The organism is Cupriavidus sp. 05L310 (genome assembly GCF_056398185.1).
This window is the reverse complement of record NZ_JBFTOX010000033.1, coordinates 55,538-100,904: the sequence shown is the minus strand read 5'-3', so window position 1 is coordinate 100,904 and position 45,367 is coordinate 55,538. Positions and strand designations below refer to the sequence as shown.

The following is a 45,367-nucleotide window of genomic DNA, read 5'->3' as shown; positions in this document are numbered from 1 at the left end:
CAGCCGGCCCATACGCTGGACGGGAACGCCCATCATGAATTTCTGAGGGGCTGGTTCAAACGTTTCGTGCTGCGCACTGACCTTCCCGAGCAGGATGCCCGCGTCTGGACATGCTTCTGCCCATGGTCGGACACGATGACCGACAAACCGGTTTTCCTGACCCACCTGGTCGGCGGCGGCATCGACAAGATCTTCACCTCGGCAACGTGGCAAGATGCGCAGGACAAGCACCGGCGCGTCTCGGAGAAGGCGCGCCGGGTGTTGCCGCTCACGCCCCTGCCAGGAGATGAGGATGTGCACTAACTACGCCCCGGTGCAGCGCCAGCTGCTGCGCGACGTCTTCGGCGTCGAGCCGCCGCCGCTCGAGTATCCGTCGGAGGCCTGGCCGGACTATGCAGCGCCGATCATCGTGGGCAATGGGGACGGCGCGCGCCAGGCGCTGGTGGGGACGTTCGGCATGGTGCCCAAGACGCGAATCCCGCCGGGTGTGGCCAAGTTCGACACCACCAACGCGCGGTCGGAAACGGTGGGCGAAAAGCGGTCATTCTCCGGGCCGTGGAAGAAGGGCCAGCTCTGCCTGGTACCGGCCACCAGCTTCTACGAGCCGAACTACGAGGGCGGACCCAAGTCGGTCCGCTGGCGGATCTGGTTGAAGGATGAACCCGAGTTCGCGATCGCGGGGCTGTGGCGGGCATGGCCGGGCGAGGCCGGGGCCGAGGTGTTCAGTTTCACCATGCTGACCATCAACTCCGACAAGCACCCGCTGATGAACCGCTTCCATGCTCCGGGCGAGGAAAAACGGATGATCGTGATCGTGCCGCGGGCGGAATGGGACGACTGGCTGACCTGCCGGGATCCGGAGCGGGCGCGTAGCTTCATCCGGCCCTACCCGCCCGAGCTGATGGCTGCCGAGCCGGCGCCGCGCGCACCAGGCACAAAAGCCTCAAACGGCCCTTGACACTAGCCCCTTTGGTGCTAAAATACGTCTCAGAGGTAGCGCACCGCGCAGCCCGGAACCCGAAAGGACGACACGAATGGAAAAGACCTTGGACATCCTGAAGACCGAAGCAGAAATCGGCAAGCTGATGGCTGAGACGATCAAGCTCAACGCCGAAGCCGCCAAGCTGCAACGCGAGACGCGCTGGTATCCGGTGATCTGGGCCACCGGCCTGTTGGCAGCAGCCTTCACCTTCGCGAAGTTCTTCAACTAATCCAAGACCGGCCCGCCGCAAGGCGGGTTTCTTCTATGCGCTATACCCCCCCCTCCACCACAGACTTGCAGCAGCTTAAGAACGATCTGGACCGCACGGGCGAGCAGATGGCCGAGCTATTCGGCGTGGCCGGAGGCCAGCAGTGGCGCAAGTACACCGGCGGCGTGCAGCCGCGCGAGATGGCCCCCCAGATGCTCTTCTTTGGCGCCGCACGCCTTGCCCTCTCGCCGGAAGAATTGGAGCGTGTGCTGGCCCGTATGCGTGAGATCGGTGCAGAGATAGACCTGCACGGCGACACCGAAAATCATGAGGGCCAAGCCTGATGAATATCTTCGAAGCGTTCACCGAAATTGAACAGCTGCCCGTCAAAGAGCGGCTTCTGATCGGCGTGAGCCTGAACAACAAGTTCGCCTGGTCTGCTGGTCGAATCGATGACCCTGACGTCTCAATCGGCTTTGGATCTGCGGTCACGCGGGCCATCGAAGACTTTCAGGCCGGGGACAAGCTCCTGAGCATCATGGTCACTCCGTTCGGAGGCGGCCATATCGTCGTGGCGATGGGTGCGGAATCAACCGTAGCCATCATCGACGCCATGACCAAGGGCATAGAGCTCATTTCCCAACGCGGCGGAAATTGAGAGTCACGGCCTGCTAAAGCCATTCCAGCCGCAGCTCATATGCGGCGCGCTTGGTGCGACCACTGGCTGACGTGCAGGGATCCGGAGCGGGCGCGGAGCTTCATGCGGCCCTATCCTGCCGAGAAGATGACAGTAGAGCCGGCCCCGCGCCAGACTGCCAACAGCGCTCGATAGAGTGCGGCCTAGGTTGGAATGCTCATTGATCGGCAACGGCCGAGTCCAACTCCGCCCGAGCAATGAGGGATTCAAGCATTTCGATAGAGTCGCTGAATATCTTGAGGGCTTGGGATCTTGCTCGGCCATATATCTCCTCAAGTCGATCTTCATCAGTTCGAAGCGCAATGTCCGATCTGAGCGCAGCTATCAGTTTTGGCATAAGCGGCGCAAACCTCTCCATTTGATTGCGAATTTCCGTCATCAAGGCAAGCTGAGCACGCCACAAAGCAAGATTTGCCTTCTTCATTTCAGCGCGCCAAAACCGTTGCATGTTCTCAGTGTGCTCGATCTCGACACGGAGCGAATCTAGCTCCTCTGGCCTACCGCCACGACGTCTAAGAGCGCCGAACTCTTGATATGCACTCCCGACGGCATCATCGGCTCTGCGCAATTGCTCTTGAAAGTGCAAAAGGTTGCTGTTAGCTACCATGAGAGGGGGGCGAAGTTGCTGCATAGCGGCCAGCATCTTGCCAGCAGCCACCGTATATTCGACCACGAGTTCTGTAAGCTCAAGCGAGCCAACGGCTGCGATCCTCCCTACGACCGTCATCTCTTGGGCGACTTCCTGACTCAAGATAAGATCGTCAGTGGACGGGAGAGCAAGCTTGCCAATAAGAACCGGAATCTTCGATGACGCTGCCACCGCCGGAAGGTAGACCTCCCGTCTCAGCGTGTGAAGTCGATCTCGCCCTTTCTCGATGCCATCAGAGTCTAGCTTCTGCTGGTTAAGCGTGACCTCGTGATCGAGTTTCTGCGCATGCTGCGTCGATTCCTGTCGCATCTTTTCACGCTGAAGCCAAGCATTTGTTACGAGCGTAGCCACAACGGTCAACAAGGAAATGCCCCCAGCGATCAGCGCGCCCCACACGACATCGGGTATTTGCGCTGCGGCCTGCGCTCCACTGCAATGCATCTCGATTGCATACAGTTTTGCCTCGAGCAAACAATTAAATGGCGGCATGTTCATTGAAAATTTAATAGTCGCGGCAAATGTATCCATGTGTTCGCCCCACCGCAAGCCCCATCGATAGTGGCGGCTAAGAAGTAGCGCCCAAATCAATCTCTGGAGTCAGCGCTTCGCTCGCAGTTGCCTGCGATGCGGGCGGCGCCAGCGTATTCAGCCAGGATTACCGCGTGCTGGTCAACCCGGCTGAGCACGTCGGCAAGCGCAATTTGTGGGCTCCGCGCAAGCCCCACCCAAGGGGTATTTAGTGCACCGGCCCTTCGGCCGATAGAGCACCAAGTTCAAAAAGCCACACCCCCCATCTTGTGGCGAGTAGCACTGAAGGAACCATGCCAGCATGAGACATCCTGAATATCAGTCATGGAACCTTATCACCACGAAAGAGCATTCATCTTGGCCCAGCTGTTCCAGCACAACCAAGATGTAAGACACTTGTATGATGCCTACTTACATTGGAACCAAGCAACGACGGCCGACGATTTCAAGTTTGCGTTGGCGAGATTAATTGGTGAGGGTACGGTCCGTTTTGTCGGGCCAGTCGGACCCAAGGTCGAACTTGTTTCTCGGAGAGAGGAGAGAGAAGGGCTAGGGTACCCAGAAACCTTGTCAGATCGCCGCTGGCTCACAAAGAAGTAGCCACTTCCGACCAGCGTTGCACCGCTACCGGCAAGCTCTAATCGTAATTCATACGCCGTGCGGCCTTCGTGAAGACGTCGGCTCCGGCGTCCACCTGAGAATGCACCCACACCGGCCGCGCGATGCTCAGGAGCGAGCCCCACTCCGCGACCGGCACCCCCAATGTTCGTCTATGTGACCACTTCGCCGGGCCCGTACCTCGGTCTCCAGATACGCCATCCGTTTCCCCTCCTCCGCTACGCCTCCCTTCCTCGGAAGGGTACGGAAATTGATGCAACGCATCATAATCTTTAACGGCGACAGATTGACCCCCGTTGCCATTCCTCGAGGGTGTAGGCGCAACTCCCCGGCCTACACCCCTTTTTCCATCTGTCGCAAGGATGGATGTTCACTGACACGCCGCCACGGCCGCCCTCAGTCTGACCTCATAGCCGGCGCGCAACAGCAGCTCGGCCAGCGCCGCGCGAAAGAACTCGAAGTCGCTGGCCGTCTCCGGCACATTCGCCAGCGGCCAATCCGGCTCGGGGATCTCCGCCGTCCTGCACGGCACGGCCACCGGCACCCTCACCTCCACGGGCTTCTCGATCACCTGCGGGGTTGCGGCGCAGCCGGCCAGTACCAGGCACAACATCAGCGCGCGGATCATGGGCGCTCCTTCACGAAGGTCTGCCGCAGCGCGTGCAGCGAGGCGCATTGGTCAGCGCCCGGCGTCTGCGCCTGGATCTTGCCGGCCAGCAGCGTGTATTTGGACTGGGCTGCCTGCGCCTCGGCGTCGGCCTTCGCTGCCTGGTACTGCCGCAGCTTAGCCTGCGCCTCAAGGACAGCCACCGCGGCGTTCTGGGCGGTCAGAGATCCGGCCAGCGCCTGGTTGTCGCCCTTGGCCTTGTCCAGGTCGATCTGGGCCTGCGCCAGCTCAGCGCGCGCACTGTCGCGCTCGCCGCGATAGAACCAGACCGACCCGCCGGCCAGCGCCAGAACGATCAGCACGGCGGCGCACAGGATGCGCTGCGGCGTGGCAAAGATCGATTTCAGTAGGGTCAGCATCCCCATCCCTCCGGAAACTCGGCCAGCGGCACGGCCTGGCCCGCCAGCGCGTGCGTGCAGTCGCCCAGGAAGACGATCTCGCCGGGCTGCGCTCCGTTGCAGCCAACGAACGAATGGCAGACGATCGCGCGCCTGTCGAACTGGCGCCCATCGAGCGGCGGACATCCGGCGGCCATCCATTGCTCGTACTCGGCCTCGCCTGCCTCGGTGAAATCCCTGCCTGTCACGAGCACGCTGGGGTTGAAGATCGGCCGCTCGACATCACCGTTCCAACCCCAGCGCGGGCCCGGCCCGTCGCCATGCTGGATCGTGTGAGAGATGCCGCAACCCGGACACCAGAAGGCCAGGCAGCCTGCGGCAGGCTGCCGCAGAACTTTCGATAGCGCGCTCATGCCAGCAGGCCTCCCGCCTTCACGTACACGCCGCGCAGATAGTCCAGCGAGTGCTCGTTCTGGCCATAGCCGGCGCCTGGCAGGCTGGCCCAGATGTTCCGCACCCGCGCGACGACCTCGTCGAACCGGCCGGCGGCAATCAGCGGCAACGCCAGGCGCTCGCGGATCTGCTGCACGGCGATGCGATCCTGCGACGCCGGGCCGAAGTCGGTCAGGCCAAGCAGGCGCTTGTAGGGGTCATACCAGCGAGCCAGCAACTGGTAGCGCCCAGCCGCCGTGCTGGGGATCACCTTGCCGCTCCTCTGCCGGACCTGGATCAGCTTGCGCGGGTGGTCCGCGTAGCTACGGAACAGCAGCGGGTTGTCCGGCGTGCTGCCGACCAGCACGTTGTATCCGTTGTCGGACTTCGCCAGCAGTACGAGGCCCAGCTCGGACACCGCGATGGTGTCCAGAAACGGCCGGATGTTCGGAGTGTCCATATCAGCCATGATTGCCTCCCGTTACTGCATCGCGCACGTCTTCGGCCACCTCGGCCAGGTCCTTGTCGCGCCGGCGCTCGATGAAGTTGAACAGCCAGCGCACCACCGCCCAGCCGGGCAGCCCGCAGGCGAAGACCAGCCCGAACAGAGCGACCAGCCCGATGTAGTCGCCTGTCCAGGCATGCAGGCTGAAGTGCTGGACCACGGCCGCCCCGCCGCCCACGCTCGACACCACCGTCGAGATGAGCGCCACAGCCCATTCCGCCGTGCTGCGCGGTCGCATCATGATCATCACCACGATTGCGGCTAGGCCGCTGGCGCCGGCCGCCACGCCGGCAGTACCGCCGATTGCTTTGAATGCAGCCGCGCCAGCGGCCCCCGCTGCGGCACCGCCGCTGATTGGTTCGGACATTTGTGACCCCGGAAATGAAAATGCCCGCTGGAAGCGGGCGTGAAAAAGCCGCCCGGAGGCGGCTGCCATCAAAGTAGTTTTGTGTATCCGTACTACAATACGCCGCTAAAAATGAGAAGCCGACGCATGACCGAAGAAAAGCAGCGCGGGAAAAACCAAGAAATTCAGATGCTCCGCGGGATTTCGATTGCGTTCATCCTGGTCCAGCACTACTATCCGGCCCTCCCGGCTCCGGCTTGGTTTTACGAAGTCGTCCATGCCACCAGCCTGCGGAGCGGCGTGGATCTGTTCTTCGTCATCTCAGGATTCGTCATCTCCAAGTCTCTGCTCGATAAGTCGGGGATGGGATTGAATCTGCGGCTCACACGGCGCGACTTCGCGGACTTTTGGGTAAAACGAATCTTCAGGCTAATGCCAGCGGCGTGGCTCTGGGCCGCAGTCACAGTCGTGCTTGGCCTATTCGTTACCAGCATGGAGGGGCTTCAACCAGCGCTGGCCATAAAAGGCGCGATTGCGGGGATGCTCGGCTATGCCAATCTATACTGGGCTAACTGCGCGGTAGACCAAGCAATCGGAACGACATGTCCGAGCCTCTACTCGAACTCGGTTTTTTGGAGCCTTTCGCTCGAGGAGCAGTTTTACCTCGCCCTCTCCGTGCTGATGCTGTTCACCCGGTTCCGCACCGTCCTCATCATCGGCCTAGTGGCCGCCGCCATTGCGCTACCGATGCATCGAACAGGAAACGTCCATCTCTGGTTCTTCCGGTTCGAGCCCATGGTTGTGGGCGCCGGAATCTATGCGCTTTCGACCACGCCGTTCTACGCGAAAGCCCAGGCCTTTCTAAAGAACCGCGCGCTTCGGATTGCTTTGCTTGCCGCATCCATCGTCGGAATCGCCGTCTCGAACCAAATCAGCGCGCTCGACCAAGTTTCGGTTGTCACGCTGCTCTCTGGGGTCGCGGTCTGGATATGCTCCCTCGGCGCCGGCACCTCCAACGGCCCGGGCATGCGCGTCCTCGGGTGGCTAGGCGACCGCTCGTACTCGCTGTATCTGTGCCACCTCCCATGCTTTCTGATCGTGCGAGAGATCATGATCCGGGCGGGCATGCGGGATCACTGGGACAACGCCATCGGCATCTCCGTCGGCTTCCCGCTGGGCATCATCACCGCCTTGGTGCTCTGTGAGGCCACATTCAGGTTCGTAGAGACCCCGCTCTCGAAGTTCGGCAGGGGGCTGGCAAGCCGCCGAGCAGCGACAGTCGGCCGTGACCCGCTGCCGCTGCAGTCGCTATGAAATGGAATGATCGGTCGACGGCAAGCTATCGAGAGAGCCACCGGCCGCGGCACGGAGTGCGTACACGTAGCTGCGCACCGCCGCCGCAAACGCCTTGAAGCGATCCTGCGTGAAGGGGTGGAGCGCGCCGGCCTCGTCGGGATAGCGAAGCGTGTCAACCCCACCCGGGAACCCATCGCCAGCCTTCAGGCCGGTCTCAATCGCGATAATGTCGACCTGACTGAGCGCGTCGATCGAGTAGGTGCCATCGACGCCCGGAGCACCAGCGCACGAGATCCGAATTCCACGCTGAAGCGCCTCGATCGCCTGCTGCGGAATCGAAACCTTGCTCGGGTCGTGCTCTGCGTAGAGCACTAAGACTGCGTCCACCTTCTCCGCATCCATGCGCGGATCAAAGTTGAACTCGCCATCCTCCGAGAACGAGAACGGGAGGCTGGATAGGCCGGCGGCGTTGAGCTCGGCCACGAAAGATGGTCCAATTTTCTTCGTCATGTGGGCTCCTTAGCGCCGCGGCGGAATGCTGATTTTCACACTATTGCGCGCCGTTCCTTTGGTGCCATTTCCCTGAAATGACACACTAAACGAGCCAGCTGCACTCCCCAATAGCGTGGCGTAGTGATAGCCCTCAGTCAGGCCCGACCGCGGCACGTAGCAGTTGACCGAGACATTTGCGTTCGCAGCATAGGGCTGCGTTGTTCCGCCAACGGTTTCTTCCGCGGTGGTGCCATCGAAGCCGATGCTTGCCCCACCGGTCTGCCCTAGCACGTTGGGGTTGATTGTGCCGTCTGCCGCCGCAGTAACAACCTCACCCGCCCAGCAGAGGAACGCGGTTCGCAGCGAGGTTGAAACCTCGACATTTGTCACATTCCCATTGACCGTTACGGCAGCAGTCAACGCGTTGGTCGCCGCAAAGCCCGGATCGTTGAACCACGACCTGCACAGCCCCGCCCAAGTCGTCGTGCCCGAGGCGTATTCCATACCGACCAGCGTCCGTGTGGCGTCTCCGGTCTTGATCTCGATGCCGGTCCCCGCATCCGTACTGTGGCCAGTCGTGCTGGCCTCCAGCGTCATCGTTGCCCCGTTCATGTAGGCGTAGATGTAGTAGACCGTGCTGGCGGTCAGGCCGGCGGGCGCCAGAGACACCCCGGCGGCCGGCACGGCCTGCGTGACACCGTTGATGATCAGGCGGTTGCCATTGAGCGGCGACAGCACTAGGTTCGCGCCGGACTTGGCCAGTCGGCACATGCCGTGGCTCTGCACCTGGCTGAACTGCGTCGCATGGTTGCTCTGCGTGCCGGGGGCGACTTGGAGCGCAGCGCCGGTGCACTCGAGCAACACGAACGAACTGATGTCCGCGCGCCAGATCGCCGAGGCCTTGCCGTTGGCGACCATCTCTCCGCCCTGCAGCGCGCTATGGGCGCCACCGACCAGTGGCTGCGCGCCGAGGCCGTTGACGTTCAACGTGGAAGCGCCGGCGTTAGCGGTCTTCACCTTGAACGAGAGCACCATGCCGTCGGTCAGCGCGGTGATAGCCGGGCTGTAGCTCACCACGTAGGTATTTACCGAGCCGGTGTCCACCGCGGTGGTCAGCGCGCTTTGCTGGACCGCATGTAGTAGGTCGGCAGGCAGGATCGGCGCGTTCGCCGCCTGTGTGATGTTGGCCGACGTGATGGTCGACTGGCCATTGGCGACGGTCACCACCCACAGGCCGGTGTAGCCGACATCCGGCGTCGGGGTCACCTGTGAGCCAGTGGTGGCCGCGACGCCCGTCTTAGCGCTGATGTTGACGATGCCTTTGCGCACCGTGGCCTGCTGGGCGCCCGTCCCGCCCGGGCCCGCCCATGCCTGCGTCGGGTTGCTGGCGTTGTAGTACGGCAGCGTGACCAGGCCGGTGTCCGTGTCGAGGTAGGCCACCTGGATGAGGTAGTTCACGCTCTGCCCGGCAGTGACCGGTGCCGGGCAGCTCAGCGTCACGGCGTCAAGCGAGATGCCCTGCTTCAGGATGCTGTGCGCGGTGTCCGCCGGCAGCGACGAGTAGGCAATCGCATCGATATTGGCCAGGCTGTAGACCTCGCCGGGATTCACGACGACCTGCAGAGACGCGGGGCCGGTGGGCACGCAGCCGAGGCCGTTCACGACCGTCGCGGTCCCCAGCATCGCCGCGGCCAGCTTGGCCAGCGCGATCATGGCGTACTTGTTGGTGTTGAGCAGGTCCGTTTCGAGCGGGATCTGCCCGGGGTAGACGGTTTGGCGGTCCATTTAGGCTCCGAAAAAAAACCCGCGCATGGCGGGCTTGATGCGTTGCGTGAGAACAACAGCGTGTCAGAGGCTGCAACCGACATGCCCCAGAATGGGATTTCTCAAGACAACGGAGACAAATTGATGTCAGGATTCATAAGAATCGAAGGCGATGTCGAAGGCCTCGTAGTAACAGACAACAAGGCAATCGGCGTTGGAGATTTCCTAACTGTTGGGAAAGGGGCAAGCCTTAAGGATGCAACTCTCAGCGGCAACATTCATGTCGCACCGATTGAATTGCTTCGGGATGAACTCGCACAGAAGCTTCACTTCCCGCAGGGGGCGCCTCTCGAAGACTTGAGAGAATGTCTATCAGCGTTGCAGAACACCCCCGCGCAAGCGCAAGAGGAGCGTATCGAAGTGGTGAAAAAGAGCCGCTTGTGGCCGCATATCGAAGGGCTTGAGAAGGGCTTCTCTATCGCAGCATCCCTGGCATCGATCGCCGGGCCGGCTCTCGCCCGATTCCTACAATAACGACTCCTAAGCCACACCCGATACGGCGTCCCCGCCTCCGGCGCGGCGGGCATGAAAATGCCACCCGAAGGTGGCAAATTTTGTTTACGGTACGATTCCTCCACTCAAAATATGGGGGTGGGGATCATGAGACAGTCGCCAGAGGCGTACAAATTCGAGGCAAATCAGCTCCTATTGGATGTCCACCGCCTCATGGTGCTTATCTGCGCGGACGCCGAAATTACGAGACTCTCCAACGCCGAGGGCCTGAGACACCTTCAGGAATTGCAGGATCGCTTCTTCCCGACGGAAGTATCAAAGCTCCTTGTCTCGATCGCTGGGGCGTTTCGTAGCCTGGACGGCGACGGCCGTGGCATCAGGCCTGCCAGCATCTCGCCGAAGATCATTGGCTCGATGCGGCAAGGAACTTACAACCGCGGCACGGACCTGAACTTCCGAGCTGCTTGCAACAAGATCCTGCACGCTGAGCGCATCGAGATACCGCAGCAACAAGCGACTGCCATGGATAAGCCGGGCCATGATGAACCCACACTTAGCCTTGATTTCGCCAATCAGGTGTATCAGGCTTGGGAGCCCAGGGAGGTGTCCTACGAGTTCTATGGCACCTCTATCGTCTGCTATGAGAAAGAGAATGATGCCGGCGATACGTTGATCGCGGAGATCGATCTTGGCAAACTGGTCTCGGCAGCTTTGGATACCTTTCGATCAGTATGAGGGCTCATCCCTGATGCCCTTGGCGGCTTCCTCCGTCGGCACAACCATCGGCATCCAGTGGGTGGCCTCACACACGTCCCAGTGATAGTGCCGCGCGTACAGATAGCTGAAGTGCGGCTTGCCGTCGCGCATCTGAAACTTTGCCGGCATTACCTCCACCTTTCCCCATCCGCCATAGTCAAAGCGCCCGCTGTCGCGGACGGGGCCCAAGGCGAATACGGCCTGGCCCTCCTCCGGCAGCCCTTCGGACACCGGGGTCCAGAGTTGAAGCAATAGGCGCTGCGCCGGAGACAAGTCTTGGTCTTCCATAGCTCTCTCCCTCATGCCCACACACGATACGGCGTGCCGGGCTCCGGCGCAACGATAATGCTTCCCAGCGCCGCCGTCTCGCCGGCGGATAGTGGGCGCTCCAGCCGCAGGTTCACATGCCACCCGGGCACAGCCGTCGGCGGCGTGATCACGTTGCCGTCGGCATCCCACTCGCCACCCTCGTAGATCGTGCCGATGGTCGAGAGGTTGACGCCCTCGGCGGGCATACGCACCGGCTCGCCCTCCTCGGTGTATTCGACCGTCAGGCCGGCCGCCAGCAGCGCGGCGCTCGTGGTGTCGCGGTCGGGCCCGCGCAAGTAGTAGTCGTGGAACATAGTCACCTCACGCGGTCAGGGCTTGGAGTTCGGAATTGGACAGGCGGCGCGGGAAGTAACGGACATTGCGCAACCAGCCGTTCAACCAGCCAGGATTACCAGCGAATCGCCCCAACCGCATCTCCGTCATGCCAGAGGGGTTGCCCGCGCTACCGCTTGCCACTGCACCGCCGTTCAGACAGATCGCGTCGTTCTGGGCGGAGCCATAGCAGAATGCGACCTTTGCCACGCTGCCAGGCACGAGTGAATTGGCACCGTTCAGCGCTGCCGGCGACGCTGCGCCCTTACGGTAGAGGCTGCATGCCCCGGTTGCTCCGACGCCGACCGCGAAATAATTGTTCAACGCTGCGTCCGTGATTGTGAGAACGCCTTGCATCGTGTCACCCACAATGCCGGCGGCGAGGCGCGGAACGACAAACTCAGCATACGCAGTCCCCTCACCTTGACTGAAGCCAATCTTGCTGAGGTCGGTAATGGTGGCATTGTCGGCGGCGCGGGTTGCTTGGGCAGATGTGGTAACGATCACCGAAGAGGGATACGCACCCGCCTCCATCTGGTGGTGATGCACGATTACGGACTTCCCTGTTCCAGAGGCCGTGCCGTCCGTAATTGGGTATGGATAGGCGTTGAGCGTCTCGCCGCCGGCGTTAGTCGTGGCCGTCCAAAGCAGGTACACTGCGCCGCCATTCGGCCCCGAGTTCGACAGCTTGATTGCGCCGAATGTGACCGTGCCGCCTGCGGTGGTCGCTACACCGGTTGTCAGGTCCAAGTTCACCCCGCCCCAAATCCCCGGGGTACCGCTGGTCTTGTAAAAGAGAAGGCGCGTGACCGCACCCGCCACGGAGCCAGGATCTGCCTCAATGATCGACCACGTGCACATTGCACCGGTGGCCGTGAACTGCGCCCCGTTTGCGGTTGGAGCATTGGGCGCGCCCACACCCAACATGGTGTACTTTTTTGCCTGCTGACCAGGAACAAACGAAGTCGCATTGGTGATCGTGTAATAAGTGGGCGAGACGCCCAAGCCATACATACTCGGCCAGAGCAAATTCGTGCGCAGATCTTCGATCAGCAGCCCGCGCGCGGCCAGCGTGCTCGGGTCATAGTCCAGGCGCGGCGCATTAGCCGCCGCCTGCACGAGCACGCCGCCGGCGCTGTAGCTCCAGCCGGCCGAGGCCCGCGCGAAGGTGACCAGATCAGCAAAATTTCGATTGAAAAGCATGCTTCATCCCTTCGACTTGAATACGCCAGCGGTGCCATACGACCAGGTGGGGTCATCGACCCACGCCCGGTACACGTTGGCGACGAAATCGAGCTGCGCTGTCGGCTCATTCAGCGCCAGGAAGTCCAGCGACAACGTTCCCAGCCGAAGGTCGTCGCCATCGTACTGGCCGGCACGCCTGCGGCAGACCACCGACAATCCCAAGCCGAGCCTCATAGGCCCACCAGATCGGACGCGGTGGTGCCGCTGACGTTGACCCGGATCGCCCGGATAGGAAGCGTCTCCCCGGACGGACAGTTCTTGAAGGTTACGGCCGTGCCATCGCGGCGAATCGCCACGACATCGCCACCGGTGCCGACGCGGATGCTGTTCGCCGGCCGCGCAAAGTTGTTGGCTGCGCTGTCGCTCGGCGTGATCACGAAATAGTCGAACGAGGGATCGGTAAGACTCGGGGGGGTGTTCTGGAACGGATCGGGCATGGCCTGCTCCACGTTAGATGGACTGGTAAGTCTGGTTGGCGAAGTCGAGCACCATCGTCGGCCCCGTAATGCCAGGGATGACCGGCGGCGGCTCGGGCAGGTTCTGCACGATGCTCGTCCACACGATGGTGGCCACCGGCTTCACGCTGTCGATGGCGGCATAGATGTCGGCGTCCGAGACGCCGCCCTGGATCATCGACAGGGACGCATACGAGGCCTGTGACGGCGTGCTGTAGCCGCCGGTGGAAACGCCATAGCCCGCGATGTTCGGGATACCGGTTCCCGCCGGTCGGAAGGCGATCACAAACGCCTGGAACGGCATCGACAGCGATCCGTACGCGCCGGCATAGCCGTAGCCGAGCAGCGGGCCACCGTACGCCCCGGTATCCGCCGGCCGAGTTGGCTCGATCACCACCGGCGTGCGCCCAGTCAGGTCCTGCAGCACCCGGATCAGCCCCGCGCGCGTCGCCCGCTCGCGGAACAGGTTGATCAGGATCCGCCCCCGGAATGAGTCGTCCGACTGGTTCGCCGCGCGCAGCAGCATCGAGCCGAAGAAGTCGGCAGCGATCATGTCCAGCCAGCCATCAGTTGCGGACTTGATGCGCGTCTGCAACCGTGCGTAGCTCAGCAGGCTGTAGATGAACGACGCGGTATAGGCCAAGCCCTGCAGCAGGCCGGTGATGACCGGAGACTGGCTCTCATCGGGGAACCAGCGCGGCAGGTATCCGCGCAGCCGGCGGTAGACATCGTTCTGATCTCCGACTGCCATTTATGCCACCGAGACGGTAGAGGACTTGATGGTCTGCTTGGCCGTGGCCACCAGGTCGGCCGTGCCGGCGTTGAGCGTCACGCCAGTCACGTTGGTCACGCCCGGCGAGGCGTCATAGGCGACCTGGGCCAGGCGGCTATAGGGCAGCGTCATGGTCTGCGTGGCCGGGTCGCGCGGCAACGCATTGATGTAGTTCGCTACCGCGGTCGCAACGAGCTGCCGCGTAGCGGCCCCGTCGTAGCCGGCAGCGATCGTGCACGTCATCGTCACCGCAGCGTTCACCAGCACCGGCGCAAACACGCCGTAGCTGCTACACAGCGGGCGTACCGCCTCGATTGCATTCGCGGCCGTCGCCAGAAAGGTGCTGCCTGGCACGCCGGTACCATCGTCCACGACCACGTAGAAATAGCCCATCTGCACCGCGCCGGCGTAGCTCTGGTTCTCGACCAGAGAATAGGTGACACCCTGCTTCAGCGAGGTGATAGCGTAGCCGACGGCGTCCTTCGTGGCCTTGGACAGGCTGCGAATGTAGGCGATGAAGCGAGTGCGCAGCGCCGGGTCCGACTCAGCATCGGCGCCGTTGGCGAAGCTGGCCGCGTTCGTCACCGTGTCGACGCCCGGGATCGCGCCGGCGATCACCGAGACCGCCCCGATAACGGCGTTGCCCGCCGCACCGGCGACCCGTGCCAGCACCGGTACGTTCACTGTAGCCGTGCCGGCCGCCAGCACGTAGCCGCCCAGGGTCGCGTTGTAGGCTGGGTTGGTGGTGTCCGCCACCACCGTGTACTGCTGCGACGCATCCCCCGTTTGGATGGTGGCGCCCACGGGCACCACCGCCTGCTGCGTCGGCGTGAATCGCGCGAAGGTGACCTGGCCCGTCGCGAAGGTGGCCGGCAGCCGGGACACGCCGAAGTCGGCAACCCAGCTATCCAGATCCGCGCCGCTCGACGTCGCCGCGCGGGTGATCGCCAGCACCTGCATGATCAGGCTTTCCAGCCAGACCGTCACGGCGGCGTTCGCCTCGACGAGGGCGCGCAGGATCGACCCGACGGTCAGGTCGATCAGGACGCTCGCATAGCCCTGGATCGCCGTGACGCTTTCGCGCACCAGCGTGGTGAAGTCCTTCGTGGAAATTGCCATGTCAGCGGTTCACGTCAAAGCTGAGGGTTACCGGCTTGCGCGTGCTCGCGCTGGTGTACCGGATGGTGACGGCGAAGCCGGCGTTGATCTGCAGCAGGTCGATCTCCGGCTCGGGCAGACGGGCCACCGCTTCTTCCATCAGCACCTGGGCGCGGATGAGCGCGCGCAGTGCCGGCAGATCGGCGTTCTGCCCGATCTTGGCCGGCAGGCCTGCACCGTAGTCGGGGTGGAAGATGTACTCGCCCGGGTTGGTGATGAGACGGCGCACGATGCGCTGCTGCGTCCGCGTCTCGCCGCTGACCTGGCCAAGGTCGCCGGTCGGCGATACGCCGAGGTCGTTCCCGACCCAGTGGTCGATGTCGTTCACGAGTTTCTGGGTCATATCGGGGTGCCGGTGTCCGCGCCGCCGTTGCCATTGCTGTGGCGGTGCGTGCTGCCGATGTCCTTGCCGTTGTTCTTGATCGTGCCGGTGGTGTCCAGGTCGCCCGTCACCGTCGACGTGACGCCGGTGCCGTTGTCGCCGGAGATCGCCATGCCGCCCTGCCCGGTGATGGTCTGCTCGACCAGCAGCGTGTTGTCCATCTGGACTGCACCGACGAAGTGGTGAAGCTGAGCGGTGTATTTGGCGGTGGTCTGCGCCACCACCTCTACCGTGCCGTCGTTCTTGAATCTCAGGGCAGACCCGGACTTATGCACCACCCAGAATTCGCCAGACGGCGCGCCCGGTGGCCGGTCCGCATCACTGTACAACCGCCCGCAGACGTAGCCGTTCTCGATGCTGCCCCCAAAGAACTTCACCTCGACCTGGTCGCCAACGCTCGGCGGCGCGTCCATACCCCAGCCGTTGCCCACCCAGGGCGACGTGACCGGCAGCCAGCCAGACAGAAACGGCTCGGCGCCGCTCTCCGGTTGTGACCGGTCCACGAACTCGACGCGCGCGGCCGCCATGTCAGGGTCGTAGCTGCGCACGATGCCCGCGCGCGACTCGGCCACGTCCCCGCCGGCGAGCTGCGCAGCCAGACGCATCTGGTTTCGAATGGCCTGCATCATGGCGACGGTACCGTGTCGGGGTTGTGGTTCTTGGCTTCAATCTGCATGGTGTAGCCGGCCAAGATGCTCATCTGCTTGGTGATCGACACCGGGAAGTACGTCTGGTCGAACTTCGTACCGGTACCCTCCACCAGGATCGGCATCGTCGCGTCGAGGATGTTGTCCGCCGGCAGCCGCGCGCGAAACTTCATCTCGTGCGATGTGATCTCGCGGTGCAGCTCGATCGCCTTCTTTGTGGCCTGTTCCTGCGTCAGGCCGGGGAACACGAAGCTGTAGAGCTGCGTGCCGCCAAATGGCGCCGCTTTGCCAGCCTGCGTGGTCTTACCCTTGCTGGGGTAATAGGCGGTGAAGCCAGCCTTTTGCTTGGCATTCCAGGACCGGACCACCACCGAGACGCCCTTGGCGACGGTCAGGCTGCGCGAAAATTCCATCTCCTGCACATTGGCCTGCCATGCGGCGCGCTCATCGGTCGGTGGTTCCCAGCGAATTACATACGGGTCGCCCTGCTCGATGGGGCGCGGCTGGAAGTACAGCGTCTTGCCTTTGACGTAGCAGAGGTATCCCTCGTTGGCCGCCAGATAGGTCAGCAGGTCCCACTCGCTGCGCTCTTCCTGCATCCGCGCGTGGTCACGCGCGTAGTAGGTGCCGACCAGATCCTTCGTGGGCGTCACCACCGCGGTGAGCCCGTGAGACTCGGCCAGCTTCGTCGCGATCTGCGACGACGTGAGGTTCTGGTACTGCAGCGAGGTCTTAGCGTCGATGAAGACAGCCGTCAGGTCACGCCCGGTGAGCTCGATCGTGCGGCGCACAGGGTCATAATCGATATCGTCGATGCGGCCGTAGATCTGGCTCTGCAGGTCTGTCTCGCTGTAGTTGGACGGATCCAGCGGGAAACCGGCGAAGATCTCGACGAACCCCTCAACCAACTCCGAAAACCATGCCGCGTTCCGCGCGGACGTCAGCATCGATTCCGCAAACGTCACCCGGAAGGTGTCAGCCTGGTAGTAGGTATTGCACGAGACGGACCAGCTTTCCCAGCCCTGGATCTGCTCATCGGAAACGCGCACGATCCCCCGCGGCGCCCGGACAGCCGGGACGACGGGCAACGTGTTCTGCATGGAAACCCTATGAGTTCAGAATGCCACCCTGCGTATCCGCAGTAGCCGGGATGGTCAGTTCCTTGATGCCGGTCACTTCCGGGTCGCTGAGGCCATTCGCCTTGGCGATCCCAGTCCAGGCCATGGCGTCGCCGTAGGCCTTCGTCGCCATATCCATCAGGTTTCCGCCGGCCGCCGTGACGCGCCGCGCGCTGTTGTAGACGCTGCCGACGTTCCCCTGCACTCGACCCATCACCCGGTCGAGTTGCACCAACATCGGCAACTGCTGAGCGGCCAGAATCTGACCCGAGATCCGCTGCACCTGCCGCGCGATCGGGTTGTTCGGCAGAATCCCGCCCAGCGTCGTCACATTCACCAGAACGTTGTTCACCTGCGCGATGGCGGTTTGCACCTCGTTGCGCAGCGCAGCGATGGGCTGCAGCACGCTGTTCAGCGTCGATTGCGCCGCGTTGGCAAACGAGGTCACGCTCGCGACTGCCGACTTGACCGTATCGAACACCCCCGAAATGCTGCTGAGGCCCAGGCTATCCACCAGGCCGCCGGCCGTCACCATGTCGCCGCTGATCAGGCTGTCCACGCTGCCATCGGACAGCGACCGCACCGGCTGCCCGAGGTCCTCGGCCACTTCCAGCACGATGCTGTACGGCATCTGGTAGAAACGCTGGAAATCCGCGCTGAACCGCCGAATCACCACCGTGTAGATGAACTCGGACCACATCAGCGTGAGCAGCTTCCCCTGGGCGCGCATGGTGTCCAGGTACCGCCCGCGCTTCAGCGCCTGGGGCCCGCGCAGCCAGCCCGACCACTCGATGGGTAGGCAGAAGCCGCCCATCGCGTCGATCTGCCTCAGGCCGCCGACCAGGTCGTGCGTCACCAGCCGCTGTTCCCCGCCGATCGTGATCTGCGGGGGCACCTCTGCCCCCTCGAACTCCATGTCACCCAGGAACAGGACAAGGTCAGCCATCTCAATTCCTCAGTGCGGGCGGTCGCAATGACATCCCTGGGTCAAAGCCGCTCGGGCCGGTCTGCGGCCGGGCAAGGTCTCGCGCCTGGTGGAACGTAGTCGCCTCGGCCAGCACTCGGCTATCCAGCTTGATGGCCGTGTTCACCTGCACCATGGACGGCGCGGTACCAGACACCGGGTCGGCCTTGGCCAGATCCTTTCCGCCGCCTGGGGTCGGGTCGCCCGACAAGAGCGCCTTGCCGGTGCGCCAGGCCCAGCCGAGCACGCCGCCGGACCCGATATCGCGCGGATCCAGCGAGAACGGTGTGCCAGCGCCCTTCAGCTTCTCATTCAGGCCAGCATTCTTCTGGCCCCATTCGTTCACCGATCGGAAGAAGTCGGTGCCGGTGTTCAGCAGCTTCGTGACCGTGGGCAGAATGCCCTTACCCATCTCCGCCTTCAGAGACGTCCAGGCGGCAACGAAATCAGCCTCGGCGCCCGGCGCCGTTTTCTTGAATTCCTCAATGGTGCCCTCGACGCCCTTGGCGTTCTTCACCAGCTTGGCGTCACGCAGTGCCTGCGCCTGCTGGGTGGTGAAATTCGCCGCCATGTTCGAGCCCTGCCGGTTCGAAACCAGGCTGTTCGCAAAGGCAATTTTTTCCGAATCGGTCTTAGCTCCAGCCTTCATGGCCGCCGCATCCATGTACTTCATGATCCAGCCGGCGGGATCCTCGCGCAGCATCTTCTCGTCGACGATGTTCTTGAGCGCCATCGACTTGATGGTCTTGCCGCCAACACTGCCGCTGGTCACCTCGGTGACCTCAGCCAGACCGGCATCGGCCAGCGCAGCCATGGTCTTCTTCGGCGTGCGGCCGGCGATCAGGTTCTGGTACAGCGACATCAATGCGGTGCCTGTGCGCGAGCCACCCTGCTCCTGTGCCAGCGTGGCCAGGTTCATGATGCCCTGGTCGCTGAGCCCTTTGAACGCGGCGCCCCCGGTCTTCGCCATCTGCTCAAGATCGGTGAACTTCAACGCGCCACCGGAGCCGGTCACCATGCGCTGGGCCAGATCCAGGCCAGCCATGAATTCCTCTTTGCTGTTGGTCTTGCCGCGCATGTCATTGAAGCGCATCACCGCTCGCACGGCGCCCTCGTCCAGCGCACCCACCTTGCCGCTGAACAATCCGGAATTGGCGGCGTTCAGCGCGGCCAGCGTTGGCGCCACCTGTTTCGCAAGGTCCAGGTTGCCGAACATGCCCACGGATTCCCGCAGGGTCTCCATCAGCATTGCGCTCGATGCGCCGAAGACCTTCGTGCCACGGGCGAACTTGTCCGCATCCCTGTTGATCTCGTCGCCCAGGTTCATCGTCTTGAAGCGGGCGGCAGCCAACTGGTATTCCTTGCCGGCGTCGTACAGGGCCTTGGTCACGTAAAGGCCTGCGAAGCCAGCGGCCACCGGCGCCAACGCGCCACCGGGCAGGCCCATGCCCACCGCGCCAACACCGAAGCCGCCTGGGCCGACATGGACGTTGCCACCGTGACCACCTCCGCCCCCGCCTCCGCCACTGCCGCCGGCGGCCGCACCGCCGCGACGACGTGGCAAGCCCCAGATGTAGCCGCCGGGGCCAGGCAGCGCCGGTGGGCGCTGGCCACCGCCCGCGCCGCCGCCCAGATGGCCCATGAAAGACGACCGAGATGCGGCCATGCCTGCCATGTGGATAGCATGGATGTTCCTGGCCAGTTGCGCAGACTCAGCATTGGCGCGCACCATCTCGGCTTCAATTCCGAGGCTGGCCGGAACAGCGCGTCGGATGCGCCGCAAATTCCGCTCAACCAGCAGCGCGTTGCCGCCGACGCCCCTTAAGCCTCCCTCCAGCTGCTTTGTCGCCGTGACGAGGTTCCGCACGCCGGCGGCTTCCGCCCCCATCTTCTGCAGGCGCTTATTGACCTGCAAGACCAGCGCGTCGACCTTCTTGAACTCGCCCGCCAACTTCAGCAACTGCGGCGCGATCAGGTCGTTCAGAACCAGGGTCGCGCCAATCTTATATACGTCGATCATGGTGGCCTATACTCGTCGCTCTAGAGTCCGTTGCCGAACCTATGCGCCCGCTGAAGATCCGCATTCACGAATGGCTTGCCGACCACATATCGTGGGTGCAGTACCCTGAACTGGTGATTCCCGAGCCGCCGACGCCGCAGCAGCGGATGAAGCAGTTGAACCGCCGCGCGATGTGGATTACCGCGGCGATCTTTCTGGTGTTCGGCGGGGGCGCCGCGCTGGGCGGGGCAATCTCGGCCCTACTTGAGCCGGGGATTGCGCCAGCCCCGCCCCGCCAGCCAGGCAACGATGGTTCGGCCAAGCCGCGCCTGAATGTCTTTACCGGCTCGGATAGCCGCCGGGCCTAGCACCGCGCGCGGCGGAATGTGCTCGGTGCCCAGCTCGTGCCAGACCATCTTCTGGTCATTCGAGCCGATCGCCGCCTCATTGCCGATCACCGTCCGCTCGATGCTCTCGCGCATTTCCCCGGTGCGCAGCAGCGGCGCATCAACCGGGTAACCGTGCCGGATCTTGTCGAACTCGGTCTCGGCGGTCAGTTCTTCCCACTTCGCGAACGGGCCCACGGCCGGCTGGTAGTGGGCGATCTCCGATTTGGCGATTTTCTGGATCAGTTCAGCGCCCTTCTCCGTCATGTGGTGCGTGACGGCGGGGGCCTCGGCGGCCAGCGCGGTGAGGTGGTTCGCGAAATCGGCCATGCTGCGGAAGGTCTTCATCCCCGCTCCTTGAAGGCCATGGCCTCCCAGTCAAAGGTTTTGCCCTCGAACTCGCTCATCACCACGCATGCCGCGAATCGCTCCTCGGCGGTGTAGGAAAAGGCCACGTCGTACGGCACGCCATTCTTGATCAGCCACATGGCCTGCTTGAACGCCGGGGCCCGCGCTAGTTTTTTGCGGCTTCCGCGCCCCCGCCGCCGGCAGCCCCATCGATCTGGGCCATGCCCTTCTGCACAGCAAGCATGCCGACCTCGTCCAGGCGCTGGATCAGCGCTTCGAGTTCCCGCTTGGTGGTGGGCGGCAGCACCGGTTCGCCATCGATGGCGGCAACGTAGAGCACCGGCATGCACATGTACCGGTAGACGCTGTTCTCAGCCGCCTCGGGGCCCATGGCCTCGACCAGGCGGAACTGCGCCAGGATGCCGGGCTTCTTGAGGGTGATCTGGCGCCCGGTCGAGTCGGGCACCGTGGTTTCCGCTGCGGCGCGCGCGACGACTTCCTCGGAGGGGCGAAGGGTGACAGTGGTCATGTATTAGCTGATCCGGATGCGGCGCGAGGCCATGAAAGTGAGCGAGAGCTTGACCGATGCGTCGCCGGCGGCCTCGCCGCCGTCGTCCAGCGACAGCACGACGCCGTCGTATCGCCACTGGGAAATGGCGCCGCTCGGCTCGGAGACGGTTTCGTAGATCTGGCAAGGCTGCTCATTGATGCCCGAGTAGTAGTCGGTTTCGAGCTGATCGAAGTACGACTCGATCTCGGGGCCGGCGCGGTTGATGCCAAACGAGCCGGACCAGCCGTCGAAAAATCGCAGGTGCTGCGAGATGCCGTTGATCAGCTTCACGCGTTCCTGCGTGGTGTCCTGCTTCTTGCGAAAGGAGGTCAGCTTCGGGATCGGCAGCGGACCGGTCGGGGTCTGGATGACCAGCGTGGTATCGCGCCCGACGGAAAGCCCTTGTTGCGGCATGTCTTTCTCCAGAATGAGAGAAGCCCGGCGAGCCGGGCGGTATTATCGGGTGCTTACTGCACGATCACGGTGCTCTGCCCGCCTTGCAGGTTGACCAGGAAGTTGCGGACCACAGCCATGTAGCGCGCCTGGACATTTGCCTGCATCCAGCCGGCGCGGATGCGTGCGTCCGGGTTGTTGGTCCTGTCGAGCACGACTTTGTAGGCATCGATCATCTTGGGCTTCACGTCTGCCATGTTCGACATGAACTGATCCAGCCCGGCAAACGCATTCGAACGGGTATCGTCCTCGTCGTCGAAACCCTGCAGCTGCCCAACAAACTTCCCGCCCCAAGCATCAATGCTGAAGGCAATGTAGTTTGTCAGGCGGGTGTAGCTATCCTCGCGCTGCGCCTGATCGCTGCTCGTATTGAGCCCCAGGACGAAGCTGAAGTACTTGCCTCCCGGTGACGGGTTCGTGAGCACATCAATGCCGGCCTGCACCAACTGCAACAGCTCGGCATTCGAGTACGGCTGGTTGTTGTAAGTGCGCTGGGTGGCAACAATGCCCTGCAGCTGCTTGTTCAGCGAGCTCTTTTCGGGCGACTGATTTGCCATCAGCCCCACCGCAAAAGCCTGAGGCGAAATCAGGCGAACCTGATTGATGGTCGTATCGTTCACGTACACCCAGTCGCCGAAAATCGATTTTGCAGCATAGGTGTCAATGCCTGCTGCAGCCTTCGCTGTGACGGCATTGCCGATGGTGTCGCCCGCCGGCCCCACCAACTGCATATACGCTCCCTCGACCAGGCCAAAGGCGACCTGCGTGGACCAGGTGGTGGAATCGTCGCAGTCCGCCAGCGCAATGATGCTGGCGCCGGACTTTCGCAGCGCGTACATGCCCTTGCGCGGCGCGGTATCCACGCCCAGCAACACCGAGCCGGTGATGGTGGTGGCACCGTCCGTGCCGCTCGCCAGATTGATGGTGGCGGGAAGCGTGGGCGGCGCGGTGCCCGCACCGGCCGTGGCAATGCACATCGTCGACGGGCCCCGGAACTGGCTGTTGCCGAAGTTCACCGCCTTGACGATGTTGTCCCGCAGCGTGGCGCCAGTGCCGGGAATGTTGTCGTACACCTCCGGCTGGTAGCCGGCTAGCGTGATCGTCAGCTTCGTGGTGCTCGCCGCGGTGCCGGCGGCCAGAATCGCCGAGATGCTATTGCCCAGCGTGCCCGTGTACTTCGAAGTGAGCGTAGCGAAGTTCGTGCTGAACGTGGCGGTAGCCGCCACGTCGGTGCCGTCGGTCACGCGCACGAGCGCATAGGCGCCCACGTTGCCCTGCATGCCTGCCCAGTTGAGCAGCGTCATCATGTCGTACTTGCGCGCCTGCATGGGGCCGAACACCGCGGCGCCGCCGGCATAGTCGGAGACCATGACGGGCACGCCGACCGGTCCCCAGGTGGCGGTGCCCACGAAGGCACCGATGTTGCTCGGCACGCCGTTGATGGGCGCCGGGCCGGGGGGTTGGATGGCGACGATAACGCCAGGCACTTGCTGCGCCGTCAGGTTCACCTGCCCTGCTTGAACAACCGTCATGGATGGCTCCAGAAATGAAAAGAGCCACCCTCAGGTGGCCCGCAATATGCGAAAGGAATTACGCGGTCTCGGCCGGCGGCGCGGCCACCTTGACGACGTTGTTCGACTGTTCGGACGCCAGGACAGCGGCCACAGCCTTGGGATCGGTGATCTCGTCGCCGACCTGGTAGCCGTTGAACGGCGAAATGACACGAAGAATCATGGTGGCCTCACAAAATGATGGTTCGGGCAACAGCGGACAGATCGTTCCCAATGTCGACCTGACCCTGCGTCACCTCGTACTGTTGCTCTTGCACCGTGGTCGAGTACTCGATCCAACAGGCCAGATCCCGGCGGTAGACGCGCTGCTTCTGCGCCCCGTCGCCCCAGGAGTTGGACAGCGCGCGCGAGCGCACGGTCCCGAAAGAACTATCCGGCAACGTGATGCGATTGGTGCCGGCCAGCGCGGCGTCCACGGCGCCGCCGAGAAGGTCCCGGCTGTCAAAGCCGTTTGCCCAGACGGTGATCAGAAACTCCTGATCCTGCCGCCGCACCTCGCGCTGGCGCGTGGCCACGCCGCCGACCCGGGGCGAAATCGAGACCTCATGCAGCGAATCGCTCTGGTAGACCTGATTCAAGAAGTCCAGGATCATCGTGGCGCCCTGCGAGATCGTGATCACCGCCCCGCTCGACGTGGTGCCGGGATAATCCACCACGAGTTGTGTCGCGAGCGCCGTGGCAATGCCGGTCAGCGTATCGCCAGGCTGGACCGAATACACGTAGGCCCTGCCCGCGATCACCAGCGACACGTTCTGCGGTGTAGAGACGCTGCCCCCGACCGTCACCGCCTGCCCCGCCACGGTCAAGGTAACGGTGCGAACAGGCGGGGCCACGGTGCGCCACTTCGAAATGGCGCTGTCCACCGGCTTCACCGCGCGCGGGAAGACGCTAACATTGATGATGTTCTGCGGCAGGTCCGCGTCGAGCTGCGCCGGCATGGGCCAGCCCGCATAGACGCGCACGCCGACGCCGGCCACCGGCGGCTGACCGGTTCCGTTTGGATACACGGTCTGTGCGATCAGCGCCACCAGCGCGCGCGAGGCGTCGGAGAGATCTGCCATTACGCCTCCAACCGCTCAACCAACAGGTTGTGCCCCAATGAATTCCAGTACGGCGCCGTGACGTGGTACCGCTGCCCCAGATCGTCCACGACGATGTCGCCCCGCTGCACGGCACCCAGCGCCAGCTGGCCGCGAGGGATGAATACGCGCCAGAAGGTCCGGTTTGTGGCATCGCCCGGTAAGCCAGCATCCGGCTTCGCGCCTGTGCTCTTCTGCTGGATCGACGCCGGCAGGCCGGTTGCGATCGCCTGCTCGGGCGCCAGGCCGGCGCCGGACGGGGGCAGCGCGCCGAAGCCAATCTGCGCCGCCTGGCGCAAAATGCTGACAGTGCGCGGGTAGACGAAGCTCATACAAAGGCCGAAATACGGAACGGATCGAGCTTGCGCCGCGTATCCGGGTTGAGCTGCGACGCACTGAAGCGCTCGATCTCGGTGTCGCCGGCGCGGTATTTCTTCATGTCACCCATCTCGGGCGACGCCTGAAGCGCCTGGATCAGCGTCGCGCAAGCGCCCTTGATCTGCGCCGGCAGATTCGCGTACTGGTAGCCGGCCACGTACCGCAACTTCACCTCGGTGTAGTAGGCCAGCAGGATGCCCGCCGGCACCCACACGTTCCCGGTCGCCGCGTCGAACCCGGCCGCGGTGACGTTGAACAGCTCCCACGCCGGCGGGCCGCCGAACTTCTGCAGCGACGCAATCAGGTTGAAGTCGTCCAGGTTGAACCGGTTCGAGTCGCCACGGCGCCCGTACCCGTAGCGCCCCGTGCCGGCGATCAGTCGCATCAGCGGGCGGCGGCTGGTGCTTGTCTGCGGCCTGCCATCCGGGATACGACGCTGTTCCTTGATGACCATGTCGGTCTCGACCGTGGCGCCGCTGGCGTGCGCAAACAGCACCTGCTGCAGCAACACCGTCGTGCCGGTGATGGAGGCGATCACGCAGGCCTCGACAGCAGCTGGCGTAGCGCGATCGAGGACCACCACGTCCCCGACCTCCAGCATGCCGGCCAGCGGCCCAGCGTTGACCGGGACGTTCGACCCGGGCGCGATCGCCGCCGGCAGCTGAAACGAGAACGTAGGATCGAGCCCCTTCATGTACGCCGGCAGCCCGTTGGCGTCCGGCGCCCAGATCAGCCCCTCGGGGCGGCACAGGTAGGCGTCGATCAGCGTCGATGCCGCTGCCACCTGGTCGGCCGTGGCCGTCGGCACGCCGAACGCCGCATGGTCGCTGGACTGCAGGTAGACGCTGCTCGGCATGGATCACTCCGGCACGATGATGGGGCTGCGCTTGGCCAGATCGTTGTTCAGCAAGTAGCGCCCGAGGTTTTCCGACACCTCGGCCACGCCCTCGACGAACACGACGTTGAACTGCTTTGGCTTTCGATCCTTCCCCTCGACGAATTCGGAGATCGGATGCGCGACGCCGGGGGCGACCATCAGGGTGTGCTTGCCGCGGCTTCCAGGGCGATAGACTTTCATTGCTGGGGGTCTCGAAGGTCAGGGCCGGTGCAGTGCCCGGCCCATGTAGAGGGATGCAGCGAAGCTTGGGGGGCGAACGCTACCCCCACGGCAACGACTGGTTAAGCGCGGTTCACCACCACCAGCGCGTGGGCGTAGCTGGCGCCCTTCACGATGAGGGTGTCGAACTTGACGCCGACGAACTGGCCGGACAGGTTGCCGACCAGGCCGAGCTGGAACATGCGCGGGTTCGGGTTGTAATCGGCGCCCGAGATGACGGGGATCTCGATCTCCGACTCCATCAGGATGGCCGCGTAGTAGTTCTGGTTGCTCGCCGGAGGTGCGCTGGCGCCGTACTTGGCGGTGGTGTCGGTCGGCATGAACGGGTCTGCGATCAGCGGCAGCTTGCCGGCCTGGGTCGAGATCGCAGCCACCGTCACACCGGCGGTCACCTCCACGCTGTCCAGGGTGATGCGCGAGGCCTTGGCCTCCTGGTCGATGTAGTCGGCCAGCACCGGGTTCAGGTAGATGGCGGTCGGGCGTACGGTGTACGTCTGGTTGGCCAGCAGGGCCGCGACCTGTGTTTTCAGGCCGTCGATGATCGAAGCGCCTGGGGCAACCGTGGCAGTAACACCGATCTGCGCCAGTGCGCCCATCCACTCGAGCGTGGTCGGCGAACTCATGCTGGTGTCGGTACCGGCCCAGAACATCTTGGCACGCTTCACCTCGATGCCGCTGATTATGTCGTCCACGTCCTTGGCGACAACAGCTGCGAACTGGCCCTGCTGCTCGGTCACGTCCTTGTCAAACAGGGACAGGTTGGACTGGGCGGTCACGGCCTTGATGAAGGCCGGGCGCTCGACGCGGGTCGGGCCGGTGGCCGTCGCGGACAGATTGCGCGGGTCGACGGCAGCAGCGGATGCGATCGCAGTCTGCTCGAAGTAGCGGTGCGGGTGGCCGGTGGCCGGCACCTGCGGCACGCGCTGCAGCGTCACGCTGGTGCGACGGATGACGTCCATGATCTCGCGTTCGAAGATCGGGACCTCGATGGCGCCGGTGCCGAGAAAATCGGCGGCGGCAGCCAGGGACATGACTTTGGCGTCTACGGACATAATTTCTCCTGATTCCTTGGATGGGTGCCGCTGCTGCTTACTTGACCGCCAGCACGCCGCTGGCCATCAGCTTCAGCTTCGCCTCGATGGCCGGGCGGCCCTTGATGCCCTGGGCTTCGAGCACCTTGTCGACGTCGGTCGCGGTCAGCGTGCCGGCCTCGGCGGCTGCCGAGAGGCTGTGTTTCTCGAGCAGCGCCTTCACCTCGGGGCTGATCGTCTTGCGGCCCGGGTCTTCGGCGTTCTTGAAGGCAGCGGCCGAGAGGTCCTTCACCTGGGTGGTCGCGGCGTCGAGCATTTCCTGCATCGGCTTGAGCGCGGCAGCCACGGCGTCCGCGATGGCCTTCTCGGTGCCGTCACCGCCCTTCTCGGCACCGGCTTCCACCCGGCGGTTCAGGTAGTCGTGATCGGTGTAGATGTGCGGGACGTTGCCCTTGATGGCATCCGATTCCATCGCGGCGGCCATGTGGCGCAGCACGTTGGCGTGGCCATGAGTGGCGTGGGTGCCGATGCCGGCGGCTTCCATCGAGGCCGCGCACGAGCGCAGCGCATCGATGTGCGGCTTCACGCGGTCGCGGGTGGCGCTGGCTTCCAGCGCGGCCTTGGCGGCGCCGGCTTCCATGCCCTCGACCTTCTCGCCAATGACCTTGACGGAATTGGCCAGATCGCCAACGGCCTTCATGATCTCTTTGAGTTCGTCCATATTGATCTCCGGGTCGGCCTGTGCGGCCAGTGACGTAGTGGTGTAGGCGGCCAGGTCCTTGTAGAGGACGGCGGCGCCGGTAAAGGTGATGTGATCAACTACCCACGGGTCGGCTTCCAGGTTCCGGATCCGGGCGTCGGCTTCATAGCTGAAGCCGAGGTCGTCCTTTTCGGATTGAATCAGCGCGACTTCCTCGGGGAAGTCTTTGGCGTAGAGGAAGCCCGCGATGTGCACCGCGTCCCCCTCCACGAATGCCTCGGTGATGAGGCCGATCTTTGAGCGGCTGTCATGGCCGTCGAGCTTCGGCTTGAAGTCGACTGCCATGCCCAGCAGCGTATCGATCGCAGCCTCGGCCACCGCCTTCGGGATCAGCGTCTTGTGCCCGTTCGCACCGCCGACCGGGTTATCGGAAGGCGTATCAAGGCGGGTCAGGATGCCGGTGAAGGGGTGCCGGTTCGGGTGGCCAGCCACCTCGGGCACGGCGAGGCTCATCGCCACGAAGGAAAACGACGCGGTGAGGCGCCAGTCCGCCGTGCTGATGCCGAGGTCATGCGCCCGCGTCAGGATGCGATCGCGCGCCGAGCTCCGTTCCGCGTCGCTCAGGCCCTTGGTGTCGCTGACCATATTCCACGCCATGCGAACGTGGTTCGCGTCGTGAATGGGTAGCGCCCGCTTGCCTGGCACTGCGAAGTCGGATCCCGGCAGGCGGTCGCGGTGTTCTTTCGTGAGCGCCATGTCCTTCCCTTACAGCAGGTTCTCGAACCAGTCGAGCACGTGGCGGTATTCCTCGGCCACCTGGCTCTGGCTGGCGACGATGGTGTTGCGCAGCTCGGCTAGCTTCACTTCGATGGCGTTCAGCACGCCGTGCGTGGCGTGTTCGCCAGCCTTGGCGGCGTGGGCAGCTGCACTACCGACGGCTTCGCGCAGCGTCTGGCGGGCGGCCGGAAAGACTTCGGTAGCCGCTTCCTTGACGTCGCTGACTGCCCCGGCCAGCGGGTCGTCGACGGATTCATCCGGCTTCGGCTGCGGCATGACAGCGGCGGTATCCGTGTTGAGCTGCACCGTACCGCCCGCGCCGGCTGCATCGGCCGGCGGCGTGCCGCCCTGCCCCGCGGCACCCGGCTCGCCAGCGGCACCGGACGTGCCGGCGCCCAGGTCAATCTGACTGGCATCGGCAGCCGCGCCCGCCGTGGTGGTGTCCGGCTTGGCGCCGGCAGCATTCGTGGTGGCTTTTGCCATGTTGCCCCCTTAGAGCAGCGCTTTGATCGATGCGACCAGCGCATCGGTGTTGGTGCCGAGGGCGCCAACCTGGTTGAGCTTCATCCGCAGTTGGCCCACGAGGATCTCGATCTCGTTGATGGCCGCGGCGGTCTGCGGGTTCTTGGCCTTCTCGGCCGCCAGGCGCTCTGCAGCGACCTGCTGGTGTCCGTTTGCCACGAGTGGCTCCTTTAGGCGGTGATGACGACGTCGAAGGCGCCGGCGGCCAGAGTGGTAGCAGCAAGACGCGGCGTCAGCGTGACGTTGAAGCCGATGGCCGTCTTGGCGCTGACGAACCAAGTGGCATCCTGGCCGGGGTTCACCACGACGGCGTACTTGGGTGGCAGCTTCAGGCCGCTCACCGCGACGGTGACCGCGGCGCCCGCGCCCCCGCCCACGCCATTGGCAATGCCGATGATCGAGCCGAGGACAACCCGGTCGTTCAGCTGCGGCTTGGCGCCATCGGGCGCCGATACGGTATGTGTGTCGAAGCCCATGGGCTCTCCTGTGTGGGCACGCGCCCAATGAAAAGACCGCCCGAAGGCGGCTGGGGTGGTGGGCGAAGCGCCCCTATTCCTTGGTGGCGAGGTCCGGATTCATCGTCTTGGCGCCCTGGGCACCTTTGATGGCGATCTGGACATCGGCGTACGTCATGTCACCCCAACTGCTCTCCATTGGCGGCTGGCCAAGCTTCTCGCGCTGCTGGTTCGGGGTGATGGCGTTGTTCTGGTAGTACTTCGTGTAGATGTCGGCCGTTGCCTGCTCATCGTCGCGGTCCAGGCCAAGGAAGCGAAACCAGATCTGCGAATAGCCCAGCCGGCCATGAATCGACTTGCGATTGATGTACGACTGGATCAAACGCGCCAGCGGCGTGATGGTCACGTCCCAGTCGGCGTCGTCCGATACCTCGGCGGTGCTGCGGTTCACATCCTGCACCACGCCGAGCTTCATGGGGCTGATGCCGAACGCGATGGCAATCTCTCGGATCACGAATTCCTGGTACTTCAGGAACAGCGCATCGTCGTTCGTGCCACGCAGCTTCAGGATCTGGGCGTCATCGAAGCCGATGATCGGCGTCTGGCCCTGCCCCTCGATCTCGTCACGCCAGTAGTTCCGGAACGCCTGCAGCGACGTCGCGTCCATTCCCTTGAAGTTGAGCAGGTTCTCCGGCTGCGCGTTCGTGGTGAGCTGTCCGGCGTATTCGCCCACCCCCAATTGGCGATTGATCGACTGGAAAGCCACCTCGAGCGGCCCCGCGCTGTACGGCGAGGACGTGTTCGGGTCCATTCGGATGTAGACGAGCTCGTCATCCGTCAGATCCTGGCCCTGCACGCCGCCGACGTTGCCATAACCGATCACCTGGCAGTAGCGCGCCTCGTTTCGACCGCCGGCCCAGCCGGGATAGATCTGGATCGACAGCGCGTCGACCGGCCACATCCACAGCGGGCGCGCTGGGTCGCTGCCGACCTGGTGCTCGTATGTGCCGGCCGCGCCGATCAGTAGGTCCTCGACGAGCTGCTCGACGAACGAGCGAAAGCTGTCATCGCGGTTCGGCGACGTCAAGCAGTTCGTGGTGACGTCGATCTGCTGCTGCAGCGCCTTGTTGCCCTTGACGCCAGGGATCGGCGATACCTCCCACTCCAACTGTGCAATCGGGTTCTTGATGTAGTTGATGGCCCGGCGCGCGTACGGCGTCGAGGCGAATTTACGCAGGCTCGTCGGCGTCGGCTTGATCAGCGGCCGGTCGCGCATGTACCGCTGGCCGCCCAGGCTCATCAGCCGGGCGTAGGCCTGCGTGTCGCGCTGGGGCGCCTTACGCAGTCGGCCCGCTACCAGCGCCTTGAGTCGGTCGAGAAATGCCATGTGGTTCCTATACGCTGCCAAAGGCACCGCCCTTCTTCAACACCAGCCGCGCGTATGCGCGCGAGCAGGCATCGACCTGGTCGTCGAATGACCCGTTCGGGAACATCCGCATCTCGCTGATCAGGCCATCGTTCCACGGTGCGCGCAGCATGAACACGTTGCCGGCCTCCACCTGCGAGGCGAGCGGCGCGGCGCGCGTGGCCTTGCTGCCCGTTTCCACGGTGGCTTCGACGGTGTAGCCGCCCAGCATGCGCACGAACATCTGCGCCTGGGCCTTGCCGGCCTGACCCGGATCCTGCGGGATGCTGATCAGCGTGCCGTGGCCGTCGCGGTCGGCTGTGTTCTTCAGCGAACGCTCGACTTCCAGCGGGCTGCCGCGGAAGTGGTTCATATCGGTGATGAAGACGCGCCCCACTTCGTCGATGCCCAGCTTGGCCCCGGCGGTGTAGTCCGGCTCGGCCTTCACCTTGCCGTTCTTCCCCTTCTCGTTCTCGTCTGTGGCCGCGAAGTCCCAACCGCGCGCCAGCCGCAGCCCGCGCGGCAGCGCGTCCACGATGGTGATGAGGTCGGGCTTGAAGATGCCGCCCTCGGCCGGCGCGGGTCGCTGCCCGTACTGCCCGGCAAAGACGTACGGCTTCTTCTTCTCCATGACGCGCAGCGTCTCTATATCGTGCTTCCACGGCCACAGCGCCTCACCCTCCACGCTGATCGCCGGGATCATGATGTGGTCGAAGTGTTCGCCGCTCTTCCCAGCCAGCAGCCAGCCCGCCAGGTCGTCCTCGTGCAGACGCTGCATGATCAGGATGATCGGCGTCTCGGGGCTGTTCCGCCGCGATTCCAGCGTGTTCTGGTACCAGTCGATGACGTTGCCGCGCATCGTGTCGCTGGTGGCCTCGTCTGCCTTGTGCGGATCGTCGATGACGATCGCACCGCCGAAGCCCTCCCGGGCCTTGCCGGCGCCGAAGCCAGTCAGTGTGCCGCCCGACCCGGTGGCGTAGAAGACGCCGCCGGCGGTGGTCTTCCAGTGGTCCTTGGCCGTGGCGTCCAGCGCCAGGCGCACGCCGGGGAATATCTCCCCGAACGCTTCGTGCTGGATCTGCTCGCGCACTCCGGCGCTGTTCTTCACCGCCAGCATGGTCGAGTAGCTGGTGTGGATGAACTCGGCGTCCGGCACCTTGCCGAGCGCCCACGAGCAGAAATTCGTTACCGCCAGCTCAGTCTTCGAGTACCGCGGCGGCAGGTTGATGATGACATTGCGGCGCCGGCCGTGGAACACGTCCATCAACGCGTCACAGATCACCTTGTGATGCCAGTTCCGGCGCCACTTGAAGTGCTTGCGCCGATAAAACATGAAGCGGCTGTAGAAATACAGGTCGGCTTGCGCTAGGTCGCGTTCGGCTTGGCGTTCAAGTTCAGTACTCATCGAGGACTTGCTTCACCACCTCCGCGTACTCTTCCGGAGTGGTGTTCACCACCACCGAGGACACCGGGGCGCCATCCTTTCCGGTCAATTCCACGCCTTGCGCGGGCTCCTTCCACCCGGCCTGCGTCTTCATCCAGAAGATTGCAGCCGGGACGGCGCCGCGGCCGGTACCGGTGGCCTGCTTGAACAGGGCCTGGGCCACCAGGGCATTCGTTCTGTTCTTGCCGGTGTCCAACTCGACGCGGAAATGCCGGCGCAGCGATTTTGGGTCAAGCGGCTTGCCGGTCTGCGGGTTGGTCACCTGGCTGGCGATGTACTCATGCGGCGCGCCGAAACCGGCCAGGGACAGGACCAAGCGGCGGTCTTCGTCCGTCGGCACGAATGGTTTGCGTCCTGCCATATCGGCCTCTGAATGGCTGCGAATACCCGGCTTCTGACGGGTAAAGAATCCCGCCGCGCCCTCCGACATCCGAGTGGTAACCCAGGGAAAACGAAGATGACACAGCAACGACGAACGCTCAGGCGGCCGAGCAATACCGCTCTTAGGGAAGTGATGCCGGCTTGGACACTAGATGAGCCGAGGCCGGCCCCGCATATCCGCGCCGAGAGAATCGCTCTCTACACTACCCTTCTAACCCAATACTGGAACTGGCAACTTGAAGGCCTGAAGCACCTAGTCCTGCTGAACAGCTTTGGGCTCGCGGCCTTGGGCACGCTGTCGGCCTGGGAAAGGCTCAGGAACGACTTCTGGCTGCCGCTTGGATTTTGCATCTTCCTGACTGGCCTCAGTTTTCCAATACTCAGCATGTTCTCGGGCGTCGAGCGCCTACGCGCGGAACGCAACGCTCAAGCCGAAGATTTGGATACGCCGACGTTCGTACATGCCGAAATGGCGCGCAAGAACCTCTATAAGCTGATCTGGTGGGCCGGGGTGGCATCACTTTTCTGTTTCGTCGGCGGGTGCATGCTGATCTACTGGCGCCTGCCTTAGTAGGCGACGGTACCGGGCTTACTCCTCGGCCTCGGGGAATAAAGCGTCAGAAACATCCACGTCGCCGCACGCGGCCACCGCCCGTTTCCAGTCGCCCTTCACGAACACCAGCACATGCTGATGGGCCGTGCCGAGCTTCCGGCTGGCGCTGAACTGCTTGCCTACGCGGATGGGCAGGCTGCCCAGCGCAGTCAGCAGCACGGCGTGGTTGTACACCTGCATGCCGGCGTCCAGAAACGCCTCGATGGTATCGGCCACGAAGTTGCGGTAGCAACCGGTGCCGCGGTGGCTGCGCACATCGCCGACCACGAAGCAAGCGAATCGGTCCGGCTTGAGCTGGCCCACGGCGCCGGAGATCACCTCGCGGTAGGCCGTCAGGAAGGCCGGATAGTCCATCGTGGACAGGTCAGCCGGGTCGTCCGAGTACCGTTCCAGGTCCACGTACGGTGGACACGAGAGCACGAAATCGGCCTCGACGTCGGCCAGCTGCGCACCGATGCGCCGGCTGTCACCCACGTGCCAGGCCGGTGCGGGGTCGCCGGCACGCAACAGATCCAGCTGCGCGCGGTTGGCCTGCACCTGCTCGGCCCGCAGATCCATGCCGATGTACTGGCGCCCCAGGCGTGCCGCGACGATGCCGCGCACGCTGCCGCCGGCGAACGGGTCAAGCACCAGGCCATCGGCCGGGCAGAACCAGCGATACGCCAGCTCGCACAGGACCGGGTCGAAGATGCTGGTGCGGTGCTGCGCCGGCGCGCCGCGATCCGCCTTCTGCTGGTCGGACGCCGACGAGAATGCCGGCGCGTCGCGGCCCAGCTCGGACTGGATGCCCAGCGCCAGCCACGCCTTCTTGCGATCTTGCCAGTCCGTGTCGCGCGCGTTGAGCGTGCTGAACGGCGGGACCATGAACTGCTCGGCCAGCGAGCCAGCCCCACCGCCGGGCGTGCCCGGTGGCGGTGGGTCCAGCAGCTCGGCCAGCTCGCCCGCGTCGAAGCCGATCACCGACAGGTCGAAGTCCGCGTCGCGCAGATCCGCCAGTTCGATCGTCAGCAGGTCCAGGTCCCAGCCGGCGTTCTCGGCCAGCTTGTTGTCCGCCAGGATGTAGGCCCGCCGTTCATCCGCCGACAGGTGCGACAGATCGACGGTGGGCACCTGGCCCGGCACCGGGCAGTTGGCAATTGTCTCGCCAGCTGCCCACATGAGCGTGGCCGCCTCAATGCGACCGTGGCCGGCCAGCAAGTCGTCGCCAGCGACCAGCGCCGGGTTGGTCCAGCCGAACTTGCGCAGCGAGGCCTGAATCTGCTCGATCTGGCCAGCGCTGTGCGTCCGCGCATTCCTGTCGTACCGGCGCAGGTCTGCCGCCGCGTGATAGCGGATGGCCAGCTCTTCGGTCTTTTTCATAGACGGGAAAAATGCGCGGGTGGGGAATAAAAACGCCCGGCGGGAGGCCGGGCAATCCACCACGGGGTGGGTGGAGGAGACACTGGTTGGCCTGTGCCATATTCGGCACCTTAGCCGCCTGCACAAGCCTATTGATTCGTATGCGACACATCAAGCGGGTTGCGTGAGGGGGCTGGAATCAGCCATCATTGTTCGGCCAAGGCGCGCGAAGCAGGACGCCCCACAGCAGGAACCAGTAGGTCGGCAGGAACATGGCGGCAGGCCTCAGAAAAGCAAAAAGCCCGCTTGCGCGGGCTTTGGACGTAATTCGCAGGTGTATCGAATGAGGGCCATTTTTGTGCACGGTTTGCACATTGTCAAGAAAAACCCGGAAAGCCGCCCTACGCGGCCTCCTCGACGCCGACCATCCGCGCTGCCTTCAGGCGGCCGTCAATCGCCATCCAGGCGACTGCCTCAACGCCCGGCGAGGCATTCAAGCCCTTGCGCCCCTTCTCTCCCTCGATCCACAGCTTCAGCTTCGCGTTCTGGTCGCTGACCGTGTTGCGGTGCGCGCCGCAGGCTTCGGCGATGTCGGCCAGGTTGACTTTCACCCCGAAGATCTTTTCGAGGATCGACCGGCGCACGCGGTAGTGCGAGAACGATCCGGAGAGCTGCTGCATAGCGCGCTCGGTCAGCCACACGATGGCGTCGGCCCACTCGGCGTTGAGCTGCTTCCCCACGCAGCAGGCACGTCCGCATTCGCACGGCACATCGCGCGGCGCGACGCGCGCGGTCAGCACAGCCTGGTGCAGGTCGGGCAGCGTACCCAATTCTCGACGGATCATTCCGGCCTGCGCCGCGCCGTCGACACCGACCAGCCCCTTCCCGGAACCGATCTGCGGCGTCATGGCCTTGTTCATCGCCGACGCCTGGTACTGCTGCCCGGAAAAGTTGAACGCGAACACGAGCGCCGCGTGAGAGCTGTCGAACAGGCGTTCTTCGGTCATGGTTTCCCCAGTCAATTTCATTCCTTCAAGCCGCCTGAAGCGGCAGTTGTTCCACGCTGACGCACACACCGGGCGCGGTGCTGTAGCGCTTGCTGATGCGGTACTCGACCGCCTGGGCGTCGTCGACCCAGACGATTCCGTTCATGCCGTCCTTGATCGCCTTGAGCACGTTGTCAGCGTCCGGCTTCTTCGTTGCCGCCACCTGCCCAGCCGCGGCCAGCTGCTGCCGCTTCTTCGACCAGCTGCTCGGGATCTGCAGGTTGATGTCGAGCCACAGTTCCACCGGTCCCTCGATGGGCGGCTTACCGGCCATCGCCTTAGTGGCAGCCAGCTTCACCAGGTTCTCGAAGATCACGGTCTTCTCGGGTGTGTGGTGCTGCACCACGGGGCGTCCGTTGGCGTTCGTGACCGCCTTCCCGTTGCGCATCACTGGCACGCTGCGGGCGCGCCCCTTAGCGACAGGCTGGCCAGGCACCGAAAATTCAACCCGGCGCAGTGGCCGAGCGTTGTCGAACAGCGATGTCGTCATGCTCGGTTCCTTTCCGCCCAGCGGGCCTTGACCTCGGTTTCGATCTGCGTCGCGATGGTGTCGCCGTCCCGCCTGCGCCAGTACTCTATCCATGCCCGCCGGATCTCGACGTGTGGCATTTTCAGCAAGAAGCGCACGCGGCAGCAGACGTGGTTGAAGTCGAGGCGCCCGCCCTGCCGGCGGCACAGGTCGCACTGCTCGAGCTGGTTCATGCGGCCACCTGCCCCGGCGTCACGCCGTGAAAAAATCGGTACACGACCTCGAACTCGTTCGGGTTCATCCGCTCGGCCTTGCTGACCTCGCGCTCGACCAGGTGCTGATCGCCCGAAGCCTTGATGACCCGCCGGCGGAACCAGATCGGGTGCTCGTCGGCGCGCTGCGGCGCAAGCTGCAGCTCGTCGGCCTTGGCCTGCACGCCCTCGGGGGTTTCGTCCCATCCTGGCGCCGGCGGCGCGGTGCGCAGCTCGGCCAGCGCCTCGTCCACGAACGGCTCTAGGAAACCCGGGTTCACCGGGGATGGGTCCTGATCGGCCGTTCGTCGCGCGCACGCGAGGGCATGAGCCCGGAGCAACACCGGCATGGCGATGTTGCGGCCTGCAAGCCGGAGCAACGCCTCGTGCGCGCGCGAGGACAGGGCGACAGTTTTGCCCCGCTCGGCTTCCAGCAGCACCAGGTGGCTTCCGATTTCATCGGCAGAAAGCGGCGGCGGCGAATCCGAGTTGTCCACAGGGCCCACCACGTTCGAACTACCTACGCCGCCGCTATCGCTTTTGTTTTTAACTTCTCCCTTACTTCTCCCTTCCCTTACTTCTCCCTTAAGAGCGTTTTCCGGCGGAATGGGATCTACTTTCTGGCGGAAAGGCTCTGATAATCCGTCGGAAGAATCCAGAGTTCCGGCGGAATGATGGGAATGTGCCCCTCGGGTTGCATCTCCATCGCGCAAGCCGTTACCGTCCTGCCCCGCGTCTTGTATGCCGCCTGAACCGTTTCGATCACCATCCGCTGGAACGTCCTCGGCTTTCCGGGGGAAAGCTGGTGCATTTCCGCTGGAAATGAGCTTGTCTTCCAGCGGACGGCCGATACCTTTCCAGACGTCGAACGGTGGGCAAACGACGGAAGGCAGTCCAGATTCCTCCCGCTTCTTGTTCAGTTTCCGGAGCCGATCGACCAGCTTGTCGTAGGCATGCTGCAACTTCGAGTCCCAAGACTCGCGGGCCTTCTCGCACACCACAGGGTGGTAGAGCCGACGGTCGGAACATTCGATCCAGCCACGAAGGGCGCCTTCCTTAACCTTCAGCCATTCGCCCACGGCGCGCCCATAGCCAGCCAGCGAGGATAGCGAGCGATCGTCGTTGGGGAGGGATCCGGCGGGTACCTGATGCCACGCCGCGCACCACAACATCACTGCACTGCGGAACTCTTCGCCGGTGACCATTACGGCAATGTCGCTGTCGCGCAGTCGCACGACATCCAGCGGCATAAACTGGAAGTCCCGCAGATCGCAGTCCGCAGGCGTCAGGGGTAAGTGTTCGGATTTCATGCTGCTCTCGCAATCGCAGGCATTGGCTGCCCTGCTGTTTCCAAGGCGCAACGCACGCGCTCAAGCTGATTGCGCAGGCGTTGCACCTCGGCGTCCTCTTCTAGCCGGCGCGCTGCTGCCTGCGCGGCGTTGGTAATCTCAAACGTTCGGGCGTCGGGCGGAAGGCCCAGCGCCTGCGCCAGCTCGGCGCGCGCGGCGTCGATCCGCGCTGCGTCGCGCTCGGCGTTCTTGCGCGCGTCGTCCAGGTTCTTGCGGTACTCGGCTTCGGCCGCCTTTGCGCTCTTGTTCAGGCTCTCGGTCGCGGATTCGTAGCGGTACCGCGCGGCGCGCCGATCGTGCAGCAGCCGTGAGACTTCTTTGCCGAGGCGCTGCTCGACGCGATGGATCAGCGAGTACTCGTCGCCAGCCTGCGGCAACCGCAGCTTCACCTGGCGCTCAAGCCCATCAATGAGCAGCTTGATCCAGGCTTCCAGCGGCAGGTTCTCCACCGGGCGCAGCGTGGGCGCCTTGGCGGAGCGCCAGCCGGCTTCGCTGCGCAGCAGCAGGCCGCAGCCCTCGGGGATGTCGCCCTTGGTGATCAGCCCGGCCGGCGCGGCGAAGGTCACGCCGGCGGCGTAGCGCAGGTAGCTCTGCCACTTGCCCGCGGTCACGTCGCGGCGGAAGTCGGCCACGGAGATCTTGACCTCGTAGGCCAGCGGCGTGAAGCGGGTGAAGCTGAACGGCAGGCTGTAAGCGTCGGGCCGCGGCGAGCCGACTGGGCCCATCTGCATGTTCGTCCAGACCATGCGCTGGGTCTTCTCGCGCACGTACTGCGCGAGGTCTTCCTGCAGAGCGTCGTGGGTCCAATTCATGCAGCAACCTCCAGCAACAGACCCAGCCGATGAGTGCGGCAGCCGCCTTGGTTGCAGGTGTCGACGCTCATGCTAGGATCGTCTGAGTTACTGGAGGTGCTGCCATGGATCAGAAGCTTTTCGAAGAACTGCCTGTGGACGAGCAAGAGGACTTCGAGGCAGCATGCAAGAAGCATGGCCGGATCCGCGAAGAATTCACGGTTGCCTTTGACGAATGCAGGCCGCCCAAGGAGGGCGTAGGCCGCATTCCCCGTCAGGTGACCGTAGCGGCAAATCTCACCGGCGCCCGCCAGCGCTACGCTGCTGGGAGCGGCACGTCCTGGACCGTCGAGTTCGAGCGAGACCTCGATCGAGGCTTTTTCTGGGAAACCTACGACTAGGCTCACATCGCGGATCACGCCATTACCTCGTCGCACACCTCGTCGTGCACCGGCACGCCGCTGATCGGGCGCAGATCCGCGTCATAGCAGTCAAATCGCACGTCGACGGCAAGGACCCACGGCCGCGCGGGATCCAGCACGCGCAGCGGCGCGCCACAGGACTCGCAATCCCACTCGGGTCCATCCTCAGGCCGCTCAGCGGGCCCGATGACGCGCACCACGCGCCCGACGTTCTCGGGGTACGGGTCGCGCACGATATAGGCTAGATCGCCGGGCTTGCAGTTCATTTCCGGTTCCCCTCTTTATCCCAATCGCGGCCGAGCAGCTTCGCGTGGTCCAGCACCGCGTATGGCCACTCGACCACCGCGGCGCGCAACGTCGGAGCGTTCTCGCGCTTGTTCATGGCCGCGAAATAGCGGTTCAAGATCGCAGCCTCACGATCTGCCGCGTCCTTCGACGGCGCAGGGACGATGTCATCTGGGCCCGCGATGTGGATGGCCCACAAGGTCTGCTCGTCCATCACGCGCTCTCCAATCCCTTCTTCGCCAGGCAGCGCAGCGCCTCGTACTCGGCGCGCGGCACGCAGACGGTGCTGCCGTCCCCGGGCGCAACGACATCCAGCTCGAGCACTTCGAACAGCTGGCAGATCTTGGCGAACGACAGGCTGTGCCCGCTGTTGTTCAGGAAGCGTGAGAAGTTGGTCGGCTCGACCCCGATCAACTCTGCGACGCGCTTCTGGGTCATGGGAGCAACACGGCTGAGGACCGCGCTTTCCAGGCTAGGCATGTGATGCTCCCAAGTGCTGTAACCGTTTCATACGATTCATTCCAACGAAACAACGCAGCCGGCACGACGCAGCCGCCGGCCGGGAAAGGGAAAAATGGGAAACGGATGCCTTCACCGGGCGCCTCTGCAGGAAGCGGCCCGGACGGCGCGTACGCGCCTGCTCTGGTCATGTGCAGCCATCTGCGTACGTCGCAGCATGGTGATTCCCCCGGTCGGGCCGCAGCCCGTTCAGTTGTGGCGCGCCGAGAGGCGCGGCGAAGGTCGTATTGGTCGGGTCGCTTTTAGGCGGCCTCGGGATGGTCTTCGTGGGCGGCGGACTTGGGGCGCGCCTTCTTCTTCGAGGGCTTCAATTCCTCTCGGTCCGCCAGGTCCACCTGATCCCAGTCAACGGCATCTGGAAATCGCGCACGCAGAAACATCACCCACGGCCGAGGTATGTGGTTGCTCGTCTGCCATTGCGAAATCCGGCCCTTACTGAGACCTGTCTCGCTGATGACAGCCTGGGGGCCACCAAGGGCCTGGATGAGTTCGCGTGCGTTCATGCCGCTCAGTATAGAACTCTAAACCATTGCTATCAAGCCCTCTAAACCCACTTTGGTTTAGATTTCTAAAAATGACCCTAAGCGAACGAATGCAAGTGATCCTGGACGAAACCGGCGCCGAAGCGGTGGCGCTGGCGAAGGCCGCCGGCGTTACCAAGGGAACGGTGAGCCAGTGGCTGAGCGGCCAGATCAAATCCATCAAGCTGGAATACGCCGTTGGCATTCAAGATGCCTACGGCTACAACGCCTTGTGGATCGTCATGGAAAAGGGCGAAAAGAAGGTGGCGGCAGCAGCGGCTAATGACGGCGCCGCACAGGCGGACGAGGAACTGAAGGCATTCGCCGGCAGCGACTTCCAGCCCATGCCAAAGGGCCGACAAGTTCCGGTAGTGGGCCAAGCCCAGGGCGGCCCCGACGGATACATCAGCATCCACGACTACCCGCCGGATCAAGGTGACGGCTGGATCATCATGCCCACCCGCGACCCGTCGGCTTATGGCTTGCGCGTCCGCGGGGACAGCATGCGCCCCCGGATCAAGAGCGGCGAGTTCATCCTGGTTGAACCCAGCTTCGAGGCGCAGCCAGGCGACGACGTCGTGGTCAAGTTCCGGGATGGCAGCGCGGTCGCCAAGGAACTGCTCTGGGTCCGCGACGACGAAGTGTGCCTGGGCTCGATCAATAACGGCGTACCCCCAATGACACGCCCCCTGGAAACGGTACAGACGATCCATCGGATCGCCGCCATCATCCCGCGCGGATCCCCTCTACATGTGCCAAGCGCCTGATGCGATCGGACCATGAGTGCACCTAGATGGCGCGTTCGGAAGACCCTGGAAGCCTGGCAGCGCGAGGACGCTGAACGGCTGTGCGCCCTATTCACGGAGCGGAAGGGCCGGCTCAGCGTCAACGAATTCGCTCGCCGCCATGAGATCGGCGCCCAGATCGCGCAGTATCTGACCGGGCAACTGCCGCTCAGCGTGACCATCGCCACGGCCTTCGCGCGAGGCCTCGGCGTCGAGATCGACGCGATCAGCCCCCGCCTGGCAGCGGAAAGCCGCCGACTGCCTTCCGAGTTCGACACCATCATCACGCTCACGCCCGGCGCAGAAGGCGGTGGCACGCCGCCCGAACGACTGCTGATCGTGATGGCAGAGCAGCATCTGGACGTCGGCACACTCTCGGCCCTGCTGGGCATCGAGACCGCGGTGGCTAGAGGCTGGCTTGAGCCGGCCGCGCCAAAGCTGCAGTTGCACCATGCGGTCAAGCTGCAAGAGGCTTACGGCTACAGCCCGACATGGCTGATCAATGGCGTCGGCGCCCCGATGCTCAGCAATCTGTTGGAAGCTGAGCTGGACGAACCCAGCCTGCCGTTCGACATCGTCACAATCCCTTCAAGCAGATTCAAGCGCATTCCAGTGGTTGGCATGGCACAACTAGGCGACAACGGCCACTTCTCGGACATCGAGTATCCCGTCGGCCACGGCGATGGCTTTCTCACATTCCCCACGAATGATCCCGACGCGTACGGTCTGCGCTGCAACGGGGACTCGATGCGGCCGCGCGTCAAGCACAACGAGTTTGTCGTGATCGAGCCCAACCGTGCGGTGACGAACGGCGACGAGGTCCTAGTGAAGTCACAGGACGGCCGGGTCATGGTCAAGGAACTGGCCTACGAGCGCGATGGGATAGTAAGTCTCTCGTCGGTCAATGAGCGCTTCGGGATGCTACGCATCCCTCGGGAACAGATCGAGCGGCTTCACTACGTCGCAGGCATTGTGAAGGCGTCGGCCTGGCGGCCGGACTAGCGGCCAAAGGAGTTCCGTGAAAGCAATCGTCGCCACACCACTGCTCTGCGCGAACTCGATGGGCTTCGGACAGACCCGCGCTCGCCGTAAAGTCTATTGAATCACTTTGAATCGCTGCAAATGCGCGCTTCAGGTAGCGATCTGATGTGACCATCTGTCCGCCCTCCCCCTCGTTGGGGGTATTCGTTCCCTGGAAGGCTGGCAAAATCTAGCGTCCAGCCACGCAGTTTGTGCTGCAGCACACGGTCAAGGAGGAAAGCCTCTTGCCGAATATACCCAACTGGTTATAATGCCGCTATTCATCGTTGAAACAGGTGCCGAGCGCGACCTTGATGCACTCTGGGATCAAGACGAGGACGCGGCCGCCACAATCATTGTGCTGCTTGAGGAACTGGAAAATGGTGCACCAGAGGTTGAGCGCCTATTTCGACGAGGATTCCGCCGCACTGAGGACCCCGCTTTTGACGTAGACCATTTCGAAGAGTTCTGGCGCCAAGGCTTGAATCTCTTGCGCCTGAAAATCTGGGACGAAGGCGGGGCGCTAGTCCCCTACCGAATTCTCTACGCCTACGATCCGAGATACGAAAGCTACCATGCTCTCGCAATCATCGACCGGAACTTCGCATATGACAGCAATCACCCTACCGTTCAACGAGTCATCGCTGACTACGAACATCTTGGCCTGCCTACCTTCTGAGGGCCGGCCGAGCACAGAGGTTGTATTCCTGGCTACGGTTCACGTTCGTCTGGGCACGCACGTCAACGAGCAAAAGCAGAATCCTCGTAGCGCTGGTCGCTCAATTAGTGGAATAGCCACGGACGCAGCCAAGGATGAGCGAAAGCGAATTGCCATCGAGAGAGCTCGAATTCGTCTATCGAATCACATTCAGGAAGGCGAGGGGCGGCCGACGATTGCAGCACTTCGCATGGCACGTGGCCTGTCACAAGCACAATTGGCCGAGGCGCTTGGAGTGAGCCAGCCGTACATTGGGAAGATTGAGTCCGGCCGAAACAGCGATCTACGCGCAACGACTATCCGCCGCCTTTCTGAAGCCCTTGGGGTTGACGCCAACACCATTCTTGGTGCCTTGTGTTCCACAGAGGAGATTGCTGGATGAACTCCGTACAACGTCGCATCGAAGTCCTTTTTTGCGACGACATCAGGACCGAAGCAAGTGGCAAGTTGTTGATTGTAGGCACGTATTTCAACGACATGGTTGTAGGCGATTTCCCTATCCAACTTGGTCAATTTGCTTTTTACGCAAAGCTGATCACGCCTCTGGATAGGATTTTTAGTTCGGCGACAGTCAAATTAGTGTTCAATGACGAGACATTGTTCGAATCGTCAGTTGAAGCGCCGTCGAAGGAGACGATCCTCGCGAACAAGCGTCCTGACGGGGTTGCCCTCGTCCTGCCTTGCGTCTTTCAGTTGCAGGGGGTTGTCTTGCCGAAAGAAGGGAAGCTCAAAGTCTTCTGCAAATTTGATGACGACGACATTGAATATTCAAGCCTCACGCTTTGGGTACACAAAGGGGTCACGGCTGCGAGCAGCTAGATCCTTACGCCCGCACGCAGCGGCTTTCCTTTCCATGCCGCTGCAAACTACTCTAGCCGCCTCCTCCAGGCGGCTTTTTTTGCGTCCTTCGCCCGACGTAACTTCCGTAGTGCCCTGCAGAATCGATCTACACTGGTTGTATAGCCACCCAATAGGAGGCCGCTATGGTTGCCTCGCTAGTCGTCCTGCTCATCGGATTGGCTCTGTGCGCGATCGTTGTCTGGGTGCTCCGTGAGCACAATCCGACCCTGCTTTCGACACAACAGCGTGCCGTCCAGACTTGGTTTGACCACCTGATTCATCGGCACTAAGAGCCGGTCGTCAAATCCCAGCCCGCCACCAGCGGGCTTTTTGTTGTCTGGGGCCGGGTTACAGGCGCAGCGCCGCCCTCACCCGTTCGTTTAGGCCCAGGCGGTAGAGCGTCGCCCCCACCTCCATCAGCAATACCCTCTCCTTCCCTTGAATAGCCGGGTCGGCCAGCAGCATCGCCAGGCCGGCGATCGCGTCGTCGATCGGTAGCTCGGTCTCGTCGTCCAGCGCCAACTGCTCGAACTGGCGTATCACGTCGCCGCCTCGCTCGCGCCTCGCCGGCTCGAAACGCCTCCTCGCACCCACTAGAGTAGGACACTAAACTTTTAGGTTTAGTTTTCTTTACTTTTGCAGATTAGCGTTCTAAACTTCGTTCATGCCGCTGAAGTTCGCAGCGGTTCGCCGGAGACAGAGATGCGCAAGCAAGCCAAGCAGTCGTGGGAAGTGGGTCAACAGGTCAAGGTGGGGTTCCTGGCCGGCCTGACGGTTATCGCCAAGATCCCGACGCCGGGTGCGCCGGACGCCTATGTCCTGGTGCGCAGCGAGCAGTTCTATTCCTTCATGCCGCACAACGGCATTTCCAAGATCGACCACGCTGAGGCGCGCGACCTGGTTACCGAGGCGAAGCGCATGCACGCCGCGGCCGAGGCCCGCGCCGCCGCCCAGGCCAACCGCGTCATCGACACCGCCAAGCTCGCCGCCGAGCTGCTGGCTGCCTGAGCGGGACCTGGCCATGACCCCCGCCGAAATCCTCAGCCACCTGTCCCCGCAAGACCGGGCCGACGCGCTGGCGAAATTCCTGCAGATCGAGTGCTTCGACTACTCGGGTATGACCCGCGAAGACCACGACATCGTCCAGCTCGGGCACTACCCGGATCTGCACGACGAGCTGGTCGCCATGGCGCGCGCCAGCATCGAGATGGACCGCGAACGCGCCGTCGAGGCTCGCGTGATGCGCCAGGCAACCCCGAACCACCTGCTGTTCAACGGTACGGGGTTAGTCGCATGAACTCCGGTCTGCGCAAACTCGCGCGCCACCCGGTGGCTCAGCTGATCGCCCTCTGGGTCGGCACCACCGTGGCCATGGCCGCCCTGTTCTGTATCTACGACGCGGCCCAGGCCAAACCGAGCCCCATCAAGCCCACGGCCCACCGGAAGCTGACATGACCTACGACCCGGCATCGAACGATCTGCTTCGCGCAGCTCAATGCTCGCGTGCCCAGCAATGGGCCGGCGCCATCGGCTTCGGCCTGGCGACTGGCTTGATCTGGTACCTGACCGTCGCTATCCGCGCCGGCGCGCTGTAACGCTCTCACATCAACGGAAAACAAGACCATGAACA

At 63.5% G+C, this 45,367-nt stretch carries 69 protein-coding genes (1 of these 69 only partly in view); 20 read left to right on the top strand and 49 right to left on the bottom strand.

The annotated features are described in order from the left end of the window. The 5 genes from AC1DS6_RS23820 to AC1DS6_RS23800 form a co-directional block, all read left to right on the top strand. Nucleotides 1-303 (top strand): hypothetical protein (locus AC1DS6_RS23820; protein ID WP_477103290.1); only part of this gene is annotated, 303 nt, incomplete at its 5' end. Beyond that, nucleotides 293-958 (top strand): SOS response-associated peptidase, encoded by a 666-nt coding sequence (locus AC1DS6_RS23815; RefSeq protein ID WP_477103289.1) that lies wholly within the window; start codon nucleotides 293-295, stop codon nucleotides 956-958. The genes AC1DS6_RS23820 and AC1DS6_RS23815, both read left to right, overlap by 11 nt. A gap of 76 nt (nucleotides 959-1,034) precedes the next feature. Next, nucleotides 1,035-1,211 carry a hypothetical protein gene (locus AC1DS6_RS23810; protein WP_477103288.1) on the top strand — a complete coding sequence of 59 codons (177 nt, stop codon included), beginning with the start codon at nucleotides 1,035-1,037 and terminating at the stop codon, nucleotides 1,209-1,211. A 35-nt stretch (nucleotides 1,212-1,246) separates the two neighbouring features. Beyond that, on the top strand, nucleotides 1,247-1,534 hold the full coding sequence (locus tag AC1DS6_RS23805; RefSeq protein ID WP_477103287.1) for an XRE family transcriptional regulator: 288 nt from the start codon (nucleotides 1,247-1,249) through the stop codon (nucleotides 1,532-1,534). Further along, nucleotides 1,534-1,848, top strand: a complete 315-nt coding sequence (locus AC1DS6_RS23800; RefSeq protein WP_477103286.1) for a hypothetical protein — start codon at nucleotides 1,534-1,536, stop codon at nucleotides 1,846-1,848. Before AC1DS6_RS23805 ends, AC1DS6_RS23800 begins: the two co-directional genes overlap by 1 nt. 196 nt (nucleotides 1,849-2,044) lie before the next feature. On the opposite strand, the gene AC1DS6_RS23795 is transcribed toward AC1DS6_RS23800, so the two are convergent. The 6 genes from AC1DS6_RS23795 to AC1DS6_RS23770 form a co-directional block, all read right to left on the bottom strand. Further along, on the bottom strand, nucleotides 2,045-3,064 hold the full coding sequence (locus AC1DS6_RS23795; RefSeq protein WP_477103285.1) for a hypothetical protein: 1,020 nt from the start codon (nucleotides 3,062-3,064) through the stop codon (nucleotides 2,045-2,047). A 988-nt stretch (nucleotides 3,065-4,052) separates the two neighbouring features. Continuing rightward, entirely contained in the window at nucleotides 4,053-4,310 is a 258-nt protein-coding gene (locus AC1DS6_RS23790; RefSeq protein WP_477103284.1) for a hypothetical protein, read from the bottom strand. After that, nucleotides 4,307-4,708, bottom strand: coding sequence for a hypothetical protein (locus AC1DS6_RS23785; RefSeq protein WP_477103283.1), 402 nt, complete (start codon nucleotides 4,706-4,708; stop codon nucleotides 4,307-4,309). The genes AC1DS6_RS23790 and AC1DS6_RS23785 overlap by 4 nt, the downstream gene beginning before the upstream one ends. Beyond that, nucleotides 4,702-5,100: a ubiquitination-like system serine protease family protein gene (locus AC1DS6_RS23780; RefSeq protein ID WP_477103282.1), complete on the bottom strand. Its 399-nt coding sequence runs from the start codon at nucleotides 5,098-5,100 to the stop codon at nucleotides 4,702-4,704. Before AC1DS6_RS23780 ends, AC1DS6_RS23785 begins: the two co-directional genes overlap by 7 nt. Beyond that, a complete protein-coding gene (locus AC1DS6_RS23775) occupies nucleotides 5,097-5,588 on the bottom strand; it encodes a glycoside hydrolase family 24 protein (RefSeq protein ID WP_477103281.1) in 492 nt (163 codons plus the stop codon). The genes AC1DS6_RS23780 and AC1DS6_RS23775 overlap by 4 nt, the downstream gene beginning before the upstream one ends. Next, a complete protein-coding gene (locus tag AC1DS6_RS23770; protein WP_477103280.1) occupies nucleotides 5,581-5,991 on the bottom strand; it encodes a hypothetical protein in 411 nt (136 codons plus the stop codon). The genes AC1DS6_RS23775 and AC1DS6_RS23770 overlap by 8 nt, the downstream gene beginning before the upstream one ends. Before the next feature lie 126 nt (nucleotides 5,992-6,117). Between AC1DS6_RS23770 and AC1DS6_RS23765 the strand changes: the two genes are divergently transcribed. Further along, the gene (locus tag AC1DS6_RS23765) at nucleotides 6,118-7,284 is read left to right on the top strand and encodes an acyltransferase family protein (protein ID WP_477103279.1); all 1,167 of its coding nucleotides are present in this window, start codon (nucleotides 6,118-6,120) and stop codon (nucleotides 7,282-7,284) included. Here AC1DS6_RS23765 and AC1DS6_RS23760 read toward each other — a convergent pair. Further along, entirely contained in the window at nucleotides 7,279-7,776 is a 498-nt protein-coding gene (locus AC1DS6_RS23760) for a hypothetical protein (RefSeq protein ID WP_477103278.1), read from the bottom strand. The genes AC1DS6_RS23765 and AC1DS6_RS23760 overlap by 6 nt on opposite strands. A 9-nt stretch (nucleotides 7,777-7,785) precedes the next feature. Next, complete coding sequence (locus AC1DS6_RS23755) at nucleotides 7,786-9,543, bottom strand: hypothetical protein (RefSeq protein WP_477103277.1); 1,758 nt, start codon at nucleotides 9,541-9,543, stop codon at nucleotides 7,786-7,788. On the opposite strand from AC1DS6_RS23755, the gene AC1DS6_RS23750 reads away from it, so the two are divergent. Both AC1DS6_RS23750 and AC1DS6_RS23745 read left to right on the top strand, forming a co-directional pair. After that, nucleotides 9,532-10,056: a hypothetical protein gene (locus tag AC1DS6_RS23750; RefSeq protein WP_477103276.1), complete on the top strand. Its 525-nt coding sequence runs from the start codon at nucleotides 9,532-9,534 to the stop codon at nucleotides 10,054-10,056. The two genes, AC1DS6_RS23755 and AC1DS6_RS23750, sit on opposite strands and share 12 nt — an antisense overlap. 51 nt (nucleotides 10,057-10,107) lie before the next feature. Then, a complete protein-coding gene (locus tag AC1DS6_RS23745; RefSeq protein WP_477103275.1) occupies nucleotides 10,108-10,770 on the top strand; it encodes a hypothetical protein in 663 nt (220 codons plus the stop codon). On the opposite strand, the gene AC1DS6_RS23740 is transcribed toward AC1DS6_RS23745, so the two are convergent. From AC1DS6_RS23740 to AC1DS6_RS23595, 30 genes are all read right to left on the bottom strand, one after another. Further along, nucleotides 10,762-11,079 carry a DUF551 domain-containing protein gene (locus AC1DS6_RS23740; protein WP_477103274.1) on the bottom strand — a complete coding sequence of 106 codons (318 nt, stop codon included), beginning with the start codon at nucleotides 11,077-11,079 and terminating at the stop codon, nucleotides 10,762-10,764. The genes AC1DS6_RS23745 and AC1DS6_RS23740 overlap by 9 nt on opposite strands. Before the next feature lie 11 nt (nucleotides 11,080-11,090). Then, the gene (locus AC1DS6_RS23735) at nucleotides 11,091-11,420 is read right to left on the bottom strand and encodes a hypothetical protein (RefSeq protein WP_477103273.1); all 330 of its coding nucleotides are present in this window, start codon (nucleotides 11,418-11,420) and stop codon (nucleotides 11,091-11,093) included. A gap of 1 nt (nucleotide 11,421) precedes the next feature. Next, nucleotides 11,422-12,636: a phage head spike fiber domain-containing protein gene (locus AC1DS6_RS23730; RefSeq protein WP_477103272.1), complete on the bottom strand. Its 1,215-nt coding sequence runs from the start codon at nucleotides 12,634-12,636 to the stop codon at nucleotides 11,422-11,424. Between the two features lie 3 nt (nucleotides 12,637-12,639). After that, nucleotides 12,640-12,852: a hypothetical protein gene (locus AC1DS6_RS23725; protein ID WP_477103271.1), complete on the bottom strand. Its 213-nt coding sequence runs from the start codon at nucleotides 12,850-12,852 to the stop codon at nucleotides 12,640-12,642. Continuing rightward, nucleotides 12,849-13,115, bottom strand: a complete 267-nt coding sequence (locus AC1DS6_RS23720) for a spike base protein, RCAP_Rcc01079 family (RefSeq protein ID WP_477103270.1) — start codon at nucleotides 13,113-13,115, stop codon at nucleotides 12,849-12,851. Before AC1DS6_RS23720 ends, AC1DS6_RS23725 begins: the two co-directional genes overlap by 4 nt. Before the next feature lie 13 nt (nucleotides 13,116-13,128). Next, entirely contained in the window at nucleotides 13,129-13,884 is a 756-nt protein-coding gene (locus AC1DS6_RS23715) for a hypothetical protein (protein ID WP_477103269.1), read from the bottom strand. Beyond that, nucleotides 13,885-15,024, bottom strand: coding sequence for a baseplate J/gp47 family protein (locus AC1DS6_RS23710; protein WP_477103268.1), 1,140 nt, complete (start codon nucleotides 15,022-15,024; stop codon nucleotides 13,885-13,887). It abuts the gene before it with no gap. A 1-nt stretch (nucleotide 15,025) separates the two neighbouring features. After that, a complete protein-coding gene (locus AC1DS6_RS23705; RefSeq protein WP_477103267.1) occupies nucleotides 15,026-15,406 on the bottom strand; it encodes a phage tail protein in 381 nt (126 codons plus the stop codon). After that, a complete protein-coding gene (locus tag AC1DS6_RS23700; RefSeq protein ID WP_477103266.1) occupies nucleotides 15,403-16,074 on the bottom strand; it encodes a phage baseplate assembly protein V in 672 nt (223 codons plus the stop codon). Before AC1DS6_RS23700 ends, AC1DS6_RS23705 begins: the two co-directional genes overlap by 4 nt. After that, the gene (locus AC1DS6_RS23695) at nucleotides 16,071-17,192 is read right to left on the bottom strand and encodes a hypothetical protein (protein WP_477103265.1); all 1,122 of its coding nucleotides are present in this window, start codon (nucleotides 17,190-17,192) and stop codon (nucleotides 16,071-16,073) included. The genes AC1DS6_RS23700 and AC1DS6_RS23695 overlap by 4 nt, the downstream gene beginning before the upstream one ends. A gap of 7 nt (nucleotides 17,193-17,199) precedes the next feature. Then, complete coding sequence (locus tag AC1DS6_RS23690) at nucleotides 17,200-18,156, bottom strand: hypothetical protein (protein ID WP_477103264.1); 957 nt, start codon at nucleotides 18,154-18,156, stop codon at nucleotides 17,200-17,202. Nucleotide 18,157: 1 nt separating this feature from the next. After that, nucleotides 18,158-20,125: a phage tail tape measure protein gene (locus AC1DS6_RS23685; protein WP_477103263.1), complete on the bottom strand. Its 1,968-nt coding sequence runs from the start codon at nucleotides 20,123-20,125 to the stop codon at nucleotides 18,158-18,160. Nucleotides 20,126-20,433: 308 nt separating this feature from the next. Further along, entirely contained in the window at nucleotides 20,434-20,907 is a 474-nt protein-coding gene (locus tag AC1DS6_RS23680; RefSeq protein ID WP_477103262.1) for a hypothetical protein, read from the bottom strand. Continuing rightward, nucleotides 20,904-21,047 (bottom strand): hypothetical protein, encoded by a 144-nt coding sequence (locus AC1DS6_RS23675; RefSeq protein WP_477103261.1) that lies wholly within the window; start codon nucleotides 21,045-21,047, stop codon nucleotides 20,904-20,906. The genes AC1DS6_RS23680 and AC1DS6_RS23675 overlap by 4 nt, the downstream gene beginning before the upstream one ends. Nucleotides 21,048-21,073: 26 nt before the next feature. Continuing rightward, nucleotides 21,074-21,436 carry a hypothetical protein gene (locus tag AC1DS6_RS23670; RefSeq protein WP_477103260.1) on the bottom strand — a complete coding sequence of 121 codons (363 nt, stop codon included), beginning with the start codon at nucleotides 21,434-21,436 and terminating at the stop codon, nucleotides 21,074-21,076. Between the two features lie 3 nt (nucleotides 21,437-21,439). After that, nucleotides 21,440-21,871 (bottom strand): hypothetical protein, encoded by a 432-nt coding sequence (locus tag AC1DS6_RS23665; RefSeq protein ID WP_477103259.1) that lies wholly within the window; start codon nucleotides 21,869-21,871, stop codon nucleotides 21,440-21,442. Nucleotides 21,872-21,924: 53 nt separating this feature from the next. Next, nucleotides 21,925-23,442 carry a phage tail protein gene (locus tag AC1DS6_RS23660; RefSeq protein WP_477103258.1) on the bottom strand — a complete coding sequence of 506 codons (1,518 nt, stop codon included), beginning with the start codon at nucleotides 23,440-23,442 and terminating at the stop codon, nucleotides 21,925-21,927. Between the two features lie 58 nt (nucleotides 23,443-23,500). Then, nucleotides 23,501-23,644 carry a hypothetical protein gene (locus AC1DS6_RS23655; RefSeq protein WP_477103257.1) on the bottom strand — a complete coding sequence of 48 codons (144 nt, stop codon included), beginning with the start codon at nucleotides 23,642-23,644 and terminating at the stop codon, nucleotides 23,501-23,503. 7 nt (nucleotides 23,645-23,651) lie between these two features. After that, nucleotides 23,652-24,542 carry a hypothetical protein gene (locus AC1DS6_RS23650; protein ID WP_477103256.1) on the bottom strand — a complete coding sequence of 297 codons (891 nt, stop codon included), beginning with the start codon at nucleotides 24,540-24,542 and terminating at the stop codon, nucleotides 23,652-23,654. After that, nucleotides 24,542-24,892 (bottom strand): hypothetical protein, encoded by a 351-nt coding sequence (locus AC1DS6_RS23645; protein WP_477103255.1) that lies wholly within the window; start codon nucleotides 24,890-24,892, stop codon nucleotides 24,542-24,544. The genes AC1DS6_RS23650 and AC1DS6_RS23645 overlap by 1 nt, the downstream gene beginning before the upstream one ends. Beyond that, nucleotides 24,889-25,794 carry a hypothetical protein gene (locus AC1DS6_RS23640; RefSeq protein WP_477103254.1) on the bottom strand — a complete coding sequence of 302 codons (906 nt, stop codon included), beginning with the start codon at nucleotides 25,792-25,794 and terminating at the stop codon, nucleotides 24,889-24,891. Before AC1DS6_RS23640 ends, AC1DS6_RS23645 begins: the two co-directional genes overlap by 4 nt. Before the next feature lie 3 nt (nucleotides 25,795-25,797). Then, the gene (locus tag AC1DS6_RS23635) at nucleotides 25,798-26,016 is read right to left on the bottom strand and encodes a hypothetical protein (protein ID WP_045239634.1); all 219 of its coding nucleotides are present in this window, start codon (nucleotides 26,014-26,016) and stop codon (nucleotides 25,798-25,800) included. Between the two features lie 101 nt (nucleotides 26,017-26,117). Beyond that, nucleotides 26,118-27,107, bottom strand: a complete 990-nt coding sequence (locus AC1DS6_RS23630) for a hypothetical protein (protein WP_477103253.1) — start codon at nucleotides 27,105-27,107, stop codon at nucleotides 26,118-26,120. Nucleotides 27,108-27,144: 37 nt separating this feature from the next. After that, nucleotides 27,145-28,542 (bottom strand): DUF6582 domain-containing protein, encoded by a 1,398-nt coding sequence (locus AC1DS6_RS23625; RefSeq protein WP_477103252.1) that lies wholly within the window; start codon nucleotides 28,540-28,542, stop codon nucleotides 27,145-27,147. 9 nt (nucleotides 28,543-28,551) lie between these two features. Continuing rightward, nucleotides 28,552-29,046, bottom strand: a complete 495-nt coding sequence (locus AC1DS6_RS23620) for a hypothetical protein (protein WP_477103251.1) — start codon at nucleotides 29,044-29,046, stop codon at nucleotides 28,552-28,554. A gap of 9 nt (nucleotides 29,047-29,055) precedes the next feature. Next, the gene (locus AC1DS6_RS23615) at nucleotides 29,056-29,244 is read right to left on the bottom strand and encodes a hypothetical protein (RefSeq protein ID WP_477103250.1); all 189 of its coding nucleotides are present in this window, start codon (nucleotides 29,242-29,244) and stop codon (nucleotides 29,056-29,058) included. 11 nt (nucleotides 29,245-29,255) lie between these two features. Next, on the bottom strand, nucleotides 29,256-29,561 hold the full coding sequence (locus tag AC1DS6_RS23610; RefSeq protein WP_477103249.1) for a hypothetical protein: 306 nt from the start codon (nucleotides 29,559-29,561) through the stop codon (nucleotides 29,256-29,258). 73 nt (nucleotides 29,562-29,634) lie between these two features. Continuing rightward, entirely contained in the window at nucleotides 29,635-30,927 is a 1,293-nt protein-coding gene (locus AC1DS6_RS23605; protein WP_477103248.1) for a phage portal protein, read from the bottom strand. Nucleotides 30,928-30,934: 7 nt separating this feature from the next. Further along, complete coding sequence (terL, locus tag AC1DS6_RS23600; RefSeq protein ID WP_477103247.1) at nucleotides 30,935-32,350, bottom strand: phage terminase large subunit; 1,416 nt, start codon at nucleotides 32,348-32,350, stop codon at nucleotides 30,935-30,937. Continuing rightward, nucleotides 32,340-32,750 (bottom strand): hypothetical protein, encoded by a 411-nt coding sequence (locus tag AC1DS6_RS23595; RefSeq protein WP_477103246.1) that lies wholly within the window; start codon nucleotides 32,748-32,750, stop codon nucleotides 32,340-32,342. Before AC1DS6_RS23595 ends, terL begins: the two co-directional genes overlap by 11 nt. A 96-nt stretch (nucleotides 32,751-32,846) precedes the next feature. Between AC1DS6_RS23595 and AC1DS6_RS23590 the strand changes: the two genes are divergently transcribed. Further along, nucleotides 32,847-33,341: a hypothetical protein gene (locus AC1DS6_RS23590; RefSeq protein WP_477103245.1), complete on the top strand. Its 495-nt coding sequence runs from the start codon at nucleotides 32,847-32,849 to the stop codon at nucleotides 33,339-33,341. Nucleotides 33,342-33,359: 18 nt separating this feature from the next. Here the strand turns inward: AC1DS6_RS23590 and AC1DS6_RS23585 are convergent, their stop codons facing one another. From AC1DS6_RS23585 to AC1DS6_RS23560, 6 genes are all read right to left on the bottom strand, one after another. Further along, nucleotides 33,360-34,742, bottom strand: a complete 1,383-nt coding sequence (locus AC1DS6_RS23585) for a DNA methyltransferase (RefSeq protein WP_477103244.1) — start codon at nucleotides 34,740-34,742, stop codon at nucleotides 33,360-33,362. A 380-nt stretch (nucleotides 34,743-35,122) separates the two neighbouring features. Further along, complete coding sequence (locus AC1DS6_RS23580; RefSeq protein WP_477103243.1) at nucleotides 35,123-35,728, bottom strand: DNA-binding protein; 606 nt, start codon at nucleotides 35,726-35,728, stop codon at nucleotides 35,123-35,125. 25 nt (nucleotides 35,729-35,753) lie between these two features. Beyond that, a complete protein-coding gene (locus AC1DS6_RS23575) occupies nucleotides 35,754-36,257 on the bottom strand; it encodes a RusA family crossover junction endodeoxyribonuclease (protein ID WP_477103242.1) in 504 nt (167 codons plus the stop codon). After that, nucleotides 36,254-36,469 (bottom strand): hypothetical protein, encoded by a 216-nt coding sequence (locus tag AC1DS6_RS23570; protein WP_045239620.1) that lies wholly within the window; start codon nucleotides 36,467-36,469, stop codon nucleotides 36,254-36,256. The genes AC1DS6_RS23575 and AC1DS6_RS23570 overlap by 4 nt, the downstream gene beginning before the upstream one ends. Next, complete coding sequence (locus AC1DS6_RS23565) at nucleotides 36,466-37,797, bottom strand: DUF1376 domain-containing protein (protein ID WP_477103241.1); 1,332 nt, start codon at nucleotides 37,795-37,797, stop codon at nucleotides 36,466-36,468. Before AC1DS6_RS23565 ends, AC1DS6_RS23570 begins: the two co-directional genes overlap by 4 nt. Continuing rightward, complete coding sequence (locus tag AC1DS6_RS23560; protein ID WP_477103240.1) at nucleotides 37,794-38,648, bottom strand: hypothetical protein; 855 nt, start codon at nucleotides 38,646-38,648, stop codon at nucleotides 37,794-37,796. The genes AC1DS6_RS23565 and AC1DS6_RS23560 overlap by 4 nt, the downstream gene beginning before the upstream one ends. Nucleotides 38,649-38,752: 104 nt before the next feature. Here AC1DS6_RS23560 and AC1DS6_RS23555 point away from each other — a divergent pair, with 104 nt between their 5' ends. Further along, entirely contained in the window at nucleotides 38,753-39,028 is a 276-nt protein-coding gene (locus AC1DS6_RS23555; protein WP_477103239.1) for a hypothetical protein, read from the top strand. 14 nt (nucleotides 39,029-39,042) lie between these two features. Here the strand turns inward: AC1DS6_RS23555 and AC1DS6_RS23550 are convergent, their stop codons facing one another. The 4 genes from AC1DS6_RS23550 to AC1DS6_RS23535 form a co-directional block, all read right to left on the bottom strand. Further along, nucleotides 39,043-39,315 (bottom strand): hypothetical protein, encoded by a 273-nt coding sequence (locus tag AC1DS6_RS23550; RefSeq protein ID WP_477103238.1) that lies wholly within the window; start codon nucleotides 39,313-39,315, stop codon nucleotides 39,043-39,045. Continuing rightward, a complete protein-coding gene (locus AC1DS6_RS23545; protein ID WP_477103237.1) occupies nucleotides 39,312-39,548 on the bottom strand; it encodes a hypothetical protein in 237 nt (78 codons plus the stop codon). Before AC1DS6_RS23545 ends, AC1DS6_RS23550 begins: the two co-directional genes overlap by 4 nt. Continuing rightward, nucleotides 39,548-39,814: a CII family transcriptional regulator gene (locus AC1DS6_RS23540; RefSeq protein ID WP_477103236.1), complete on the bottom strand. Its 267-nt coding sequence runs from the start codon at nucleotides 39,812-39,814 to the stop codon at nucleotides 39,548-39,550. Before AC1DS6_RS23540 ends, AC1DS6_RS23545 begins: the two co-directional genes overlap by 1 nt. Nucleotides 39,815-40,095: 281 nt before the next feature. Continuing rightward, complete coding sequence (locus AC1DS6_RS23535) at nucleotides 40,096-40,356, bottom strand: hypothetical protein (protein WP_477103235.1); 261 nt, start codon at nucleotides 40,354-40,356, stop codon at nucleotides 40,096-40,098. A gap of 89 nt (nucleotides 40,357-40,445) precedes the next feature. Here AC1DS6_RS23535 and AC1DS6_RS23530 point away from each other — a divergent pair, with 89 nt between their 5' ends. The 5 genes from AC1DS6_RS23530 to AC1DS6_RS23510 all read left to right on the top strand — a co-directional run bounded on the left by AC1DS6_RS23530 (nucleotide 40,446) and on the right by AC1DS6_RS23510 (nucleotide 43,716). Further along, complete coding sequence (locus tag AC1DS6_RS23530) at nucleotides 40,446-41,141, top strand: S24 family peptidase (protein ID WP_477103234.1); 696 nt, start codon at nucleotides 40,446-40,448, stop codon at nucleotides 41,139-41,141. 12 nt (nucleotides 41,142-41,153) lie between these two features. Further along, nucleotides 41,154-42,161, top strand: coding sequence for a S24 family peptidase (locus AC1DS6_RS23525; protein ID WP_477103233.1), 1,008 nt, complete (start codon nucleotides 41,154-41,156; stop codon nucleotides 42,159-42,161). A 289-nt stretch (nucleotides 42,162-42,450) separates the two neighbouring features. After that, entirely contained in the window at nucleotides 42,451-42,858 is a 408-nt protein-coding gene (locus AC1DS6_RS23520; RefSeq protein WP_477103232.1) for a hypothetical protein, read from the top strand. Continuing rightward, complete coding sequence (locus AC1DS6_RS23515; RefSeq protein ID WP_477103231.1) at nucleotides 42,788-43,279, top strand: helix-turn-helix domain-containing protein; 492 nt, start codon at nucleotides 42,788-42,790, stop codon at nucleotides 43,277-43,279. Before AC1DS6_RS23520 ends, AC1DS6_RS23515 begins: the two co-directional genes overlap by 71 nt. Continuing rightward, nucleotides 43,276-43,716: a DUF6941 family protein gene (locus tag AC1DS6_RS23510; RefSeq protein WP_477103230.1), complete on the top strand. Its 441-nt coding sequence runs from the start codon at nucleotides 43,276-43,278 to the stop codon at nucleotides 43,714-43,716. The genes AC1DS6_RS23515 and AC1DS6_RS23510 overlap by 4 nt, the downstream gene beginning before the upstream one ends. A gap of 369 nt (nucleotides 43,717-44,085) precedes the next feature. Here AC1DS6_RS23510 and AC1DS6_RS23505 read toward each other — a convergent pair whose 3' ends face one another. Then, a complete protein-coding gene (locus AC1DS6_RS23505) occupies nucleotides 44,086-44,280 on the bottom strand; it encodes a hypothetical protein (RefSeq protein ID WP_477103229.1) in 195 nt (64 codons plus the stop codon). A 159-nt stretch (nucleotides 44,281-44,439) separates the two neighbouring features. Between AC1DS6_RS23505 and AC1DS6_RS23500 the strand changes: the two genes are divergently transcribed. The 5 genes in view from AC1DS6_RS23500 to AC1DS6_RS23480 are tightly spaced (at most 28 nt apart) and all read left to right on the top strand, a layout consistent with a single transcriptional unit that may run on beyond the window. After that, the gene (locus AC1DS6_RS23500) at nucleotides 44,440-44,745 is read left to right on the top strand and encodes a hypothetical protein (protein ID WP_477103228.1); all 306 of its coding nucleotides are present in this window, start codon (nucleotides 44,440-44,442) and stop codon (nucleotides 44,743-44,745) included. A 13-nt stretch (nucleotides 44,746-44,758) separates the two neighbouring features. Then, a complete protein-coding gene (locus tag AC1DS6_RS23495; protein WP_477103227.1) occupies nucleotides 44,759-45,034 on the top strand; it encodes a hypothetical protein in 276 nt (91 codons plus the stop codon). Continuing rightward, the gene (locus tag AC1DS6_RS23490) at nucleotides 45,031-45,192 is read left to right on the top strand and encodes a hypothetical protein (protein WP_477103226.1); all 162 of its coding nucleotides are present in this window, start codon (nucleotides 45,031-45,033) and stop codon (nucleotides 45,190-45,192) included. The genes AC1DS6_RS23495 and AC1DS6_RS23490 overlap by 4 nt, the downstream gene beginning before the upstream one ends. After that, nucleotides 45,189-45,332: a hypothetical protein gene (locus AC1DS6_RS23485; RefSeq protein WP_477103225.1), complete on the top strand. Its 144-nt coding sequence runs from the start codon at nucleotides 45,189-45,191 to the stop codon at nucleotides 45,330-45,332. Before AC1DS6_RS23490 ends, AC1DS6_RS23485 begins: the two co-directional genes overlap by 4 nt. 28 nt (nucleotides 45,333-45,360) lie before the next feature. Beyond that, nucleotides 45,361-45,367, top strand: partial view of a RecB family exonuclease gene (locus AC1DS6_RS23480; protein ID WP_477103224.1) — the start only. The gene runs 788 nt beyond the window's last position; the window shows 7 of its 795 coding nt (coding positions 1-7); the start codon lies at nucleotides 45,361-45,363; its stop codon lies beyond the right edge, outside the window.

What these genes read in the sequence shown, in the direction of transcription:
- AC1DS6_RS23815 (WP_477103289.1), top strand. Translation starts at nt 293, where the DNA reads ATGTGCACTAACTACGCCCCGGTGCAGCGCCAGCTGCTGCGCGACGTC.
- AC1DS6_RS23810 (WP_477103288.1), top strand. Translation starts at nt 1,035, where the DNA reads ATGGAAAAGACCTTGGACATCCTGAAGACCGAAGCAGAAATCGGCAAG.
- AC1DS6_RS23805 (WP_477103287.1), top strand. Translation starts at nt 1,247, where the DNA reads ATGCGCTATACCCCCCCCTCCACCACAGACTTGCAGCAGCTTAAGAAC.
- AC1DS6_RS23800 (WP_477103286.1), top strand. Translation starts at nt 1,534, where the DNA reads ATGAATATCTTCGAAGCGTTCACCGAAATTGAACAGCTGCCCGTCAAA.
- AC1DS6_RS23795 (WP_477103285.1), bottom strand. Translation starts at nt 3,064, where the DNA reads ATGGATACATTTGCCGCGACTATTAAATTTTCAATGAACATGCCGCCA.
- AC1DS6_RS23790 (WP_477103284.1), bottom strand. Translation starts at nt 4,310, where the DNA reads ATGATCCGCGCGCTGATGTTGTGCCTGGTACTGGCCGGCTGCGCCGCA.
- AC1DS6_RS23785 (WP_477103283.1), bottom strand. Translation starts at nt 4,708, where the DNA reads ATGCTGACCCTACTGAAATCGATCTTTGCCACGCCGCAGCGCATCCTG.
- AC1DS6_RS23780 (WP_477103282.1), bottom strand. Translation starts at nt 5,100, where the DNA reads ATGAGCGCGCTATCGAAAGTTCTGCGGCAGCCTGCCGCAGGCTGCCTG.
- AC1DS6_RS23775 (WP_477103281.1), bottom strand. Translation starts at nt 5,588, where the DNA reads ATGGCTGATATGGACACTCCGAACATCCGGCCGTTTCTGGACACCATC.
- AC1DS6_RS23770 (WP_477103280.1), bottom strand. Translation starts at nt 5,991, where the DNA reads ATGTCCGAACCAATCAGCGGCGGTGCCGCAGCGGGGGCCGCTGGCGCG.
- AC1DS6_RS23765 (WP_477103279.1), top strand. Translation starts at nt 6,118, where the DNA reads ATGACCGAAGAAAAGCAGCGCGGGAAAAACCAAGAAATTCAGATGCTC.
- AC1DS6_RS23760 (WP_477103278.1), bottom strand. Translation starts at nt 7,776, where the DNA reads ATGACGAAGAAAATTGGACCATCTTTCGTGGCCGAGCTCAACGCCGCC.
- AC1DS6_RS23755 (WP_477103277.1), bottom strand. Translation starts at nt 9,543, where the DNA reads ATGGACCGCCAAACCGTCTACCCCGGGCAGATCCCGCTCGAAACGGAC.
- AC1DS6_RS23745 (WP_477103275.1), top strand. Translation starts at nt 10,108, where the DNA reads ATGAAAATGCCACCCGAAGGTGGCAAATTTTGTTTACGGTACGATTCC.
- AC1DS6_RS23740 (WP_477103274.1), bottom strand. Translation starts at nt 11,079, where the DNA reads ATGGAAGACCAAGACTTGTCTCCGGCGCAGCGCCTATTGCTTCAACTC.
- AC1DS6_RS23730 (WP_477103272.1), bottom strand. Translation starts at nt 12,636, where the DNA reads ATGCTTTTCAATCGAAATTTTGCTGATCTGGTCACCTTCGCGCGGGCC.
- AC1DS6_RS23725 (WP_477103271.1), bottom strand. Translation starts at nt 12,852, where the DNA reads ATGAGGCTCGGCTTGGGATTGTCGGTGGTCTGCCGCAGGCGTGCCGGC.
- AC1DS6_RS23720 (WP_477103270.1), bottom strand. Translation starts at nt 13,115, where the DNA reads ATGCCCGATCCGTTCCAGAACACCCCCCCGAGTCTTACCGATCCCTCG.
- AC1DS6_RS23715 (WP_477103269.1), bottom strand. Translation starts at nt 13,884, where the DNA reads ATGGCAGTCGGAGATCAGAACGATGTCTACCGCCGGCTGCGCGGATAC.
- AC1DS6_RS23710 (WP_477103268.1), bottom strand. Translation starts at nt 15,024, where the DNA reads ATGGCAATTTCCACGAAGGACTTCACCACGCTGGTGCGCGAAAGCGTC.
- AC1DS6_RS23705 (WP_477103267.1), bottom strand. Translation starts at nt 15,406, where the DNA reads ATGACCCAGAAACTCGTGAACGACATCGACCACTGGGTCGGGAACGAC.
- AC1DS6_RS23700 (WP_477103266.1), bottom strand. Translation starts at nt 16,074, where the DNA reads ATGATGCAGGCCATTCGAAACCAGATGCGTCTGGCTGCGCAGCTCGCC.
- AC1DS6_RS23695 (WP_477103265.1), bottom strand. Translation starts at nt 17,192, where the DNA reads ATGCAGAACACGTTGCCCGTCGTCCCGGCTGTCCGGGCGCCGCGGGGG.
- AC1DS6_RS23690 (WP_477103264.1), bottom strand. Translation starts at nt 18,156, where the DNA reads ATGGCTGACCTTGTCCTGTTCCTGGGTGACATGGAGTTCGAGGGGGCA.
- AC1DS6_RS23680 (WP_477103262.1), bottom strand. Translation starts at nt 20,907, where the DNA reads ATGAAGACCTTCCGCAGCATGGCCGATTTCGCGAACCACCTCACCGCG.
- AC1DS6_RS23675 (WP_477103261.1), bottom strand. Translation starts at nt 21,047, where the DNA reads ATGTGGCTGATCAAGAATGGCGTGCCGTACGACGTGGCCTTTTCCTAC.
- AC1DS6_RS23670 (WP_477103260.1), bottom strand. Translation starts at nt 21,436, where the DNA reads ATGACCACTGTCACCCTTCGCCCCTCCGAGGAAGTCGTCGCGCGCGCC.
- AC1DS6_RS23665 (WP_477103259.1), bottom strand. Translation starts at nt 21,871, where the DNA reads ATGCCGCAACAAGGGCTTTCCGTCGGGCGCGATACCACGCTGGTCATC.
- AC1DS6_RS23660 (WP_477103258.1), bottom strand. Translation starts at nt 23,442, where the DNA reads ATGACGGTTGTTCAAGCAGGGCAGGTGAACCTGACGGCGCAGCAAGTG.
- AC1DS6_RS23655 (WP_477103257.1), bottom strand. Translation starts at nt 23,644, where the DNA reads ATGATTCTTCGTGTCATTTCGCCGTTCAACGGCTACCAGGTCGGCGAC.
- AC1DS6_RS23650 (WP_477103256.1), bottom strand. Translation starts at nt 24,542, where the DNA reads ATGGCAGATCTCTCCGACGCCTCGCGCGCGCTGGTGGCGCTGATCGCA.
- AC1DS6_RS23645 (WP_477103255.1), bottom strand. Translation starts at nt 24,892, where the DNA reads ATGAGCTTCGTCTACCCGCGCACTGTCAGCATTTTGCGCCAGGCGGCG.
- AC1DS6_RS23640 (WP_477103254.1), bottom strand. Translation starts at nt 25,794, where the DNA reads ATGCCGAGCAGCGTCTACCTGCAGTCCAGCGACCATGCGGCGTTCGGC.
- AC1DS6_RS23635 (WP_045239634.1), bottom strand. Translation starts at nt 26,016, where the DNA reads ATGAAAGTCTATCGCCCTGGAAGCCGCGGCAAGCACACCCTGATGGTC.
- AC1DS6_RS23630 (WP_477103253.1), bottom strand. Translation starts at nt 27,107, where the DNA reads ATGTCCGTAGACGCCAAAGTCATGTCCCTGGCTGCCGCCGCCGATTTT.
- AC1DS6_RS23625 (WP_477103252.1), bottom strand. Translation starts at nt 28,542, where the DNA reads ATGGCGCTCACGAAAGAACACCGCGACCGCCTGCCGGGATCCGACTTC.
- AC1DS6_RS23620 (WP_477103251.1), bottom strand. Translation starts at nt 29,046, where the DNA reads ATGGCAAAAGCCACCACGAATGCTGCCGGCGCCAAGCCGGACACCACC.
- AC1DS6_RS23610 (WP_477103249.1), bottom strand. Translation starts at nt 29,561, where the DNA reads ATGGGCTTCGACACACATACCGTATCGGCGCCCGATGGCGCCAAGCCG.
- AC1DS6_RS23605 (WP_477103248.1), bottom strand. Translation starts at nt 30,927, where the DNA reads ATGGCATTTCTCGACCGACTCAAGGCGCTGGTAGCGGGCCGACTGCGT.
- terL (WP_477103247.1), bottom strand. Translation starts at nt 32,350, where the DNA reads ATGAGTACTGAACTTGAACGCCAAGCCGAACGCGACCTAGCGCAAGCC.
- AC1DS6_RS23595 (WP_477103246.1), bottom strand. Translation starts at nt 32,750, where the DNA reads ATGGCAGGACGCAAACCATTCGTGCCGACGGACGAAGACCGCCGCTTG.
- AC1DS6_RS23590 (WP_477103245.1), top strand. Translation starts at nt 32,847, where the DNA reads ATGACACAGCAACGACGAACGCTCAGGCGGCCGAGCAATACCGCTCTT.
- AC1DS6_RS23585 (WP_477103244.1), bottom strand. Translation starts at nt 34,742, where the DNA reads ATGAAAAAGACCGAAGAGCTGGCCATCCGCTATCACGCGGCGGCAGAC.
- AC1DS6_RS23580 (WP_477103243.1), bottom strand. Translation starts at nt 35,728, where the DNA reads ATGACCGAAGAACGCCTGTTCGACAGCTCTCACGCGGCGCTCGTGTTC.
- AC1DS6_RS23575 (WP_477103242.1), bottom strand. Translation starts at nt 36,257, where the DNA reads ATGACGACATCGCTGTTCGACAACGCTCGGCCACTGCGCCGGGTTGAA.
- AC1DS6_RS23570 (WP_045239620.1), bottom strand. Translation starts at nt 36,469, where the DNA reads ATGAACCAGCTCGAGCAGTGCGACCTGTGCCGCCGGCAGGGCGGGCGC.
- AC1DS6_RS23565 (WP_477103241.1), bottom strand. Translation starts at nt 37,797, where the DNA reads ATGAAATCCGAACACTTACCCCTGACGCCTGCGGACTGCGATCTGCGG.
- AC1DS6_RS23560 (WP_477103240.1), bottom strand. Translation starts at nt 38,648, where the DNA reads ATGAATTGGACCCACGACGCTCTGCAGGAAGACCTCGCGCAGTACGTG.
- AC1DS6_RS23555 (WP_477103239.1), top strand. Translation starts at nt 38,753, where the DNA reads ATGGATCAGAAGCTTTTCGAAGAACTGCCTGTGGACGAGCAAGAGGAC.
- AC1DS6_RS23550 (WP_477103238.1), bottom strand. Translation starts at nt 39,315, where the DNA reads ATGAACTGCAAGCCCGGCGATCTAGCCTATATCGTGCGCGACCCGTAC.
- AC1DS6_RS23545 (WP_477103237.1), bottom strand. Translation starts at nt 39,548, where the DNA reads ATGGACGAGCAGACCTTGTGGGCCATCCACATCGCGGGCCCAGATGAC.
- AC1DS6_RS23540 (WP_477103236.1), bottom strand. Translation starts at nt 39,814, where the DNA reads ATGCCTAGCCTGGAAAGCGCGGTCCTCAGCCGTGTTGCTCCCATGACC.
- AC1DS6_RS23535 (WP_477103235.1), bottom strand. Translation starts at nt 40,356, where the DNA reads ATGAACGCACGCGAACTCATCCAGGCCCTTGGTGGCCCCCAGGCTGTC.
- AC1DS6_RS23530 (WP_477103234.1), top strand. Translation starts at nt 40,446, where the DNA reads ATGCAAGTGATCCTGGACGAAACCGGCGCCGAAGCGGTGGCGCTGGCG.
- AC1DS6_RS23525 (WP_477103233.1), top strand. Translation starts at nt 41,154, where the DNA reads ATGAGTGCACCTAGATGGCGCGTTCGGAAGACCCTGGAAGCCTGGCAG.
- AC1DS6_RS23520 (WP_477103232.1), top strand. Translation starts at nt 42,451, where the DNA reads ATGCCGCTATTCATCGTTGAAACAGGTGCCGAGCGCGACCTTGATGCA.
- AC1DS6_RS23515 (WP_477103231.1), top strand. Translation starts at nt 42,788, where the DNA reads ATGACAGCAATCACCCTACCGTTCAACGAGTCATCGCTGACTACGAAC.
- AC1DS6_RS23510 (WP_477103230.1), top strand. Translation starts at nt 43,276, where the DNA reads ATGAACTCCGTACAACGTCGCATCGAAGTCCTTTTTTGCGACGACATC.
- AC1DS6_RS23500 (WP_477103228.1), top strand. Translation starts at nt 44,440, where the DNA reads ATGCGCAAGCAAGCCAAGCAGTCGTGGGAAGTGGGTCAACAGGTCAAG.
- AC1DS6_RS23495 (WP_477103227.1), top strand. Translation starts at nt 44,759, where the DNA reads ATGACCCCCGCCGAAATCCTCAGCCACCTGTCCCCGCAAGACCGGGCC.
- AC1DS6_RS23490 (WP_477103226.1), top strand. Translation starts at nt 45,031, where the DNA reads ATGAACTCCGGTCTGCGCAAACTCGCGCGCCACCCGGTGGCTCAGCTG.
- AC1DS6_RS23485 (WP_477103225.1), top strand. Translation starts at nt 45,189, where the DNA reads ATGACCTACGACCCGGCATCGAACGATCTGCTTCGCGCAGCTCAATGC.